Source organism: Vicinamibacterales bacterium (genome assembly GCA_036504215.1).
GTDB lineage: Bacteria > Acidobacteriota > Vicinamibacteria > Vicinamibacterales > Fen-181 > FEN-299.
Genome location: DASXVO010000056.1, coordinates 1 through 57,671, shown reverse-complemented (window position 1 = coordinate 57,671; position 57,671 = coordinate 1). Strand labels below are relative to the sequence as shown.

Below are 57,671 nucleotides of genomic sequence, written 5' to 3'. Positions count from 1 at the left end.
GAGGCCGGAAGGAGCCTCGCGCTCGATCAACAGGGCGGTCGCGGCAGCGACATCGCGGGTGTAGCTCGGGGACACCGTGCGATCGACGAAGACCCGCGCCTCGCGTCCGGCGAGGATGGAGTCCACGATCACGTCCACGCTCGAGCGTCGAGGCGCGCCGGGCGCCGTGGGAGCACCGAAGAGGCTCTCGACTCGCAGAACGTAGTGGCGGCCGGCGTCCCGCGCGAACCACTCGCCGATCAGTTTCGAGCACGCGTACGCGCTCCGCGGATTGGGGAGATCGTCTTCGGTGTAGGGCCGAGTCCCGGCGCCGTCGAACACGAAGTCGGTGCTGAAGTGCACGAAGGCTGCGCCCGCGTCACGCGCCGCCAGGGCCAGCGCGCGCACCCCAAACGCGTTGACGTCGAGGGCTTCGACCGGTTCGTCCTCCGCGCGGTCCACGTCGGTGAACGCCGTGCAGTTGATCACCGCGGCCGGGCGCGCCTCCCGTACCGCAGCGGTCACCGCACGGTGGTCGCGAATGTCCAGCTCACGCAGCGTCGTGGCGATCACGTCGTGGCGCCCCGCCAACGACTCCAGCATCGTCGCCCCGAGTTGCCCGGCCGCCCCGGCCACCAGGATCCTCATCGACGTTCTACGCCGCCTTCCTCGCAAACTCGCGCATCTTCGCGTCGTCGAACACGCCCTCCCAGCGGGACACCACGGCCGTCGCGATGCAGTTCCCCATCACGTTCACCGCGGTACGGCCCATGTCCATGATCTGGTCGATGCCGAGCAGGATCGCCGCACCCTGGATCGGAAGGTTGAAAGAGGTCAGCGTGGCTGTGAGCACGACGAGCGCGGCGCGCGGGACGCCCGCCACGCCCTTGCTCGTCAGCATGAGCGTCAACATCATCACAATCTGCTGGCCGAACGACATGTCGAGACCCGCCAGTTGCGCGACGAACACGCTGGCCAGCGAGAGATAGAGCGTGGTTCCATCCAGGTTGAAGCTGTACCCGGTTGGAAGCACCAGCCCGACGATGTTCTTTGGGCAGCCGAAGCGCTCCATGATCTCGAGCGCCTTGGGCAACGCCGCCTCCGAACTGGCCGTCGTGAACGCGATGAGGAAGGGTTCCCGGATCGCTCGAACGAACGTGAAGAACGGCACCCGGATCAGGATCGACACTCCGCCGACCACGATGAGCGCGAACATCAGGAGGCCGCCGTACATCAGGAGGATTAGCTTGCCGAGCGTGACGAGGATGCCCAGACCCATCGTGCCGACGGTGGCGGCGATGGCCGCCATGACGCCAATCGGCGCGAACTTCATGACGTAGCCGGTGAACGTGAACATCACCTGGGCCGTGCTGTCGAGGACCTCGACGACCGGACGGCCTCTGTCGCCGACCGCCGCCAGCGCCACGCCGAAGAAGATCGAGAAGACCACGACCTGCAGGATGTCACCGCGGGCCATGGCGTCGATGACCGACGTCGGGAAGAGGTGCACCAGGATCTCCCACGCGGTCTGGGGCCGCGCCGCCAGGGCGGCCAGATCGGCCCCGGTGCCGATGGTGGGAACCCCGGCCGCCGGCCGCACGATGTTCACGAGCGCCAGCCCCAGGAACAGCGCGATCGTCGTCGCCACCTCGAAGTAGATGAGCGCCTTCAGGCCGATGCGACCCATCGCCTTGAGATCGCCCGTGCCGGCAATCCCGACCACCAGCGTCGAGAACAGCAGCGGCGCGATGATCATCTTGATCATCCGCAGGAACATGTCGGCCAGCGGCTTGATCTGCGCCGCGTATCCCTCCTTGCCGGGCCAGGCGATGCCGATCGCAATGCCAATGACGAGGCCGATGAAGATCTGAGTCGTGGTGCTCGGCACCCATGATGATCGCGGGGACGTGGTCGGCGTGATGTCTGCGGTTCGGACGGCCATGATTATTGGTGTTCCTACTTCAGGATGTCGGTGATCGAGGCGGCCACGTAACGAAGCTGATCGTCGGTCAACTCACCGTAGATCGGCAGTGCCATCGTGTGGTCGGCAGCCTCCTCGGCCTGCGGGAAGGCGCCCCTCTTGTGCCCGAGGAACGCAAAACACTCCTGCAGATGAAATGGCACCGGGTAGTAGACCTCGGTGCCGATGCCGCGCTTGTCGAGCGCGGCGCGCACGAGGTCGCGATCCTGCACGCGGATCACGAACTGGTTGTAGATGTGGAAGAGCCCCACGGGTTCCACGGGAAGGACGAGCCGGCCCTGGCTCGCGAGCGGTTGCAGCAGTTCCCGGTAGCGCGCCGCATTCCGGCGACGTGCGTCCGTCCATGCCGCCAGGTGCGGCAGCTTCACCCGCAGAACCGCAGCCTGGAGCGCATCCAGCCGGAAATTCGCGCCAACGAACTGGTGGTAGTACTTCGGCTCCGCCCCGTGATTCCGCACGAGTCGCACACGGTGCGCGAGGGCGCTGTCGTCGGTTGTCACCAGCCCGCCGTCACCGAACGCGCCGAGGTTCTTGCTCGGAAAGAACGAGAAGCAGCCAAGCGTCCCCAGCCCGCCCACGGCCTTGCCGCGATAGCGCGTGCCAATGGCCTGTGCGGCGTCCTCGATCACGGCCACGCCGGCGCGTGATGCCGCCTCGAGGATCGGGGTCATGTCCGCGCTGCAACCGTAGAGATGCACCGGGATGACCGCCTTCGTCCGAGCCGTCAGGGCCGCGGACATCGCCACGGGATCGATGTTGTACGTGACCGGATCGATGTCCACGAGCACGGGACGTGCACCGAGCCGGACGATGCAGCCCGCCGTCGCGAAGAACGAATAGGTGCTGGTAATGACCTCGTCTCCCGCACCGATGCCGAGCGCCATCATCGCGGCGAGCAACGCGTCGGTCCCCGACGAGACACCAATCGCCTCGCGAACGCCGAGCATCTCCGCCAGTTCGCGCTCGAGCCCTTCCACCTCAGGCCCCATGATGAACCGCTGACTGTCGCAGACTCGCGTGATGGCCGCCAGCACCGCGTCCCGAATCGGGAGGTACTGCGGCTGAAGATCGAGCAGAGGAACCCTGGTTACAACCGATGACATGAGTCCAACTCCGAGTCTCGTTGAGTATGAATTCGTTCGATCAGGAGTCCAGCGGCCACGCCAGGGGGCGATCGAGCGGGCCGAAAACCGTTACATGGTACACGCCACATCCCAGATTGGCCAGACCGCCGCTCCCCTGATCGTCGGATCCGCCGGCCCGACAAGACCGCAATCTTGATTACGAAATCGTAACGGCGTACTCGCGAGCGGTTGCTGGCACCCGGGAGAACAGCTTGGAACAATTGGGAAAACAACCTTGGTTCGCGTGGTGTTCGCCTTCAGCACCACCGGTACCAGCCTTGCCCCTATGGCGGCCAGAGAAGCGAAGCCGCCATGTTCAAAACTACCCGCTCATATATCCTCCTCGCGCTCCTGGTTCTGCTGGCCGGCCGATTGGAAGCCGGGTCGGTGACCATCAGTTGGGATCCGAACGCCGAACCGGACATCGCCGGCTACACGGTGTACTGGGGCACCCAGTCGGGTGTCTACACCTCCAGCGCGGCGGTTGGGAACGTGACGTCCCGGACGGTCAGCGACCTCATGGCCGGACAGACCTACTACTTCGCGGTGCAGGCGACGAGCATCGACGGCCTGTCGAGCCCGATGTCCGCCGAGGTGGCGGTCACCATGCCGCGGCTCAGCCCGTCGGGCGAGACGGAGAGCGCGTGGATGGCGCGTTTCGGCATCACGAACATGGCAGCCGATGACGATGGCGACGGCGTGACCAACCAGGACGAGTTCACCGCGGGAACCGACCCGACCCTTCCGAACACCTGGTTCCTCGCCGAAGGCTGCACCGGCTTCTTCAAGGCGCGCATCGCGATCGCGAACCCCGGCATCGACACCGCCGAAGTCACCGTCAAGTTCCTCCGCCAGGGCGCCGCGCCGATCATCCAGAAGTACTCGATTCCCGGCCTGAGCCGCCGCACCATCCGCGTGAACGAGATCCCCGGCCTCGAGAACACGTCGATGTCGGCTGAAGTCACCACCCAGCGCGGCGGCGTCGTGGTGGAGCGAACGATGACCTGGGGCGGCGCGAAGCAGATGAACGCGGGCCACACCGGCAAGGCGGTGTCCAGGGCTTCGACCTCGTGGTACTTCGCGGACGGCGACGCTCACGGCTTCGACACCTACCTGCTGCTGGCCAACGGCAACGCGACCGATGTCAACGTCGAAGTCCTCTACTACCTGGCCAGCGGCAAGACACTGCGCGACGTCTACGTGGTGCCCGCAAACCGCCGGCAGACCATCTACACGAACAACGTGCCGGGCCTCGGCAGCCAGGCATTCGCGATGACCGTGCACGCCTCGGCGCCGATCGTGGCCGAGCGGTCGATGTATTTCAGCACGAAGAGCCAGTGGTGGAAGGGCGGCACGGATTCCACCGGCGTCGAGGCCCCATCCACGCAGTGGTTCCTCGCCGAAGGGCGCGCCGACTCGGTGTTCACCGAGTACATCCTCCTGTCCAACCCCAACCTGTCGGCGGCCGCGGTGACAATTCGCTACCTCCGCCCGGTGGGCGACGTCATCACCCAGGTCTACCAACTCGCGCCCGAAAGCCGGACGACCATCCGGGTCAACGACGTCCCCGGCCTCGGGAACACCGACGTCAGCGCCTCGATCGCCTCCACGCTGCCCGTCGTGGCCGAGCGGTCGATGTATTGGCCCGGCCGGCAGTGGCACGAGGGACACAACTCGGCAGGCGTCTCCGAACTCGGCACCAAGTGGGCGCTGGCCGAGGGTGAGGACGGCGGCACCTACAACACGCTGAGCTTCATCGTGATGGCCAACCCGAACAGCCAGGGCGCGACGGTGACCATCACGGTGGTGCGCGACAATCAGCCGCCGATCGTGCTCCAGCGGACGGTGGCGGCCAACTCCCGCGTGACGGTGATGTCCCGCGAACTGGGGCTGGCCTCCGGCGAGATGTTCGGTGCCATGCTCGAATCGACCAACGCGGTGCCGATTGCCGTCGAGCGTTCGATGTATTGGGACAGCCCGACGGTGACCTGGATTGGCGGGACGAACGAGTCGGGCATCAAGCTGCGCTAGTCAGCCTGCCTTCTTCACGGAACCGGCCGTGTCCCCGGCCGCAGTTCTTCGGGCCGTCCGACGAGGATGCGGACCGGCCCGTTCGGGACCTCGAGCCGCACGCGGCGATAGCGCCGGCCAGTCCTGTCCCGGTCGAATCCGATCATGACGCGCGTCCACTGCTCGCCCTCGACGTGCACGCGATCCGGAGGGCGATCGTCGATGCGTATCTCGATGTTGGCCCCGGATGACCGGCCGGGATCGATTCGAACGGGCAGCCTCAGCGCAGCGATGCCGGCCGGCACGAAGAACTGCGCGTGCTCCTTCATGTAACGGAACGTCGTGCCGTCCTGGTGCCGCTCCCATCTGGAGAAGCCGATGGCGGCGTCGCGAAGATCGGCGCCTGCCAGTGCCACTTCACCGCGCCAGGGAACCGACGCGACCAGCAGCACGACGCTGCTCGTGGCGACGATCGCGGACCAGCGAACCCGCCCCGCGTCAGATCGGGCCGGTACCGCCGGCTCGGCCGGTTCCTCATCGGACGTGACGATCCCGGCCACCGCGCCGACCGCCGCCCAGAACGCCAGTGCGACGGGTTGAATGAGGAGCGGGTGCCCGGTCAGGCACGTCAGCGCGAACGCCACCAGCCCACCGATCGCACCGATGACCGCACCGCTCGCCCGATGGCGCCTCAGGAACTGTCTCGCGCGAGATCCGATCGCCACGAAGAGCCAGACGAACGGAACGGTTCCGACGAGACCGAGTTCCGCCACCACCTGCAGGAAGTTGTTGTGCGCGTTTTCGGCGTTGACCCGCTCGTGGATCCAGGGTGTGATGTACTCGCTCGAACGCCGATAGAACGCGCCGGCTCCGACCCCGAACGCAGGGTGGTCCTCGACCATCCGGAACGCCGTCCTCGCCATCTCCGCCCGTACGTTGAAGGCCACGCGCAGAGAACGCTGGGTGCTGGCGGGCGGATCGAACCAGGCGGCGAGCGTGGGGCGGAGCCCGTACACAGCCACCGCCATCAGTACGGCCCCTGCGAGCAGGAGGGCGACGCTGGTTCGCGTGCGTCGGCCACCCAGAACCATCAGCAGCAGAACCAGGGTCGCGGACGCAACGGCGGCGCGGGATCCGGCCAGCCACAGGCCGGCCGCGACGAGCGCGGCCACCAGCAGCCACCGGCGTCGAACGCCATCGTCGCGCCACGCCAGACCGGCCACGATCGGCAGGGCGAGGGCCAGGTAGGATCCGGCGGCGTTGACGTCCGGAAATGCAGGGCTGATCCGCACCGTCGCCCACTGGCTCCCCAACGTGCTCCAGAACGATCCGCCCGCCAGCGCCAGTCTGAGAAACTCGATGAGGCTCAGGGCAGCCAGGCCCGCCGCCCCCACGGCCGTGGCCACCAGCAACCGTCGGCCGACGGGCGGACTCCGATGCCCGAGAACCATCGCCGCCGCGAACAACCCAAGACAGTCGAGCGGGAAGATTCCCGCGGCAAGGATGGGGTGGAGCGGCGCCCAGTCGAGAAAGTAGTGGAGGCAGGCGGTGGCCGCCACCAACTGGAGGAACGGCCACCCGTCGTCGGTGGACACCTGCAGGACGATCAGTTGGACGGCGCACGATGCGAGGTAGACGGCGGCCAGCACGGCTGCGGGTCGCATCAGGCTGCGGGGGCCTTCCGCCAGGCGGCCGTGGGGACGTACAGCCAGATGCACGAGGCAGCCCACGAGGCACGCCCGGACGAGCGGCGTGCCGAGGCTCGACGGCGAGCGGAGGATTGTTCCGAGGGGAATCGCCAGCGGCGCGAGGGCGATGGCGACCAGCAGGGCGTCGGCGGGGCGCAACGCGGCGAGGACCAGCACGAGGACGAGCAGAGCCGCCGTCCACGACACGCCGCTGAGCGACAGGTAGGTGCGCATGGGCCACACCGCCAGAATCGCCAGCGCAACCAGCAGCACGCGGCCGACGATCGCGATCGCGCGGGGTCCACGCCCCAGGAACGCGGGAGGTTCCACTACCGCTGCCTCTCTTTGATCGCGGCCCGCGTCTCGCGGTCGGTCTCCCGGCGTTTGATCGTCTCGCGGCGGTCGTATTCTTTCTTGCCCTTTGCCAGGCCGATCGCAATCTTCACGCGCCCGTTCTTGAAATAGAGCCGAAGCGGCACGAGCGTCATCCCCCGCTCGGTCGTCTTGCCAATCAGCTTGCGGATCTCCTGCCGGTGCAGCAGCAGCTTCCGGCGTCGCAACGGCTCGTGGTCCGCGTACCCGCGGTGGCTGTACGGACTCACGTGGATGTTGAGGACGTACACTTCTCCACCCTCGACGCGGCCGAAGCTGTCACGGAGGTTCACCCGGCCCTCGCGGATCGCCTTGACCTCGGTCCCGAGCAGGACGACGCCGGCTTCGAACGTTTCGAGGATGTGGTAGTCGTGGAACGCCTTGCGGTTCTCCGCGACGTTCTTCTCCGCCTTCTCGCGTGCAGTCTTCTCAGGCATGCCTTCCGCTTTCGACGAGTCGCGCGGCCAGCAGCACCGCCTCGATCATACTGCCCGGATCGGCCAGTCCCCGACCCGCGATGTCGAACGCCGTCCCGTGGTCGACCGACGTCCGGATGATCGGCAGGCCAAGCGTCACATTCACCGCGTGGCCGAATGCCACGAGCTTGATGGGCACCAGGCCCTGGTCGTGATAACACGCGATGACCGCATCGAACTCCCCGCGCATGGAGCGGACGAACAGCGTGTCGGCGGGAAACGGCCCATCGACCGCGATCCCCTCCGACCGGCACGCGGCAATCGCCGGTGCCAGCACTGCGTCGTCTTCGGCGCCGATGACGCCGTGCTCGCCCGCATGCGGGTTGAGACCGGCCACCCCGAGCCGCGGCCTCCGAAACCCGAATCTCGGGAGTTCTCGGGCGGACAGGCGGATCAACTCCTCCAGCAGTGTGCGGGTCAGGAGGCGTGGCACGTCGGCGAGCGCGACATGTACCGTCGCCAGGACGACGCGCAGCGGCTGCGAGTAGAACATCATCGCCACACGACGGGCGCCGGTGAGGTGCGCGAGCAGATCGGTGTGGCCGGGCCAGTGGATCCCGGCCAGCGCCCAGGCCTCCTTGTTCACCGGGGCGGTAACGATGGCTGCGACTCGGCCGGCTGTCGCATCGTCGACGGCCCGCACGAGGGCCTCATAGGCCGCGCGCCCTGCCTCCTTGGACAGGACACCGGGCGCAAAGGTCGAAGGGTCGGCGGGACCGTAGATGACGGGCTGGCACACCCGGCGAACCCGGACGTCCGCGGCGGCGGCCGCGACGATCTCGGGCCCGATGCCGGCCGGGTCTCCCATCGTGAACGCGATGCGAGGCAGTTCGGACACGCTAACCCTCCGGCAGTGCCTCGTCGCGCACCTCGGCGCGGCGCGGCAGCTTTCCTTCGGGAAGCTCGTACCGCAGGCAGCACTTGAGGCGGCCACACAGCCCGGACAGCTTCGAGGGATTGAGGCTCAGGTCCTGCTGCTTGGCCATCTTGATGGACACCGGTTCGAACGACTGCAGCCAGGCGGTGCAGCACAGCGGGCGGCCGCACGATCCGTAGCCGCCCAGCATCCGCGCCTCGTCGCGGACGCCGATCTGGCGCATCTCGATCCGACTCCGGAACTCGACGGCGAGTTCCCGCACGAGTTCCCGGAAATCCACCCGGCCTTCCGCCGTGAAGTAGAAGATGAGCCGGGAGCCGTCGTAGAGCTGCTCGACCCGCGTGAGCTTCATCGCGAGGCCGCGCTCGCGGATCTTCAGCAGTCCAATCCGGTACGCCTCGCGTTCGCGCTGCATCTGGCGCCGCCGCACGCCGATGTCGTCATCGGTCGCGACGCGCAGCACGCGGAAGGGCACGTCGGCCCGAGCGGCGGCACCGGCCGTGACCACGGTCATCGCGGGCCCGAACACGCGGCCGATCGACAGACCCACGTCAGTCTCCACGACGAGCGGCACGCCGGGCCGGAGCGGACGGACGGCGACCGCAGAGGGCACGGCGCAGGGACACGGTCGCCCGCCCCCGCACATCTGCACCCGAACGACGGATTCCTCCCGTGGAGATTCCATGGCCGGCTACACGTGAACCGCCAGCCAGCCCGCGACGATCTTCGGGCTGGCGTTTCGCCGCAGCGCCGCGACCGCCCGATCCGCGGCGGCAAACGCACCGAGCGCCCGGTCGCTGCCGAACGTCCGTGCGAGTTGTGTCAGTTCGTCGGACAAATCGCCATTGGCAATCGTGTCTGCCGCTCCTCCGCTCGTGATGAGGGCCACGTCGCGCAAGAGTGACGCGAGCAGCGTCACCCGCATCGACAACTCCTCGCGCTCGCCCGCCGACGACGGCTTGCCAACCGTCAAGGCCGTGGCCGCCTGGAGTCTGGCCTTGGCCGAGGTGGCGGTCGCCGTCGCCCGCAGGAGCGACATCGCCGCGTCCCGGGCGGCCCGGAACGAGCGCGAACTCGACTCCAGCGCCCGGCCTGGACTACCGTCCGCGACCGCGGCCAGCGCGTAGGCGTCCGCCGCCTCGCAGCCGTGCCGCTCGGTCAGCAGGCGGGCTACGTCGCCGGCCGGCAGGCGGCCGAACCGCAGGCGCGAGCAGCGAGAGCGGATCGTCGCCAGCAGCGTTTCCGGCCGCGACGACACGAGAATGAAGACGGACCCGGGCGCCGGCTCCTCGAGGCTCTTCAGCAGCGCGTTCTGCGCATCGTCGGTCAGACGATCGGCCTCGTCCACGATCACGACGCGAAAGCGGCCCTCGAACGGTCGGTACGCGGTCGCCGCGATGGCGGGCCGAATCGTGTCGATCTTGGTCGCCCCCGCCTCCGGCGGCTCGATGACCAGCACGTCGGGATGCGTGCCCTTCGCGATCCGCCGGCACGCGGGGCACCGCCCGCACGCGTCGCCGCCGTCCGGCTGCAGGCAGTTCAGTACCTGCGCGAGGGCCTGCGCCACGAGCCTCTTGCCGACACCCTCGGGGCCGGTAAAGAGGAGACTCGGAGGCAGGGAGCCGCGTGTCATGGACCGCGAGAGCAGGCCCAAGGGGCGCGCGTGACCGACGACCTCTGAAAAGGGCATGGCCGGAGAAACCTGTCCCGCGATCCTATCACGCGACGCAGGCGCCGTGCCGGCGGACGCCAGCCGCCGTCAACCGGCCACTACACGGTGGCCTGTTGCACCTTGGCCAACTGTTCCAGCCCCGCTTCGTAGCCCTTCCTGAAGGCACGGAGGTTCAGGTCGAGCGTCCCGGCCGGCACCGACTCCTTCACCGCCGTCTCGAGAGCGTCGACCGAAATCAGCCGGCTGACCGCACCGAAGAACCCGACGGTGATGATGTTGAGGACGATCTTCCGGCCGATCTCCTCGGCCAGCCGGGTGGCAGGCACGACGAAGTGCTTCGCATCGGGAGCCGGCGGCGTGATCTTCACGAGATCGGCCTCGGTCACCAGCAGGCCGCCCTTTTTCAGCGCGGGCGTGAAGCGCGCGTAGGCGTCCTGGGAGAGGACGACGAGCATGTCCAGCTCTTTGACGTAGGGATAGAGGATGGGCTCGTCGGCCACGATGAGCTCGGCGCTCGACGAGCTGCCGCGGGCCTCGGGCCCGAAGCTCTGGATGAGCGTCGCGTGCAGCCCGCCGTGGATGGCCGCCGCGCGCCCGATGATGATGCCGCTCAGGATGACGCCCTGGCCGCCGAATCCGCCGATACGAATTTGCGTCTGCGCCATTTATCGACTCGCCCGCGCGTACCGGTCGCCCAGCTTGCGCGCATAGAAAGCTTCCATTGCGTCCTGATACGTGGTCCGCTCGCGGTCGACGAACTTCCCGACGACAATCGGACCGGCCATGCCGATGTCCACGTCCTTCGTGTCGGCCCCGTTCTTGATTTGGCTGCGCTCCTTGTAGGTCTTCATCTCGTCGAGCGAGTCGCCGATCCGGTTGCGCCGCCCGTAGAGCGTCGGGCACGGTGACAGGATCTCGACGAACGAGAAGCCCTTCTTCTGGAGCGCCTCTTTCATCGACTTCTTCATCTGCGTGACGTGGTAGGTCGTCCAGCGGGCGACGTAGACGGCGCCGCACGACTCCGCGAGGTACGGCAGGTTGAACGGATGCTCGTAGTTGCCGTACGGCGTGGTCGACGCAATGGCTTCCTCGGGCGTCGTCGGCGTCAACTGGCCGCCGGTCATGCCGTAGGTCAGGTTGTTCACGCAGATGACGGTCATGTCGAGGTTGCGGCGCGCGGCGTGGATGAAGTGGTTGCCGCCGATGGCGAACAGGTCGCCGTCGCCGCTGTAGACCACGACCTTCATGTCGGGCGCGGCGAGCTTGAGGCCCGTGGCGAACGGAATTGCCCGGCCGTGCGTCGTGTGGAACGAGTCCACGTGCATGTAGCCGGCGACGCGGCCCGTGCAGCCGATGCCCGACACGACCGCCAGCCGATCCATCGGGATCCCGCTCTCGTCGATCGCCCGGGTGAAACAGTTGACCGTCGTGCCGATGCCGCAGCCGGGGCACCAGATGTGCGGCATGCGATCGATGCGGAGGTATCGTTCGACCGGGTTTTCGATGCTCATCGCAGTGCCTCCGTGATCGCCTGGACAATGACGGCCGGGTCGTGGACCGTGCCGCCCGCATGCGGCACGCTCACCACGCGCGTTCCCTGCGCGCAGCGCTCCACCTCGCGCACCATCTGGCCGAGATTGAGTTCCGGCACCACCAGCGCCTTCACCGTCTTCGCAAGGTCGCGAATCACGTGCTCGGGGAACGGCCACACCGTGCGCAGGCGCAGCGATCCGATCCGGCGCCCCTTCGCTCGCATGGCCATGACGGCCTTCTGCGCGACGCGCGAGGTGATCCCGTAGGAGATGACGACCGCTTCGGCGCCCTCCACCTGGTCGGCCACGACGTCGGTCAGGGCCAGGGCGTTCTTCTTGATCTTGTCGACGAGCCGCCCGAGCAGCCGAGCCTGGCCGGCCACGGTCATGTCGGGATAGCCCTTCTCGTTGTGCGTCAGTCCGGTCATGTGGAAGCGGTAGCCCTGTCCCGCCCGGGCCATCGCCGGCACCATGTCCTGTTCGGGCGCGAACGGCAGGTATTCGTCGAGGGGCGCGTTGGTCCACCGGCGCGGGTAGATCTCGATCTCCTCCGGCTTCGGAATGACGACGCGCTCCATCATGTGGCCGACGCACTCGTCCATCATGACGAGCGCCGGCGTGCGGTACTGCTCGGCGAGATTGAACGCCTTGATCGTGAGGTCGAAGCACTCCTGCGGCGAGTTGGGCGACACGGCAATGATCTCGTAGTCGCCGTGCGATCCCCAACGCGCCTGCATCATGTCCGCCTGCGCCGGCAGGGTCGGCAGGCCGGTGGACGGGCCGCCACGCTGCACGTTGACGAAGACGCACGGTGTCTCGGTCATGACCGCGAAGCCCAGGTGCTCCATCATCAGCGAGAAGCCCGGGCCCGACGTCACGGTCATGGCGCGCTTGCCGCCCCAGACCGCGCCCGCGATCGCGATGGACGAGGCGAGTTCGTCTTCCATCTGGATGAAGACTCCCCCGACCTCCGGGAACCGCAGCGCAATACGCTCGACGACTTCCGTGGACGGGGTAATCGGGTAGCCGGCGACGAAGCGGCACTCGGCCGCCAGCGCACCCTCGCAGCACGCGTGGTCGCCGTCGATGAAGTGGGCGCCCGTCAGGACGCCAGCCGGATCGGCATGCATGAGAACCTCAAATGATGGCTTGGAGCCGGTATCCGTATATTGCGAAATCCGGGCAGTACATCCCGCACAGGTCGCACCCCGAACACGCCTCCGGCCGGACGATCTCCGGCGGATGGTACCCCTTGGTGGTGAACGAACTCGAGAGCGCCAGCACGTCGGTCGGGCAGAACTCGACGCAGAGCGCGCACCCCTTGCACCGTTCAGCGTGGATGACGACGATACCTCGCACACGACGTTTGGCTTCAGGCATACGGCTGACCCGAGCAAGCCTCGTTCCGAGGACGAAGCCCAGCCATCAAAGCTGTGTTGCTCAAAGAGGTTAACGAACGCAGAACCGCCTGCAGCGACGAATGGTCCGGATGGGGGCGCCGGATTCCCGGCGGCTGGGGGAACCACTCTTTCCGCCAAGAGATTACACCGGGAAGGGGCATGAAGACCAGTACCGTGCGTCGATCTGCATCGACCGCCTGTGGCGTGGTGTCGCAGGCCCGCACGCTCCGGCTTATCGGAACGCCACGATCAGCGGATCCGACCCCGGCGGTAGCGCAACCGACAGCCTGGCGAACGGTGTCTTGTCGGAACGGAGCGTCTGGATGGTAGTGCCGGTGGCCACGTCGATGAGACGCCCCTCCATCTCGCGCGGCAACCGGAAGGTGACGCTCGCGCCGCCCGCTGGACGTTGAACGACGAACAAGTAGCGATCGGGACCGACCCAGGACCAGAATCGCCCGACGTTGATGACCTCCCGCACGATCGCCGGCGGCTTGCGCGCGAGGCTCATCTCTCGCCATCTCCACTCGTTGAACAGCTCACGGACGGCGGCTTCGCCGCTCGCCGGCCAGATATCCCCGCGCCGCAGGTGGTACCCGCCGTTCCTGGGACCCGGCGGGAAGATGAACCGGTACTTCCCGTCAACACGATTGGCGTAGCAGAGCGAATTGGGCGCCTGACAACTCTCGATGACCCGTGCCGGATAGCAGGGAATCGGCCACGCACCGTCCCCCGCCCCGGTTCCGAGCAGGAGGATCTTCTCGCAGCCGGGCGTGGCGACGGGGAGCCACCACGCCGCGGCGAGGTTCGCTTTCTGAAACACCTCGGCCAGCGGATCGTTCCACATGGGATGACGCGTCCAGAGGTACTCGGCGAGCAGTGTCGGCTGGTTCGCGTATTGGGCGCGACCCGGGTGAAACGCAACCGAGCTGACCATCGCGGACACCACGGCCACGGCCCACAGGGCTGGTGTCCAGGCGGCGAGGCCGATGCCGCCGATGCGGCGCAGGAGCGGGACGGCCAGCGGGATCAGCCACAAGGCGTAGCGGCTCATGCCCGGCGTTCCGCCGTGACGGAGATTGGTCGTCTGCGAAAAGGCAGCCAGGAACACCATCGCTGCCAACCACGCGACCTGAACGTCGCCAGCCAGGAGATCGCGCCACCGATAGCGCGCCAGCAGGACGACTGCGGCGAGCGCGACGAGCGCGAACACCGGGCAGCTGGCCACGAGGCCCATGTCGGTGTCGAGCACCGGCGCCACGAATTCGGCGAACGCCGGCATCGTGCCGCGCGTCGCACCTGTCAGCAGCGACAGCCTGCCGTATCGTGTCAGGTAGTACAGCGGAGGCAGCACAGCGAGGCCGACGCCCGCCGCGACGCCGGACCACCAGCGACGGTCGTGCCAGAGTTGGTGGTTCGTGAGGATCTGGGCGACACCGATCAGGCCGATGAGCGCCCCGATCGGCGGGTTCTGCGCGGCCGCCGTTCCCGCCGCCACCAGGGACCACCAGGGTCGGTCGCGAAGCAGCGAGAAGGCGATGATCAACAGGGCGAAGGTGAACGGCTCAGTGTGCGGCTTGTCGATCCACCAGAGAATGGGCCCGAGGAACAACAGGGTACTCCCTGCACCGCCCACGCTTCTCAGGGACGCCGCGAGGGCCAGCCCCAGCAGGGCCAGATTCAGAGCGGCGAACGCATATGAGGGGTGGAGCCCGCACGCCCTGGTGACCCAGAGCCCGGGCGTGGCCAGAAGCGGGTAGAACCAGAAGTGCGCGAAGTCGCCCCTTCCGTCGCGACCCCGCACGAGGGAGGTGTCGAGGCCCCAGGTGGCGGGCACCTGCTCGTGCTCCGCAATCTCGAGTCGGAGCGCCGGAAGGTTGGCGGGATCGATCGAGGGTCCGCGGAACGAGGCGAAGTTCAAGCCGTACGCGACGTACTCGGCGCCATCACCCACGATGTGGGGCGAGGAACCGCCGAGGAATGCCACGGCCAACAGCAGGGCGGCGAGGAGATAGTGGCGAGTGTTCATGCAGCGCGGGCCAACGTACCACGCCACTGGCCCATGCCGCAAACCGGGGACGCGGCCCCGGCGCCCGGACTCGCGCCTGGCGCAATGTTCAGGAAAACTTCAGTAGCGTCGGCGGCACCGCTGCGGTAGAACTCTACGCGTGACGACCCGCATCCTCGTGGTCGAGGACGAAACCAAGGTGGCGCACGCGCTCGCGAGCGGGCTCGAAGCCGATGGACACGTCGTAACGCTCGCCGCGACGGGCGACGAAGCCTCGGCGATGGCGACCACCAGCGTCTTCGACCTCATCGTACTCGACCTGATGCTGCCCGGCCGGGACGGCCTGCAGGTGCTGGCCGATCTGAGGAACCGCGAGATGCTCACGCCGGTGCTCGTCCTCACGGCTCGCGACGCCATCTCCGACCGCGTGGCCGGTCTGGACGCGGGCGCGGACGACTACCTCGTCAAGCCATTCGCCTTCGCGGAACTGCTGGCGCGGATCCGCGCGCTGCTCCGCCGGGGCAGCGTCGATCAGCCCGCCAGGTTCGCACTGGCCGATCTCACGCTCGACCACGGCTCGCGGCGAGCCATCCGAGGCGACCAACCGCTCTCGCTGACCGCGCGTGAGTTCGATCTACTGTCGTATCTGATGCGGCATCAGGGCCAGGTCGTGTCCCGCGACATGATTGCCCGCGAAGTCTGGAACGAGCCGGGCCGCGGCACGCCGCTCGACAACGTCATCGACGTGCACATCATGCGACTGCGCCGGAAGGTGGACCGGGAACACGATGTCCGGCTGATCCACACGGTGCGGGGTGTGGGTTTCGTGCTGCGCGAGGGCGAGCCATGACACGGTCTCCCGAGGCTCAGCCGGCCGCCACTGGCCGTCGCCGCTGGCGGGGCAGCGTCCGCGCACGGCTCGCGCTCGCGCACGGCATCGCCCTGCTCGTCGTCGTCTCCATCTACGGCGCGGCCTCGTGGTTGCAGCTTCGCGACGATCTCCACGAGCAGATCGAACGCGAGCGCGTGGCCGAGACGGCGGCCGGCCGGTCGGAGAGCCTTCGGCTGGCGAGCAGCGAGGAGGCCGCCCGACACGAGTTGCGGGAGTTCAGCACCGCGCTGCTGGTCAGCCTGCCGCTCGCCTTCGGCGTGGCGGTGGCGGCCGGCTACTGGCTGGCCCGGCGCGCGCTGGCGCCGGTCGCCGCCATGACCGCCCGTGCACGGCAGATCACGGCCGACCGGCTGGACGACCGGCTTCCGATCGAGAACCCACAGGACGAGTTCGGCCAGCTTGCACTGGTCTTCAACGACGCGCTCGCGCGGTTGCAGCGATCCTTCGAGACACTGCGGCGCTTCACGGCCGACGCGTCGCACGAGCTGCGCACGCCGTTGACGGCCATCCGCAGCGTCGGAGAGGTCGGCCTCCGCGAACGCCGCGGCGAGGCCGAGTACCGCGAGATGGTGGGAAGCATCCTCGAGGAAGCCGACCGCCTCACGAAGCTCGTCGACAGTCTCCTCACGTTGTCGCGCGCCGATGCGGGCCGCGTGGGCCTCTCGACTGCGCCCCTCGATCTCGCCGAAACCGCCCGGGAGGCGGTCGACGACCTGGGAGTGCTGGCGGAGGAGAAGCGACAGACGATCGAACTCGTGTCGGAGGGCCCGGTACCCGTGCGGGCCGATCGCACGACGATCCGGCAGGCCGTCATCAATCTCCTCGACAACGCCATCAAGTTCAGCCCGGACGATTCCAGGATCCGCGTGGTGGTCCGTCAGGATGCGAGCCGCGCCGTGCTCGAGGTCGCCGACGACGGGCCGGGCATCGCCGCGGAACACCTGCCCCATCTCTTCGAGCGTTTCTACCGCGTGGACGGCGCGCGTTCCGCCGCTGCCGGCGGCGCGGGTCTCGGCCTGTCGATCGCGCAATGGTCGATCGAGGCCAACGGCGGCCAACTCGAGGCTGAGTCGTCGTTGGGCCACGGGAGCGTCTTCCGAATCGTGCTGGCGCTCGACAAATCTCTGCCTCGATGAAGGACTGCACATGAAGACGATCCGAACGTTCGCAACTGGTGCGCTGCTCGTCGTGTCGTTCGCCGCATTCGCTGCCGCGCAGCAGCCGGCCCAGACACCAGCGCGGAAGCCGGCGGTGAAGCAGGAAGCCGGCGCGAAGGCCGCGGTGACGAAGCCGGCGGCCAAGGTGCAACTGCCGACGGCGATTGCCGACGCATTCAAGAAGACTTATCCCGACGCGGTCATCAAGAACGTCGCGAAGGAAGTGGAGAATGGCAAGACGGTGTATGAGGTCGAGAGCACCGACAAGGGCATGGGCCGCGACCTCATCTACAACCCGGACGGCACCGTGAGCGAGATCGAAGAGGAGATCAAGCCGGCCGATCTGCCCGCCCCCGTCAGCGCGGCGCTCCACGAACTCCATCCGAAGGCCACCATCGCCAAGGCGGAGAAGCTCACGCGTGGGACCGTCGTGGAATACGAGTTCGCGCTGAAGGGCGACGCGAAGAAGAGCGTCTCGTTCACCCCGGACGGCAAACCGGTCGCAGCCGCGCCCGAGAAGAAGTAGCCAAAGATGACGGCCTGGAGCTGGTGTCGCTGGCCAGGCCCAGGTAAACGTGCGGCCCGCAGGAGCCGTAACTGGATGTGCCGGTCGGTCCATGTACCGTGATACCGGCAAGGAGAGACACGATGAAGCTGAACAGGATACCAGCGATACTCGTTGGCGCAGCCATCGTCATGGCGGCGCTCTCGTCGCAGGTGCCGCTTCAGGCGGCCGACGGCCCATACAAGCTGCTGAAGGAGATCGCGGTCGCCACCGACGGCGGGTGGGACTACCTCTCGGTGGACAGTGCGGCCAAGCGGCTGTACGTGGCGCACGGCACCAAGGTGGTCGTGATCGACACCGCGAAGAACGAGGTCGTCGGCGAGGTGGCACCCACGCCCGGCGTGCACGGCTTCGCGGTCGCACCGGACCTCGGCAAGGGCTTCTCGAGCCACGGACAGGAGTCGAAGGCCGGTCTCGTCGATCTGAAGACGCTGCAGATCCTCTCGAAGGTGGACACCGGTCAGAATCCGGACGCGATTCTCTACGAGCCCGCGCACAAGGAGGTCTACACCTTCAACGGCCGCGGCAAGTCGGCCACGGTGTTCGATGCCACGTCCGGTGCCGTGAAAGCCACCATCCCGCTCGCGGGCAAGCCAGAGTTCGCGGTGGTGGACATCAAGGCCGGCCGCATCTACAACAACATCGAGGACACCAACTCGGTCGTCGCCATCGACACCACCACGCACGCGGTGGTGAACACCTGGCCGATCGCACCGGGCGAAGAGGCCTCCGGCCTGGCCATCGACCTGGCCAATCATCGCCTCTTCATCGGCTGCTCGAACAACATGATGGTGATGATGGACAGCACGAACGGCAAGGTGCTCGGCAGCCTGCCGATCGGACCCGGCGTCGATGCAAACGCCTTCGACCCCGGCACCGGCTACGCGTTCGCGTCGAGCAGCGATGGCACGCTCACGGTGGCGAAGGTGGACGCGACGGGCAAGCTGGCTCTCGTTCAGAAGCTCGCCACGCCTCCGCGGTCGCGCACGATGACGCTCGACCCGGCGACTCATCGTCTCTACGTGGCGGCCGCCGAGTACAAGCCCGGCGCACCTGGCGCCGACGGCAAGCCCGGCCGGCCGACGATGGTGCCGGGATCCTTCAAGGTTCTGGTGTACGAGATGATGCCGGCGAGGTAACGGACAGCCGGCTCCTGATCGTGGTTCTCGTGGTGCCGGTCGTAGGAAACGGGAGTTGAGAATGGGTACAAAGACCATTCGCGTCATGGCGGCGTTGCTGCTGTGCGCGGGCGCGTCTGCCGGCCGGGCCGACGCCCAGGCGGCGTCGCCGCCGTTGACGTTCAGGGCGGCGCTCGACTTGGCGGCGTCCCGGAATCTGGGGCTTGCAGCCGCGCGGCGGCAGCGGGCCATTCGCGAGGCGCAGGTGCGGATTGCAGGGCAACGGGCGAATCCCGAGTTCGGCTTCGAGGTCACCCAGGACTCGCCGCACGAGAACCTGACCTTCGGGTACCCGATCGAGCTCGGCGGTCAGCGGAGCCGACGGATCGCGCTGGCCAGGGAGGAGTTGACGCTCGCGGATCTCGATGAGCGGACCGAGATGCGTACGCTGCGCCGCAACCTGCGGCTGGCGTTCTACGGCCTGCTGGCCGCCGACCAACGCGTGCGGTTGGCCGGCGAGGTCCTCGACCTGTCCGAGCGCACACGCCAGGTTGCGCAGGCCCGCTTCGAAGCGGGTGCGACCCCGAAACTCGATGTGCTCCAGGCCGACCTCGGACTGGCGCGTGCGCAGACGGAGCTCGATCTCGCGCGATCGACACGGGCGTCGGCACAGGCCGACCTCAACGCCGTGCTCAACCAGCCCGCCGGTCAGGCCGTGGCCCTGACGGGCGATCTGGCCGAGGGGCCGGCAACGACGGATCTCGCAGGGGCCATGCGGATCGCGTCAGCGTCCAACATCGATCTGCTGTCGGCTGAACGAGAGGCGGCCGTCGAGGAACGCCGGCTCGGCGTGTTGAAGGCGGAACGCGTGCCGACGCCCACGGTCACGTTCGGTCTCCCGATCGACGCCCCCGATGAGTTCACCGTCGGCAAGAGCCTGGGCATTGCGATGGCCATCCCGCTCTTCAGCCGGAACAAGGGCGAGATCGCGCAGTCGATGGCAACCATCGATTGGATTCACGCCAAACGCGACGCCGCTCGTCGCGTCGCCGAAAGTGCCGTCTTCGGCGCGCTCGCCCGCATGGAAGCCGAGCGGCGCCAGGTGGACGCGTACCGGGGGCGCGTGATTCCAGCGGCCACCGAGTTGGCGACGCTGGCCGAGGAGAGCTACAAGGCCGGCCGCAATTCGGTTCTCGGCCTGATCGACGCCCAACGCAGCCTGCGTGACGTGAGCCGCGAATACCTGCAGGCATTGCTCGATTTCCAGACCGCGATCGCCGATCTCGAAGAGGTCGTAGGTGCGCCGCTCACGGAGGGACGCAGTGAGAAGTAACGAGCGAATCATGGGACAACGCGCCAGCCGTGCGGCGTGCCTGGCCATCCTGGTTGCAATGACCGTCTCCGTCGCCGCCTGCGGGAAGAAGGCGGTGGAGGAGGGTGCCGCCGTGGACGTGCCGACGATCACCGCCGACATCGGCAAGGTGGCGAAGCAGGACCTGGTCGAGCGTCTCGTCGTCCGCGGCACGATTGCCGCGGAGCCGAACCACGACGTCAAGATCAGCGCACTCGTGCCGGGCCGGGTGATGATGCTGCGGGTGGCCGAAGGTGACGCGGTGTCGTCCGGCCAGGTGGTCGCAGAGATCGATCCGCGCCCGCTCGAAGACCAGAAACGGCAGGCCGCGGCGGCGGTCAACCAGGCGAAGGCGGCGCTCGAGAACGCGAAGCTGAACCTCGAGCGGACCGATCGGCTCTTCAAGCGCGGCATCGCGGCCGGCAAGGAGGTCGAGGATGCGCGCGCCCAGCAGGCAACCGCCGAGGCCGGTCTCGAGACGGCCTTGGCCGCGCTCGACAGCGCGGATCGGCAGTTGTCGCGGGCGAAGGTGACATCGCCCATCACCGGCACCGTCGTGAAACGACTGGTCAGTGTCGGTGAGCAGGTCGACGGCACCGCCGCCCAGCCGCTGATCGAGGTCGCCAGCATCGAGGTCGTGGAACTGGCGGCCAGCGTCCCTTCGGAGCATCTCGCCGCCGTTCACGTCGGCCAGAAGGTCGCCATCGCGTCCGACGCCTACCCCGACAAGACGTTCCCCGGGGAGGTCATCGCCATCGCGCCGGCCATCGATCCCCAGACCAACGCCGCGCTGGCCCGCGTTCGCGTGACGAATACCGGCCGGTCGCTGAAGGTGGGCATGTACGCGCAGGCGCGGATCGCGGTCAGCGAACGGAAGGCTGCGCTCACGGTTCCGCCGTCGGCCGTAGCCAGGACCGAGGCCGGTGAGGCGGCCGTCTACGTGGTGACCAGCGGCGTGGCGCAGAGGACGCCGGTGAAGATCGGCCTCGAGACCATCGACGCGGTGGAAATCCTGTCCGGAGTCGCCGATGGACAGTCGGTTCTGACGTCCGCGGTTCACGGCCTCGGCGAGAAGGCCAAGCTCGGGAAGGCATCATGAACGTCGCCCGCTTCGCCTCGCAGAACGCGAGGGCCGTCCTCCTCGGCGTCGTGCTGCTCACGGCAGCCGGCTTCTACTCGATGTTTCGCCTGCCGAGCGCCATCTACCCGGAGGTCGAGTTCCCTCGGATCGTCATCGTCGCGAAATCCGGGGACCTCTCGCCGCGGCTGGTGCAACTCGCCGTCACACGGCCGCTCGAAGAGGCCGCCCGGTCGGTGCTGGGCGTCCGCCGTGTCCGGTCGAAGACGATTCGAGGCGCGACGGAAATCTCGGTGTTGTTCAATCCCGATGCCGACATGCGGTATGCGCTGCAGCTCATGCAGGGCAAGACCGACGAGGTGAAGCCGACGCTCCCGCCGGGCACCGAGATGCAGGTCGAGCGGATGACTCCGTCGCTCTTCCCGATCTTCATGATCAACCTCACCGGTGGCCTTCCGGCCCGGGACCTGCGCGACCTGGCGGCGTTCGACATCCGGCCCCTCCTCAGCCGGGTGACCGGCGTCGCCAACGTCGAGGTGATCGCCAGCGAGGAACGCGAGATCTCCGTGCAGGTCGATCCTGAACGACTCAGCGCCGCCAAGCTGACGATCGACCAGGTGGCCGACGCGCTCAAGGCGACCAACCAGGTGAATTCGGTCGGTCGCCTCGCCAAGGACTATCGCCAGTACCTCGTGCTGGCCACGGCCGAGCTCACGAGCCTCGACGACGTGCGCAACGTCGTCGTTGCCTTCCGGCAGCAGACACCTGTGTACGTTAAAGATCTCGCGGAGGTGCGCGAGGGCGTGCTGGACAAGACCACGCTCGTCAGCGGCGACGGACAGCCGGCGGCCCTGGTGAGCGTGGCGCGCCAGATCCACGGCAACATCATCAATGTCGTGGACGGTGCGCGGGCGGCCATCGAGGGCTATCGTCAGTCCCTTCCCCCCAACGTCCGTTGGAAGGTCGTGTACGACCTGGCGGAGTTCGTCAGGGGCGCCGTGGCCAACGTGCGCGACGCCATCATCATCGGCGGCCTGCTGGCGGTCTTCGTGCTCATTGCGTTCCTGCGCGACTGGCGCGTGACGTTCATCGCCGCGACCTCTCTCCCGCTCACGCTCGTCGGCACGTTCTGGATCCTCCGCCTGGCGGGCGGCACGATCGATCTGATGTCGATGGGCGGCCTCGCTATCGCCATCGGACTCGTCATCGACGATGCGATTGTCATCGTGGAGAACATCCACCGCCACCGCGCGGCCGGTGAGACGGTGACGGTTGCCGCCGAGAAGGGCACCCAGGAACTGATTGCCGCGGTCACGGGCTCGACGCTCACGACGGTCGTGGTGTTCGTCCCGCTCGGCCTGCTTCAGGGCGTCGTGGGCCAGTTCTTCTCGGCGCTGTCGCTCACCCTCGCGGCCGCCGTGCTGCTGTCCCTGGCCTACGCTCTGCTGTTCATTCCGAACCTGGCCGCGCGCTGGCTGCTGCCCGTCCGATCGTCGGCAACCGGTCTGCCGGCAGGCGCGGTTGCCCAGCCGCGCGCCGCGCTGCCCTGGCTCTCCCACCGGTACCAGGCGATGCTCCGTCGCGCGCTGAAGCGTCCCGCGCTGGTCGTGCTCGTCACCATCGCGTTCGCCGGCCTCGGCGTCCTCTTCTTCGAGAAACTGGACACCGGATTCCTGCCGGAGATGGACGAAGGCGGTTTCGTCCTCGACTACTGGACGCCGGCCGGCACGTCGCTGCCGGAGACCGACAAGATGGTGGGCCGGATCGAGCGGATTCTGCACGACACACCGGAGGTGGCCGGCTTTGCGCGGCGCACGGGGGCGGAACTCGGTCTGTTCGCCACGCCACAGAACACCGGAGACATTGTCGTTCGCCTGAAGCCGAGGTCCGATCGCACGAGGAGTTCCGAGCAAATCATCGAAGAGCTGCGGGGCACGTTCGGGAGGGACCTGCCCGGCATGACCGTCGAATTCATCCAGTTGCTGCAGGACATGCTGGGCGATCTCGAGGGTAACCCCGAGCCGATCGAGGTGAAGATATTCGGCGACGACCTCCCGACGCTGGCGCGCCTCGCGGAAGGCGTCGCCGAGCGCATGAAGAAGATCGACGGCGTCGTGGACGTCGTCGCACCCCAGCGCGGCAATCCCGAGCTGAACGTGCAGGTCGATCCCACGCGGGCGGCCAAGGCGGGCTTCACGGTCGACCAGGTGTCGAGCCAGCTGTCCACCGGCATGCTGGGTCGCGTGTCGACGGCGTTTCGACGCGGCGACCGCCTCGTGGACGTGCGCGTGCGGTTCCCCGACAAGTACCGGTTCGATTTCGACTGGGTGCGGGAGTTCCCCCTGACCAACGGCAACGGCACGATCGTGCCCCTCTCGGCAACCGCAGCCGTGTCCTCGGCCGAGGGCCAGGAGGAACTTCATCGCGAAGACCTGAAACAGATGGTCCCGGTAACGGCGCGGCTCGAAGGGCGCGGCATGAAGAGCGCCGTGAGAGACATCGAGGCGGTGATGGCGTCCGCCGCCCTCCCGCTCGGCTACACGTGGCAGATGGGGGGGTTGTACGAGAGCCAGCAGGCGGCGTTCTGGTCGCTCATCGTCGTGCTGGGAATCGCGGTGCTGTTGGTGTTCGCCGTGCTGGTCGCGCAGTTCCGGCGCTTCACCTCGGCGCTCGTCATCCTGTCCGCCGCGCCGCTCTCGCTCGTCGGCGCGTTCGGCCTGCTGCTGCTCACGAAAACACCGCTCAATGTCTCGTCGTTGATGGGACTGGTCCTGCTGGTCGGCCTCATCGTGAAGAATGGCATCATCCTCGTGGACTACGCCGACCTCATCTCGAAGCACGAGCCCGACCGGGTCGAGGCGCTCGTGCAGGCGGGCGCGATCAGACTGCGCCCCATCCTGATGACGACGCTCTGCACGCTCTTCGGCCTGTTGCCGCTGGCACTGGGCCTCGGCGCCGGGGCGGAGATGCAGAAGCCGCTGGCGATCGCCGTCATTGGCGGCCTGACGGTGTCGACGGTGATTACGCTGGTGTTCGTTCCCGCTCTGCTCGCGCTCGTGGATCGCCGGCCGGCTGCCGAGTAGAGCCGGCCGACGGCCTGTCGTTCAACATGGAGGTCGTGGAGGTCGCGGAGGTCGTCAACCTTCCTCTCTCCGCGACCTCTGTGGCCTCTGCATAGGATCACGATCTCCGCCTTCCCGGCGGCTTGCCACCCTCCTGGCCGCGCTCTTCGTCGGCGTCAGGCCCTGGCTGGACTACGTGCCGTCGCTTATCGCCTTCACCCTCATGGGGGCCGGGAACGTCCTTCCTCGCGTTCGGCCGCAGCAAACTGGATGGGCGCATCGGGCCCAGGCCGCCGCCATCGAACCTTCGGCCAACGACATTCGTCTCTGTTGTTGAGATCCGCTCACGGCCGTGGTGTCGGCGCGTCAGCCGAGCTGGGGGAAGCATGTTTGCAGAGTCCGTCGCCCGGGACGTTCGCATCGGCGTCCGGGTGCTCGTCAAGGAGAAGGCGTTCTGCGCCCTGGCGATCTTCGTGCTCGCCCTTGGCGTTTGCGCCGTCACCACCCAGTTCAGCGTGGTGAACGGCATCATGCTGCGCGGGTTCTCGTTTCCCAACGGCGACCGGCTGACGAACGTCTCGTTTTCAGACCCGTCCACGGCGACGGCTTTCGGTACGAACAACCGCGTGCTCTCGATGGACTACCAGGAGATGGTGCCCGAGCAGAAGTCCTTCGAGCTGATGACGGCATTCCTGAACGGATCGACGGTCAACATCACGATCGACGGCCAGCCCCGGCGCTACACCGGCGCGTACACTTCCGAGACCTTCATGCGCGTCCTGGGCGTCGGCCCGATGCTCGGGCGTGACTTCACCGCGGCGGACAACACGCCGGGCGCCGAGAAGGTCGCGCTCATCGGCTACGGGCTGTGGCAGAGGGACTTCGGCGGCGCGGCCAGCGTGGTGGGCAAGTCGGTCCGCATCAACGGCAAGCCGGCCACGATCATCGGCGTGATGCCCAAGGGGTTCGTGTTTCCGACGGTTGAGGAACTCTGGATCCCGCTCAACAGCGAGTTCCCGGTCCGGCCCAGGAACGATCCGCAGGCGAACGCTCCGGGCGTCATCGGGCTCATCAAACGGGGCGTCACGCTGGACACGGCCCGTGCGGAGATGACGGCGTTCGCCAAGCGGTTCGCGACGGCCTATCCCGACACCAGCAAGACGTTCACCGACGGCCTCGTCCAGCCACTCCTCGACACCGTCACCGGGCCTCAACTGCGCGGGACGCTGATGACGATGCTGGCGTTCTGCGTCGGCGTGCTCCTCATCGCCTGCTTCAACGTGATGAACATGCAGTTCGCGCGGGCCACGCTGCGCGCGAAGGAACTCGCCGTCCGCTCATCGCTCGGTGCCACCCGAACGCGACTCATCGGTCAGATGCTGACCGAGAGCCTGTTGCTGGCCTGCGTGGGCGCCGCGGTCGGCGTGGGCCTCGCGTACCTGTCGGTGGACTGGTTCGCGACCACGCTCCGCAACATGGACAACCCCCCGCCAGCGTGGATGACGTTCGACATCGACGCCAAGGTGCTCACGTTCACCGTCCTCGCCACGATCGTCGCGGCCGTGGTCTCCGGACTGCTGCCGGCGTGGATGGCATCGAGGGCGAACGTGGCCGGGGTCCTTCGGGAGGGCGGGCGGGGCAACACCAACCGCGCCATCAACCTCGTCACACGCGGTCTCGTGGTGACCCAGATCGTGGTGACCTGCCTGCTGTTGATCGGGTCGCTCCTGCAACTCCGCTCGATCCTGGCACAGCAGAACATCGACTACGGGTACGACACGTCCGGCATCATGTCGGCCCGGATGGGCCTGATGGATGGCGACTACCCGACACAGGCGGCCCGGAAACAGTTCTACGACCGGCTCATCCGGGAACTCCGAGGCGCGTCACAGTTCGAGGCCGTCGCCTACAGCAGCCGGCTTCGAATGGTGTTCAGCGGCTCGGGCCCTGTCGAGATCGAAGGGAAGGTCTACAAGAATCGCCGCGACCGGCTCAACGCGAACTTCGAGCAGGTGAACGGCAGCTTCTTCGACGTCATGGGGCAGCGGGTCATCGAGGGGCGGACGTTCACCGACGACGATCTGGACTCGAAGCTCCCGGTGGCCATCGTGAACGCGGCATTTGCCAGGAAGCACTTCGGCACCGAGAGCCCGATGGGCCGGCGCTTTCGCACCGGAGACGGCTCCACGCCGCAGTACGGCCCGTGGCGCACGATCGTCGGCGTCGTGACGACCGTACGCATGCAGGGACCCTTCAACATCCCGAACGTCGACGACTCCGGGTACTACGTGCCGTTCTACTCGATTCCGTTCGGTCCGGCGCAGGACGAGCCGGCCGCCAGCCAGTTCGCCACAGTGCTCGTGAAGCCGCACGCGGGCCAGCGCCCGGAGACACTACTCCGTGAACTGAGGCGACAGGTGAACAAGGTGGACCCCAACCTTCCGCTCTATTTCACGGGCACGCCGGCCTACAATCTCGACTCTGCCGTCGCCGGCCCGCGGATCATCGCGGTGATGTTCACGATCTTCGGCATCGTGGCGGTCATCCTGGCGGCGGTCGGGATCTACGGAGTGATGTCGTTCTCGGTCAACCAGCGGACACAGGAGTACGGTGTGCGGATGGCCCTTGGCGCGGACTACCGGCGCATCCTGACGATGGTGCTGAAACAGGGATCGCGACAGCTGGGCCTCGGTCTCGCCATCGGGATCGGACTGTCCGTGACGATCGCCGCGCTCGGACGGGACGCAATTGCCACGGTGCTGTTTGGCGTCAGCGCGCTCGACCCGCTGACCTTCGGCTTCGTGGCGGGCCTGATCGCGCTCGTCGGCCTCGTGGCCACGCTGGTGCCCGCCCGGAGGGCGACCCGCGTCGATCCGATGATCGCGCTCCGCGCGGAGTGAGGACGATTCTCACCGCGCACTCCGCCTGTAACGCTCCGCCACCAGGAGCGAGGCGTGGAGTTGAGCACGACAGTCGGCCGTCAGCGGATCGCCGTGGCCGAAGTAAATCGTCTTGACGGGCTTTTCGACGATTCGACGGAGGGCGTTGACGTAGCCTGACTCGTAGTCGCCGTCAGGCGAGAGATGAACGAGCGGCGTGTCGCCGGCGAACAACGCGCCGCTGCGTTGACCATACAGGCAGATCGAATCCTCGGTGTGGCCCGGCGTCTGGATGACTTCGAAGTCCTCGTCGCCGAGGCGGATCACGTCGCCATCCGCCAGCGCGCGGTCCACGTCATCTCCCGGACCGAACGCGGCGATCGTCGGCGCGTACGCCTTTCTCAGCATCGGCACCATCGTCGCGTGATCGAAGTGACGGTGCGTGAGCACGACGATATCCAGCTTCCGCTTGCCGACACCGGTCGCGGCATCGGCCAGAAACGTCATGACCGCGGGATCGGCACCCGCATCCACGAGCCCGTTGACGTCTTCCAGGCGGTTCCAGTCGCCGGTGACCAGGAAGACGTTCGAGCTGTAGAGTCGCGTGTTCCGTGCCAGCGCCTGGACTTTCATGGGCTCGGTGCCGCCCTATTTCTTCTTGGCGGCGCCTGCCTTCGCAGCGCGGTACCCAGCCTTGATGGCCTCTTCCTCCGTCATGTACTTGCCCGCCTTCGTCTTGCCGAAATAGCGGTCGCCTTCCTTGTGGTACACCTTGGTCAAGGTGTTCACCCACACCATCCCAGGGGCGGGCGGCTGCGCGGCCGCGACGCCAGGGGCGGCGGCCTTGGCGGGCGCAGCAGCAGCCGGAGCGGCGGCTTGGGCAGCGGTCTTCGTCGCTGCAGCGGGAGCGGTGGCTGCAGGGGCGGCCGGCGTCGCAGCGGCAGCGACCGTCACGAGCGGCGTGATCTTCGTGATGGTGTTGGCCGAAACCCCAGCCTTGGCCAGGTCAGCCACCGAGGCGAACGGTCGGCCGGCGATGATCTTCTTCGCTGTCGCCGGACCGATGCCCGGCAGTTTCTCGAGGTCCGCCTGGCTGGCTGAGTTCAGGTCAACCTTGACGGCCGGCGCGGCCTGCGCCGCCGGCGCTGCGGCCTTTGCGGCCTGTGCCATCAATCCGGGCGCTCCGGCGACGAGGAACGCGAGAGCGAGCACGACGACGAGGCGTCTTTGCGTCAACATGTGATCTCATCCTCCATGTGCTTCCCGAACCAGTCAACCTGCAAGCCGCGAGCCGCGAGGCTTGCGTCACGCTGTCACCACCGGGGCGCGCCATGAGGCATCGCTCTCCCCTCTCCGCGCCGCCGCCGCCGCCGCCCCCGGCGAGATCGATGAAATGGCTGCGACCCGTAGGCAGTGTAGCGCCGTGGAGAGAACATTGCCAGTTCCGACCCTGGGTTCCGATCCTGGGTTCATCCCCGGCGTGGCCGCGCGCGCCGAGTGCGGATTGTGGCCGTAGATGCGAGTCGAAGCACTCAGGAGGGCGGCGCAGGGGGGGCGTCGTGGCCGGCCAGAATTCTGTCGGCAAAGTCGATCATCTGCCGAACGTAGGTGCGCTTCTCGAGGTAGGTGCCCGGGAAGAAGCTCCGCTTGAAGCCGTAGATCAGAATGTCCCTCACCTCGCGGTCCGTCAGCGCGAAGGCGTCCGCCGCCCGTTCGATCTCGTTCGAGACGGTTGTGTTCGACACGAGCCGGTTATCGGTACAGATGGTCGTCGACAGCCGGCGCTGGCGCATCTCGGCGAACGGATGGCACCGCAGGTCGGAGGCAAACTCCGGCACGGTCTGTTGATTCGACGTCAAGCACACCTCGATGGTGATGCGCTTGTCGGCGATGAACTGCGCGAGCCGTTCGACATACGCCTTTCCGTCGGTCACGCGGCGATTGTGAATCTTGGTGTCGTCGAACAGCCAGGTGCCGTGGCCGATTCGGTCGGCGTGCAGGTTCCCGATGGCCTGGAAGATCGATTCTGGGCCGTAGTCCTCGCCGGCGTGCACCGTCTTGCCGAGGAACGCCGCATGCGCCACCTGATACGCGGCGCGATGGTCTTCGGCCGGGTATCCCTTCTCCTGCCCCGCCAGATCGATCCCCACGACCAACAGACCTTCCTCGTGCTTCAGCCGCGCCGCCGCGCGCGCGACCTGGACGCTCGCCGCCGCGTGCAGTTCCTGCGGTGATGCTTCGGGCAGCGCCTCCAGGATCCGGCGGTAGCCCTCCGAGAGGTCCGCCGTGAAGTAGCGGAGCGCGCAGAGGATGATCCCCGCGACGAAGCGAGGTTCGTGACCGGCGACCACTTCGGGGCGCCTGTTGAAGGCCGCCGACGCACGTCGGATGCCGGCGTCCACGGCCCGAACCACGTCCGGGACGCCGAAGCCGGGACGCACGTGCAGCTGCGGCGCGAACCTGACCTCGACGTAGCGGACGCCCTCCGCCTGGCAGTCCTCGCACAGCTCGAACGCCGAACGCTCGAGCGCCTCACGATCCTGGAGCACCGGGACCGTGTAGCGAAACCCTTCGAGGTACTCCGCCAGGTTTGCGTAGTGCGGGCGAAAGACCAGCTGCTGCAGGCCCTCCTCGGACGAGGAGGGCAATCCGACCTTCCGCTCGCGCGCCATGTCAATCAGGCTCGAAAGCCTGAGCGACCCGTCCAGGTGCACGTGGAGGTCGGTCTTCGGCAGGCGGCGGATGACGTCGCGTGTCATGGCACTACTGTGCCACAGCCCGGGTCGGGGAGCGAGCGTCAATCCTGTCGTGTCGCGATGGCTCCGCACGTCACTGCCCAGAGCTCCACCGTGTCGGAGCGGTCCGCACTCACCTCCTGTCGGTATCTGCCGATTTCCGTTATGGACCCGTGCGGTGTCGGAACGAACGCAGGGAGACAACCGTGGTCGGACGCGTCCTGTTCGTGGACCGTGATCGTAAACTGCTCGGTAAGCTGGAACAGGCCCTCAGGACGGCCCGAGGCGACTGGTCGATCGTCTGTGCCATGTCGGCAGCCGATGCGTGCGACCAGATCTCGCAGCGCCCGTTCGACGTCGTCCTTGCCGACATCGACGTCCGTGCGGCCGACGGCACGTCGTTCCTCGACGAGGTCGCCCGTCGCCAGCCCAACGCCGTCCGGTTCCTGCTGTCGAAGAGCGCGGGCCGCGGCATGCTGGTGCGGGCAGACGATGCCGCACACCAGTTCCTCGCGAAACCGCTCGAACCCGACGCCGTCTTCGCACGCCTGGCGGAAACGCTCCTGCTCGGCGAGCTCCTCTCGGATCCGGATCTCAAGGCGCTGGTCACGCGCCTCAAGTCGGTGCCGAGCCTGCCGCCCGCCTACCTCGCGATGATGGCCGAACTCCGCAAGGACCAGGCGTCGCCCCGGAAGGTCGGCGACCTCGTGGCGCGCGACGCGGGAATGTCGGCGAAGATCCTGCAACTCGTCAACTCGCCGCTGTTCGGCTTCCGGATGCGGATTGGCGACCCGGTCCAGGCCGTACAGCTGCTCGGCATCGAAGCAGTCCGCGGCTTGGCGCTGTCCTCAAACATCTTCTCCCAGCTCGACCTGAAGACAGTCGCTCGCTTCGGCCTCGGGAGGGTCTGGCGACACTCGATGGCCACCGCCGGCTTCGCGCGTGTGATCGCACGCCGGCAGCAGGAAGCCGCGGACATCGTGGGCGAAGCGTTCACGGCCGCGCTCCTGCACGACATCGGCAAGCTCGTCCTCGCCAGCTCGATGCCCGAGGACTATTCGGTCGTCGTCGAACAGGCCGCGAGCGATCACGTGCCGACATGGCTCGTGGAACGTGACGTCCTGGGCACGACGCACGCCGAGGTCGGCGCATATCTGCTGGGCCTGTGGGGCCTGCCCGAGCCGATCGTCGCGGGCGTGGCGTGGCACCATCGGCCGTCGGAGAGCGCGGCGCCCTCCTACTGCCCGCTCGGCGCCGTGCACGCGGGCAACGTCATCGAGCACCAGGCGCATCCTGCGGACACGGTCGGAGTGGCCTCGACCGCCGATGACGCGTACCTCGATCACTTCCACATGAGGGCGGAGTTCCCCGCGTGGACGGCTGCCTGCCTCGACGCCGCGGTCGCTTGATTGACGGGCCTTGATTCGGACCGCTATCATTTTCGGCTATGTCTTTCACCTCGCTTGGCTTCTGGGCGTTCTGCCTGGCGGTCGTCGGCGTGTACTACATCACGCCGCACCGCTACCGGTGGGCGTGCCTGCTGGCCGCGAGCTACGTCTTCTACGGCACCTTCGGCCTGGACGTCCCCGCCGTCCTGATCGGCCTGACGGCCGTCGTCTACACGGCTGCCAGGTTCATGGAGCGCACGGAGTCCAAACGCCGGCGCCGGATCCTCCTGGCTGTTTGCGTCGGAGTGCCGATCGGCGCGTTGATCGTCTTCAAGTACCTGAACCTGTTCTGGGAGACGATTCAGTCGGTTGGCAACGCGCTGCTCCAGGCCAGGCCAATCGCACCACTGAGCATCCTGGCACCGATCGGCATCTCCTTCTATGTCTTCAAGCTGGTCAGCTACAGCCTCGACGTCTACCACCGGAAGGTGCCCGTCGAGCGGCATGCCGGCTACTTCGCGCTCTACGTGGCTTTCTTCCCGCAGATCCTCGCGGGACCGATCGAGCGCCCCGGACAGTTCCTGCCGCAGGTGCGGCAGCCGGTCGCGTTCGATCTCGATCGGCTCCTGGCGGGCGGGCGGCTGGTGGCGTGGGGCCTGTTCAAGAAGATGGTGATTGCCGACCGGCTGGCCTACTACGTCGGCGAGGTCTTCCTGGCGCCGAAGTACAAGGGCCTCCATCTCCTGCTGGGCGCCTACTGCTACTATTTCCAGATCTACTGTGATTTCTCGGGCTACTCGGACATCTCGACGGGCGTGTCCCGAATGCTCGGCCTGTCGGCGCCAAAGAACTTCGATTACCCGTATCTGAGCCGTGACGTCAGCCAGTTCTGGACGCGGTGGCACATCACCCTGTCGAGTTGGCTGCGCGATTACCTGTTCCTGCCGATCGCGTATGCCGTGATGCGCCGGTTCGAGGCCGACCGATGGCTGCGGATTCCGGTCGAGGGTTGGAGCTACGCGATCGGCATGTCGGTGACGATGCTGCTCGGCGGCCTGTGGCACGGAGCGGCGTGGACGTTCGTGGCCTGGGGCGCACTCCACGGCGTGTTCCTCGTCACGTCGTTCGGCACGAAAGGCCTCAGGCGCCGCGTGGTCCGGGCGATTCGGCTCAACCGCCTGCCGCGTCTGCACCGGGCCATCAGTATCTTCCTGACGTTCCAGCTGGTGACGCTCGCCTGGATTCTCTTCCGCGCGACCTCGTTCGAGAACGCCTGGACCTATCTCCGGTACATGCAGTTCAGGCTCCCGCACGCCGGCCGGGTGAACCTGTTCCTGAGCCTTGGGCTGGTGTGCATCCTGCTCGGTCTCGAGTACGTACAGCGCCACGTGGACGAACTCACTGTTCTCGAACGCGTGCCCGTCGAGGTGAAGGCAGTGGGCTGCGCTCTGTTCGTCGTCATCCTGATCGCGTTCTCCGTTGACACGAGCAACGCGTTCATCTACTTCAAGTTCTAGGACGAATCAGACATGGCTTCGAGGGTCGGGCCTTTGCGGCGGGTCGGCGTGGTCGTCATCTTCCTGGTGAGCCTCGTCGTCTTCGATCGGGTGCTGACGACGCTCCTGGCGCGCACGCCGCTGTCAGCGGAGCGCCAGTCGGAACTCAGCAGGAAACTCGAAGACGTTCACGGAAAGTCCGACTACCAGATTCTGATTCTCGGCACGTCACGGACCTTCGAGGGAATACACCCGCTCCACATCGTGGACGGGGTGGGGGTACGGGCGTACAAGGAGGCCTTCCAGGGCAAGGGACCGCAGTACAACTACGAATTCTATAAACGCTACAAGCAGATCGTCGGGAAGCCGCGCGTCGTGATTTACGGGGTGGACTACTTCATCTTCAACATCACGTCGGAGAAGTGGGCGCTCGAGCGATTCGGTGTCCGTCCGGACGGTCCGGCGTCTTCGTCGAACGTGCGATGGCCGTTGCTGCTGCTGCAGAACAAATCGGTGAACGACCGGGCGATCGTCACCGCGCTCCAGCGCCTGCAGGAGCGCTCGAACCCCCGCCATGCGGAGTACAACCCCGAGCGTTACGTCCGCGACATGGAGACCTACACGGGCAACACGATGCCGCGGAACGGCGACCGGGGCGACCCGCCGCCCGCGCGGTACGAACGGATTCCCTTTCCGCGGTACCCGGGAACCGAAGGGGTGTACCTCGTCAAACTGCTGCAGGAACTCGAGCACGACGGCGTGGCGGTGATGCTCGCCGCACTGCCGGACTTCGTTGCGACCTACCGGACCGATTTCGAGCAGCAACGCTTCGACGCGGAGTTCAGGGAGATGGCCAGGCGCTACCGAAACTGCGTCTTCGTCAACTACAACGACCCGACACGTTTTCACCTGTCCGATCCCGCGTACTTCATCGACGGCAAGTACGGAAACCCCAACTCGCACCTGTCGAAGGACGGCGCCCTCGCGCTCGCGCCGCTGCTCATCGCGGACCTGAGGAAGGCGTTGGCAGCCGGGGCCCCGCGCTGACGGGCTTCACTGCTGGAATCGCAGCTGGACGGCGGCGTGAATGAGGCCCGGCTGCGCCACGAGGGGCCGCGTCAGGGAGAGGCCGCCGGAGGTCGTCACCGAGGCGCTGAGCGCAATCGGCGGCAACTTGATGCTTCGGTCGATTGTCTGGCCGCTGCGCGTCCAGACGCGGGAGACGGCGACGCCCTGTCGGCCGTCGATGAGGCCCGCGAGGGTCAGTTCCAGCAGCTCGCGCCGCGCGGCAGGATTCGCCTCGACCTCCGGGTCACCGACCACCTCCTCCAGGTTCTCGATCGGATCGTAACTGGCAAGCAGGTACAGCGAGTCGATACCCGCTGCGGCGTCCACACTGAGCCAGCCTCCGCCAGTGGGAGCATCGCACATCTGCCCCGCGCGCACCGGACTGGCGCCACGGACCGCGTACTTCGGAAACAAGACGGTGATGTCGCCGTGCCGGTCCTTCGACAGCACGTAGGCGTAGCCGTTCGCACTCGAAGCGAACACAAGACGCAACTGGTCGCCGCCCGCCACCCGCGCGCCGTCGGCGAGCGGCAACTCGATCCATTGGCCGTGGTCGAGACGCTGCCAGAACCCCGCCCAGTAGAGCGTCAGCGGGGGAAGCGGCGGCTTGGGCCTGGGACGTTTCCACGCCTGGACGAGCGACGGAAGCGCCTGCAGCGTGACGCCGACGACGACGCCGAGGATGGCCGCGATGAAGAGCCGCTTGACGCGTCGGACCAGTCGGCGGTCGTCCACCTCCTCATCGCTCGACAGCCGATGCGCGAGCAGCGCGAGCGATTGCGGACGTTCCTGCGGATCGTACGCCACGGTCTGACGCGTGGGGATGAGCGGGAACCCAGGGGGCAGGGCCGTGCGCCGCGGGTCCGGTCCAGCGGCCGCCGCAATCGGCACGACGTTGCGCCCGGTACTGAGCGCATGCGCCGTTTCGAGACGCACGGGATCACGAACGCCGTCGTTCTCCTGCCACGCATCCGGGGTCAGCAACAGCACGAAGTCCGGCGTGTCCTCGATGAGCCGAAGCCGGGACGCTTCGGCCTGCGCGCCCGGGACGCGCGTCTCGCCGCACACGCGGAAGCCGCGGCCCGTCAAGCCGTCAGCGACCTCGCGCGCCCACTCCCCACCCGCCGACCCGGATGCGCAGACGAAGACGTCGTACTCGACTGGGTCCATTGAGAGCGCCGCGTCCTACTTCCGCGCCATCGCCGCCTTGATGCGAATGGGCGTCATCGGCATCCGATCGAGACGCGCCCCGACGGCATCGAAGATCGCGTTCGCCACGGCAGCCCCCATCGGCACGATGGCTGGCTCGCCACCGCCCTGGGCGGCAATCTCCGGTGCATCCACCAGTACCGCCTCGATCTTCGGGAGCGACGAGAACCGCGGCAGCTCGTAGGTGTCGAAGTTGCGACTGAGCACCTCGCCGCCCTTGAAGTGGACCTCTTCGGACAGCGTGTAGCCGAGCCCCATCGTGATGCAGCCTTCGATCTGCTGCATGGCGCCGGCCGGGTTCACGACGACACCCATCTCCTGCGCGCAGACGACGCGCTTCACCTGCGCCGCGCCGGTGCTCTTGTCCACCGCGACCTCGGCGATCAGCGCGACGTACGTGCCCGCGTCGATTCCAAGCGCGACACCCACGCCCCGCCCGCCCGGCGCGGCCCCGGGTGTCCAGCCGAACTTCTTCGCGGCGACGTTCAGCACACGGATCATCCGAGGGTCGGTCAGGTTCTTCAGCCTGAACTCGACCGGATCGACGCCAGCCAGCGCCGCCATCGCGTCGATCTGCGATTCGCGTGCAAACGCGTTGGTGCTGGCGCCGGGAGCCCGCCACGGCCCGATCGCGAAGGGATGGAGGGCGCCCGCGTCGCCACCCCACCCGCCGGCCACCACCGTGCGATGGTTCGGAATGCTGTAGAAGTGCGCGGCGCCGCGCTCGCCCGCACAGTAGACCTTGTAATCCCAGAGCGCGATCTGCTTCGCGGCATCGACGCCCGATCGGATGCGGATGACGGCTGCCGGCCGGAAGGTGTCGTAGAAGAACTCCTCCGCGCGGCTGAACACCACGCGCACCGGCTTGCCTGTGAGCATCGCGAGGCGGGCGGCTTCGACAGCCTGCCGCGACGCAGACTTGCCGCCGAACCCGCCGCCAACATACGGCGTGATGACACGCACCTTGTCTGCCGGCAGCTTCAGCGCCTGCATCAGCTGGTTCTTCACCGGAAACGGCGTCTGCGTGCCCGCCCACACCGTCACCTTGCCGTCCTCCACCGCGGCCACGGCCGAATGCGTCTCCATCGGCGCGTGGGCGTAGTAGCTGTCGTAGTAGGTGCGGTCGAGCACGGCGACGGCGAGCTTTTCGCCCTCTTCGATGGTGCCGCCGTGCGCGGGCGAGGTCCCGGCGGGGGCGGTCTTCAGGAAGTGGTCGAAGATATTCGACTCGTCCACGGGCGGATCGTGGCGCGTCCACTCGGCCTTCACGAGCGCGAGCGCCTTGTCGGCCTCGTCGCGGTGCGCGTGGAGCACCGCGAGCATGTCCCCGTCCCGCACGACCTTCACGCCAGGTACCCTTTCCGCCGCGGAGGCGTCCACCTGCCCCAGTGTCGCACCGTGGGCGGGGGGCCTGAGGATCCGCGCGTGCAGGGCGCCGCCCGGAGGGACGACGTCACCCGCGAACTTCGCCTTGCCCGTCACCTTCTCGATGGCATCCCGGCGGGGCGCCGAGGTTCCGACGACGGTGAAGGACTTCACCGGCTTGAGCGTCGGTTTCGCCTCGATCTTCCGCTCGATCCGCTGCCCGCCGACCAGTTGCGCAAACGTGACGTTTCTCTTCGCATCAGCCGTGTCGCTGATGGAGCCGGCTTTCACCGCGAGGCGCTCGACTGGAACCTGCAGGCGTTCGGCCGCCATCCGAACCAGTTCGGCGCGCGCTTCGGCTGCCGCCTGCCGGAGGACGGGTCCGAACTGGCGCACGCTGAGAGATCCGAACGTGCCCATGTCCCACGGACAGCGATCGGTATCGCCCATCACGATGTCCACCGTGGGGAGCGCGACGTCGAGCTCCTCGGCGATCAACTGAGGCAGCGACGTCATCGCCCCTTGTCCCTGCTCGATCTTGCCGACAAAGCACGTCACGCGCCCATCGGCCCCGATGTGGAGATAGGCATTGAGGTCGGCTGGATAACCCTGCCGTCCGGTTGGGAGGCGTGCAGTCTCCTGCGTCGCGCTCACCGGATCGACGGCGAAGAAGACGAGCAGGCCGGTGGCGGTCAGCTTGACGAAGTCGCGCCGGTCCACGGGGAAGGTCGTCGGACCGTCGACGATCAGTTCATTGTCCAGATCGTCCGGGGTCATCGCGCACCTCCCTTGACCGCGGGCGCCGCAGCCTCGACGGCGTCCAGGATCCGGACGTGCGCACCGCACCGGCAGAGATGCGAGTCGAGCTGCTTGACGATGTCGGCCCGCGTGGCCTTCGGGTTCTGCAGCAACAGGGCGTACGCGCCCATGATCATGCCGGGCGTGCAGTAGCCGCACTGGAACGCCAGATGATCGACGAACGCCTGCTGGATCGGGTGGAGGCGGTCGCCGGCGGCCAGGCCTTCGATCGTGAGGACCTTCTTGCCGTCGACATCGCCAATGCGGGTGACGCACGACCGCGTCGCCTCGTTGTTCACGATGACCGTGCAGGCGCCGCAGACAGCCTCGCCACACCCGAACTTGGTTCCGGTCAGGCCCAGGTCGTCGCGCAGCACCCACAGGAGTGGGCGGTCCTCGTCCACCGTCACTCGCGTCGGCTTCCCGTTGAGCGTGAATGACACGACTCGCATGCTGGTTCTCCGGCTGGAGGTTTATGAATCCAGATGGTACGGGGTGAAGTGTCGAGCCAACGCGGGGCGGTTGTCAAATGGGAGCATACTTTGAGACGCTTTCGCTCGGACCACAGCGCGGCTGAGCCATTGCGAAGGGGATCCAACAGACTTCACGGGAGGTCCTCGTCTCCGCAGCCATCAACATGGTCGGACGGACGGCATGGCTTCGACAATGGGCCAAGGTCGGGAGTCAGGAGTCAGGACATGCGTTGGTGGCACGCCGTTTCGCTGCGCCTTCGGTCGGTGTTCCGGCAATCCCGGGCCGACGCTGAGCTGGGCGCCGGGCTCCAGTTCCATCTGGACCAGCAGACCCAGGAGTATCTTGGCACCGGAATGACACCCGATGCGGCACATGCGGCGGCGCCTCGCGCGTTGGGAGAACGCGACCAGATTGTGGAAGTCCGTCGCGTCGCGCGGGCGGTCACGGCCGTGCAGGACCTGGTGCGCGACATGGGTTACGCGATCCGCGTGCTCCGGAAGGCCCCCGTCTTCACCACGGTGGCCGTGCTGACGCTTGGTCTCGGCATCGGTGCGACGACGGCCATCTTTGGCGTCGTCAACGGCGTATTGCTGAAGCCGCTCCGCTATCGCGATGCCAGCCGGATCGTTTCTGTCGGGACCCGGTGGACCGATACCGGTCGCCAGACCAGCCGCCTCACTGGCGGGGATCTGCTCGACCTTCGAGCCAGCCGACAGGCATTCGAAGCGTTCAGCACCTACTGGGGCGGGGAAATCGGGGTCCAGGTGGAGGGAAAGGGCGAGTTCCTGGGCGTCCAATTCGTCGAACCGTCCTTCTTCGGGGTCTTCGACGTCGTACCGGTGCAGGGGCGGACCTTCGTCGATGCCGACGGAGAACAGCGTGCGGTGCTCGGCGAGGGCTTCGCCGAGCGGGTCTTTGGGAGCCCTGACCGGGCGCTCGGCCGGGTGGTGAGCGTCGAGGGGCAGCAGTACGAGATCGCCGGCGTCCTGCCGCGGACGTTCACGGCACCGGACCGCACCGATCTCTGGCTGCCCATTCCGATGCCGCTTCCACGGCTTGCGCTCAATCGGACGGCTTTCAACTTCCGTGCGGTCGCCCGCCTCGCGTCCGGCATCTCGCTCCGCCAGGCGCAAGCTCATATCGATGCACTCGGCAACCGTCTCTCGGCGGCGTTTCCCGACAGCAACCGTCGCCGGGCCTTCAGCGTCACGCCGCTCCGGGACCGCCTCGTGTCGCCGATCCGCCCGACACTCTACATCCTGCTCGGTGCGGTGTTCCTCGTGCTCGTCATCGCCTGCGTGAACGTGGCCGGCCTGCTGATCGCGCGTTCGACGACCAGATCGCACGAATTGGCCCTGCGCACCGCACTCGGAGCCGGGCGATGGCGCATCGTGCGGCAGCTCGCCGCGGAGAGCCTGGTGCTCGCGGCGATTGGCGGGGTGCTCGGGGTCGCGCTGGCCTACGTCGGCACGGCTGCGTTGCTCCGCGTGGCACCGGAGACGCTACCGCGGCTCGGCGAGGTCGCGGTGGATTGGCGCGTGCTCACGTTCGCAGGCGCGATGTCGCTCGGCGCCAGCCTCGTCTTCGGCCTCGCGCCAGCGTGGCAGGTGTCGCGCGTGGATCCGCAGGAGGGACTGCGCCAGGTCTCCTCGCGCGGCCTCGTGGGCAGCCACTCGACGCGGCTGCGCGGAACTCTCATCATCGGAGAGATCGCACTCTCGCTGGTGCTTGCGCTGGGTGCCGGGCTGCTGGTGCGAAGCTTCCTCGCCTTGAACGCCGTTGACCTCGGGTACCGGGCGGAGTCCGTCCTGGTGATGTACGCCCATGCGCCGGCCAAGGGTCTCACGGAATACGTCCAGACCGCGCGGTTCTTCGAGACGCTGGCGCCGCAGCTCTCATCGTTGCCTGGTGTCAGGGCGGTCGCGGCCGTGATGGGCCTTCCGACGGGGACCTACGGGTCGAGTGGCTCGTTCTGGATCGAGGGACGCCCGCCGCGGGCCGGGAGTCAGACACAGCCTGAAGCGGGCTTCCGCCTCGCCAGCCCGGGCTATTTCGCGACGCTCGGCGTTCCGATCGTCAGGGGCCGGGATTTCGGCGAACGCGATCGGTACGACGCTCCGTTCGTCGCGATCGTGAGCCGCTCGCTCGCGGAGCGCGATTTCCCCGGCCAGGATCCGGTTGGCCATCGCATCAGGTGCGGCCTGGACTCGGATGCCTGGATGACGATTGTCGGCATCGTGGGCGGCATGCGGCAGGACTCGCCCGGCTCCGCGCCCGGAGCGGAGATCTACATGCCACTCGAGCAGCATCCGTACCACGCGAATGAGGTGCAGGTGGTGGTTCGAACCAGCGTGACACCCGAGTCCCTCGTTCCGGCACTCCGCGAGAAGATGCGGGTTCTGAATCCGGCCATGGCCATCAAGTTCACGACTCTCGAGACGATGGTCAGCAGGTCGATCGACACGCAGCGCTTCCGCGCCTCACTGGCGGCCGCGTTTGCCGGCCTCGCGCTGCTGCTCGCCATGGCGGGGGTGTACGGCGTGATGGCGTATCTGACCGCCCAGCGCACGCAGGAGTTTGGTCTCCGGCTTGCGCTCGGCGCCGGGCGCGGGAAGGTCTTTCGCACGGTCCTCGCGAACGCGGGCACGCTGGCGGTGGCGGGCGTCGCCCTGGGCCTGGTGCTGTCGGTGGCAACTGGCCGGCTGATGACTTCGATGCTGTTCGGCCTGACCGCACTCGACGCGCCGACCTATGCGGGCGCGGTGCTCCTGTTGTCGGTCGTGGTCCTGCTGGGCGCCGCGGTTCCGGCCTGGCAGGCTTCGCGCGTCGATCCGATGACGGCGCTCAGGCGGGAGTAGCCGCCTGTCATGCACCTCCCCGGCGCCGTGCGGCTGCCGATCGGCGGCCCGGAACGCTCCGTAGCTCCCTCGCAGGCCCGCCTATTTGATCGGCACCGCCACGACGTGCGGAGCGGCTTTCATCGCGTCGTTGATCGACGCGATGTCGGCGGCGACGAGCGCATTGAACTTCGCCTCCGCCTTTCCCACCGTGACCGTCAAGTCCTGCATCCGCGTCCGCTCACCCTCGTTCGGCGCACGGAACCCGCGGTTCAGGTAGCCGGCCAGCGACTGGACGTCCTCGCGCAGCCGCGGGTACTGACGATATCCGAGGCCGGCAATCGGCCGCACGAGTTCCTCGTCCTTGAACGACTTCAGGGTGCTCATCGCCTTCGTCACCCGGGCGCGGTATGACGGCGCCGGCGATTGGCGCGCAAGCTCGGCGTCGAGTGCCGACAGTTGGGTCAGAACCTGGTCCACCCTCTCGATGACCACGTTGACGCGCGACTGGAGCGCGGCGGCCGTGACCGCAGCCTGGAATTGCGCATCGAGATCGGCCGCTGACGCCTGCACGCCGGGATCGAGTTTCACGGTCACGTTCCCGGTCAACTCACGATCGCCGACCTTCACGGTCACCTTGTAGTCGCCGGGGATGACGACCGGCCCCTGCGCACCACCGCCGAAGCGCTCGCGCACGGCCGCGGGCATGTCGCCGAACGGGTCTGGCCCGGCTTGCGGACGGTCACCGCCCGGTGTGTCGTAGCGCAGGTTCCAGACGAAGCGGTTCACACCGGCCGCGGGGCGCGCGCGCTGCGTACGCACGGTCCTGCCCGCCTTGTCGGTGATGGTAATCGTCGCCGGCCCGGACGGCGACGTCTTCAGGTAGGCGTTGATCAGCGCGCCCGCCGGCGGATTCGGCGCGATCCAGTCTCGCTCGTTCGAACGGAACATCCCGGCACCGCCAGCCCAGCGGATTGCAGGTCGGATGGGGAACAGGAACGCGTCACCCTTCATGGCGGCGGCGATCTGCTGGATCGGCGCCGCGTCGTCGAGAATGAAGATCCCGCGCCCGTGGGTGGCCACGATGATGTCGTTGTCGCGCGGGTGGATCGCGATGTCGCGCACGGCAACGGGCGGCATGTTGTTGCGGACCGAGAGCCACGTCGCGCCGCCGTCCCACGAGGCGTAGAGGCCGAGTTCGGTGCCCGCGTAGAGCAGATCCTTCACCTTGGGATCCTCGCGGATGACGTGCGACCAGCCCCGCGCCGGCAGGCCGGCCGTGATCTTCGTCCACGTCTTGCCGTAGTCGGCGGTCTTGTAGAAGTAGGGCGCGTAGTCGCCGTCCTGCCAATGGCTCGCCGAGACAAACGCCGTACCCGCACCGAAGTGCGACGCTTCGACCTTGTTGATCCAGGCGTTGGGCGCGAGGCCGGTCATCGCCTTGACGGTGTTCGTCCAGCTCTTGCCGCCGTCGCGCGTCACCTGCACGTTGCCGTCGTCGGTGCCGACCCAGATGACGTTGGCATCGACAGGAGACGGGCCGATCGAGATGATCGTGCAGTGGAACTCGGCGGCCGTGTTGTCCGTGACGATCTTCCCGCCCGACGACTGCTGTTTGGTCTTGTCGTTCGTCGTGAGGTCGTCACCGAGGACCGTCCACGACTGGCCGTGGTTGGCCGTCTTGAACAGGACGTTGCCGCCGAAGTAGACGGTCTTCGGGTCCTGCGGCGACAGCACGATCGGCGCGTTCCAGTTGAATCGGTACTTCTGCGGCGCCATCCACTGGCCACTCGACCCGATGCCGCCCGGGTACGGATTGATGCCCCAGGATGCGCCAGTACGCCGGTCCGTCAGGCTGATCACGCCGCCCTGCAGGTCGCTGTAGACCAGGTGCGGATCCTCGAGATCCGGCACGGCGAAGAACCCGTCGCCGCCTCCCACGTTCTGCCAGGCGCTCTTCGGCGTTCCGGGTGCGCCCGGCGTCTGGCTCGGGCCGCACCAGGTGCCGTTGTCCTGGAGGCCGCCGCACAAGTGATACGGGGTCTGAAGGTCGTAGGCGACGTTGTAGAACTGGGTGAACGGAATGTTGTTGATGATGTCGAACGTCTTCCCGGCGTCGTACGAGATCTGGAACCCGCCATCGTCACCGTCGAGGATCCGGTCCGAATTCGTCGGGTCGATCCACATGGCCTGGTGATCGCCGTGCGTCGTTGCGCCGATGCGCACGAACGTGCGCCCGCCATCCTCCGACTTGTACAGACCGCCGGAGAGCGCGTACACCGTGTTCGGGTGCTGCGGGTCCACGCGGATGTCGGCGTAGTAGAACGGCCGGAAATTGATGTTCGGATCGCGGCTCACCACCCGCCATGTCGCGCCAGCATCGTCGGTGCGCCACAGTTCGCCCTCGTCGGTCGTCTCGCTCACCACGTACACGACGTTCGGATTGCTGCGCGCGACGGCGATGCCGATGCGGTCCATCAACCCTCTGGGCAAACCGCGCGTCGCGCTCGGGCCGGACAGTCTCGTCCACGACGTGCCGCCGTCCGACGATTTGTACACGGCGGTCTCGCCGCCGCCCGATTCGGTGAACCAGGCCCAGCGACGGAACGTCCACATTCCGGCGTAGACGACGTTCGCGTTGGTCGGGTCGATATCGACGTCCGAACAGCCCGTGAGATCGTTGACGTACAGGATCTTCTTCCAGCTCTTCCCGCCGTCGATCGTCTTGAAGAGGCCGCGCTCCTCATTCGGTCCCCATTCGCGGCCGAGGGCGCAGGCATAGACGACGTCGGTGTTGTGGGGGTCGATGACGAGGCGGGCGATCTTCTCCGAATCGGGCAGACCCACGTGGGCCCAATGATCGCCGGCATCGATCGATTTGTAGATGCCGTCGCCAATCGACGCGTCGTTGCGGGGGTTGCCTTCCCCCGTGCCGACGTAGATGACGTTCGGGTCGGAGGGCGCGATGGCGATGGCGCCGACCGAGGCAACGGGCTTGTCGTCGAAGATCGGCCTCCAGGTCACGCCCCCGTTGGTCGTCTTGAAGATGCCGCCGACGGCGCCCGCAACGTACATCCTCTGGGTATCGCCCGGAAGGCCGACGAACACCGGAACACGGCCGGTCTGAGCCGTCGGACCGATGTTGCGCCACTGCAGGGATTTCAGTGCGTCAGCCGGCGATGAGGCGGCCGCCGGTGCCGACTGCGCGGCTGGACGAACGGCGCCGCCGACCAGGAACATCGTCAGGCAAATGACGGGCGTTGCGGCAAGGACGTGCCTCGCTCTCATGGTCACCTCGCGGGAATGGCGGATCGCCAGGGGCGGGAACAGGTCGGGTCGGATTGCGGGAGTATACCGCCGCGGAGAACGCTCCGGGGAGAAATCACTGCGGGAGTAATTGTCCGCGCCGAGCGGAACGGACGGATAATCTCTCTCGGAACGATGGTGGTGACCTCAGGAGGCGTGATGAATCGACTGTGGCTGGCGGGAAGCGTCGTGGGAATCGCGGTTGTGTTCGCGGCGTGCGGCGGGGAGGGTACGGCGCCGGCGAACAAGCCGCCAAGCGCGTCCGCCGGTGCGGCGGACAAGACCCTCGAGACCCGATGGCTGCGCGGCCTCTGGGCGAACGACATCCGCGCCGCGCTGGCAACCGTCGGGATGAACTGTCAGGGGCCGGCCACGGAGAACCGGGCGAGCGTATGGACCTGCGACTCAGGAACGCCGCTCGTCAGCTACAAGGTGCGATTCTACGGCAGCACGCCGGGCAAGATCGAATACATCAACGCCGTCGTGACCCAGAGCGGTCCGCCCAAGGACAACCTCCCGCTCCGGCTGTTCGGCGCGATCGCCGGCCTGCACTTCGACGGCGCAGATCCGCCAAAGGCGCGGGAGTGGGTGCAGTCTTCGATCGCCGCCGGCGGCACGACCACGCTGGGGCCGGCGAAGTACAAGCTGGCGGGGGATGCGACGCGGCGGATCCTCGATGTCAAGGCCAGCGGTTCGGAATGGTAGACCGAACGGGCCTCGCCCGGTTCCGATGTCTGTTCATCGTGGAACGGCGTCAGTCGCGACCTGGAACCGGCGGACGTTCGAGTAGCGGGCGATGCATTCCGGCCGCTCACCATTCCGCCCGACACCAGGAGCACGGTCTTGCCGCCGGGAAGCGCGCGCAGACCGTCGACCACCTGGCGCAACGCGCCCAGCGAGCGATATGTCCGGCGCTCCGCGTCGCGAACGATCTCGCGAGCCTCGGCCTCGATCCTCGTCGGGCAGCCCGCGTCCTGCGCGTCGCGGCACTCGCGCGCGACCACTCGCCGCAGGACCTGGTCGTTGCTACGGTCGATCTCGAACGCTTCGGCCAGGCCGACGTTCTCCATGGTCCGCAGGTTCGGCATCGCACCGCCGACGCGACCGATGGTCTTACGTGTCTGTTCCCGGTTGCTGGTGAAGGCGATCTTCGCAGGCAGCGACCGAATCGTCGCGACGGCGATGGTGTCGGCAGGCGGGAGCCCCGTCCTGCGCTCCATCCGGTGACCGCGAGCCTGCCAGATCGAGTGACCTCGGGCCTCCCGCCTTCGCCAGACGGCTTCGGCGGGGCAAGCCGTACGCGCGAAGGCCGGGCTCCCAGGTAGAGGAGAAGCCCGGCCCTCAGTCTCTCTGTCAGAAATCGAACGCTTACTGCAGCGTCAGCAGGACGAGCACGGCACCTCGGCCGGATGCCAGCGGCTCGAGGGCCTTGCCCACAATCGTGCCGGGCCGATGCATCGCCACGCCGTGGACCACCGTCGGTTTCGACCGCATCGCGTGGCCCGGCGTCGGGCTCGTCACCAGCAGGTCGCCCGCCTTGATCGCGCCATACCGGGCGTCCACCTTCACCCTCACGCGCCCGCTCTGCGCCACCAGCGACTTGCTCGCGCCCCGCTCGCCAAGGGTCAGACCCGGCTGGGCCGACACCGCGCCGGCCACCGCGACGTCATACGCCGTCGTCGAGGGCCGCACGCCGTTGGCCGCCGTCGGGTCCACCACCACGACCGTCCCCGCTTCCAACGGCTCGACACTCTCCACCCACTCCGCCACGTCCTGATACTTTGCCGCGATGTTCCCGTCCACCACCGTGTCGCCCGTGATGTGCGCCGCCCCGACCACGTGCAATTTCGAGTCCGGGACATCGACCCCGATGCCCACGTTGCCGTCCGGCGTGATCCGCATCCGCTCGACCCACTGCGTCCCGCCGGTCGGCGTCGTCGTCAACTGCAGGAACGAACCGTTCGCCGTCGCCGTCCAGTTCTCGGCCGCCCTGAACATCACCTGGCCCACGCCCGCCGACCAGCTCGTTCCGTTCCATGCGCGCGCCGCCAAGCCACCCAAGATGTCGTTCGTCTGCACCGGCAGCATCGCCCCCGGCGTCCCGCGGGCAACGCGGTAGATCGCCGGCAGTGCCCCGAGGTTGTTGTTCACCACTTCGAAAAAGATCGCCGGCGACTCCGGCGCGGCTATGTGCACCGTCGCCGCCGGGGCCGCCGTGCCCACGCCAATCCTCGTCGACGACTGGTACAGCGCCGAGTTGGTCAAACTGACACCGTCCGCCGCAAACCGCGCCAGGTAGTCCTGCGTTCCGGCCGTCGCCGCCTGTGTCCCGGGCGCCGCCGCGGCCAGTCCGCTCTTCAGCACCCGCGTGTCCACATACGTGAGCCCGTCCGTCCCCACTCCCGTCTTGTCCCCCGCCAGCACGAACGCCGACAGTGGCTTGCCGCCCACCGTCTCCGCATCCGCCGCCTTCAACGCGTAGGGCACGCTCACCAGCAGCACCCTCGGCGCGTTTGCCACCCCCTCGGCGTGCACGCCCAACCAACGCGCCTCGCCACTCGCGAAGATATCGAGCGGCAGCCCTTCCGGCCGCGTCGCGCCCAGCACCACCGCATAGCGTCCGTCCGCATCGAGCGTCAGCGCCTGCGCTTCGCTCCACAGCGGCGTCCCGCCCTCGGCCTCCGCGTAGATCGCAAACGTCAGCGTCGCCGCCCCGCTGTGCGTGACCCCTTGCGCGTCGCGCACCACGCCGCTGAACCGCACCAGCCGCGGCGGAGTCTGTGCCGCAGCACTCAGCGCGAACACCAGAACCACCAGGAGACTCCATACCGCAAGCTTGATCTTCATGATCGCTCCTTGGGCGCCATTCTCTCCGCCCCGAACCGCAATGCCACCGCTGGTCCCAGGATTAAGTCGAGATGGACTGCCGACGATCCGCCACAGCATACACCCACGCGAAGGCCTTGGGAGCCCCCCAGTTCTTTTCGTTCTTTTGTTTCGCCGAGGTCAACGCGGCCAACAGGCCCATCAGTATGCCGTACCGCCACACAGGTGGCACCGTATCACTTTCGCACTACCGCACTGGCCCGACCGGGGGTATCCAACGCGCCAAGATGGCCCGTGTCCTCGATCACCAGCACCGCCGGCACGCTCAAATGCGCTATTCCTCCTGCCGCGTCAGCACGACGAGCACGGCTCCCTGGTCGGATGCGGGCGGCTCGAGAACCCTGTCGACAACCGTGCCGGGTCGACCCGCGGCCGCGCCGTGGACCACCGTCGGTGTCGACCGTATCGCGTCGCCCGGCGTCGGGCTCGTCGCCAGCAAGTCGCCCACCGACTGTCTCGGCATTCCCAACGTAGGCCGACTGTGCGTAGGCCGTCAGAATCCGAGGAGTAGTACTACGGTTGATTAACAGTGAATCGCCGATCCGGCGCCTTCAGACGCAGAACCTCCGCCACCTGGCCGTCTGATGTAACATTTCTCGATTTCCCCCTTGGAGGGTCAGGACAGATGCCGGGATTCACGCCAGGTCACCGTTTTCAGCCCGCGTACTTCGGATTCACCCGGGCGCCGTTCGCCGAACGGTGCTTCACGTTCTTCGAGCGTGAGGTGAAGGGCCTCCTGTTCGGGTGTCGGATGTGCGGCAACTGTCTGCTCCAGGAGACGGCGTTCATCTGCCCGATGGAATGCCCGAAGGGGCTTCGTAACGGCCCGTGCGGCGGCTCGACGCCCGAGTGCTGCTACGTGGATTCGACCCGGCCCTGCATCTGGCACCGCATCTACGAACGCGCCGAGAGGATGGGCCGCGAGGACAGGCTCCTCGAGGTCCTGCCGCCGCTCGACTGGTCGCGCGTGGGCCGCGAGACGTGGCTCGAGGTCCTCGGCAAGGTCCGCGACCGGGGTTACGTCGAGGCCGCCAAGAACCTCGTCGCGGGCGGCGATGCGCGCAAGGAGTTCTGGGACGGCCTGTTCCGCGAGATCCGCCAGCCGTACTGGTGGCAGGGCGACGGCGAGCCGCACCCGGCGCTGCCCCACCAGCCCGTCTCCTCCCTCGAAGAGAAGCTCGCAGCCGGGCAGTTCGTCGTGACCTCAGAGGTCGCGCCGCCGCTGTCGGTCGCGCCCGACGAACTCGCGCGCACGCTCGCCATCCTGCGCGACTACATCGACGCGGCCAACTTCACCGACAACCCGTCGGCCACCCCCCGCATGTCGTCGCTCGCCTGCTCGGCGCTGTCGATCCAGCAGGGCGTCGAGCCGGTGATGCAGATGGCGGCGCGCGATCGCTCTCGGATGGCGATCCAGGCCGAGGTCCTCGGCGCGGCCGCGCTCGGCATTCGCAACATCCTCTGCCTGACCGGCGATCACCCGAAGCAGGGCCCGGCGCCGCACGGCCGCATGGACATCTGGGATCTGGACTCGATCCAGATGCTCTGGATGCTGCGCCGCATGCGCGACACGAAGCAGTACCTCGACGGCCGCGCCATCGCGAATCCGCCGCGCCTGTTCCTCGGCGCCGCCGCCTCGCCCTCCGCTTCGACGCCGCGCGCCCAGGCGCAGCGCGAGCTGAAGAAGGCGCACGCGGGTGCGCAGTTCTTCCAGAGCAATCTGGTCTACGACATCGAGGCCTTCGAGCGCTACCTCGAGGGCCTCGACAGGGCCGGCGTCCTCGACAGGACGCCATTCCTCGTCGGCATCACGCCGGTGCGTAGCGCGCGCGCCGCGAAGATGATGATGCAGGTGCCCGGCATCAAGATTCCGGCGGCGATGGTCACGCGCCTCGAACGATCGTCCGACCCACAGGAAGAAGGCGTGCAGATCGCCCTCGAGATCATCGAGCGCGTCAGGACGTTGAAGGGTGTCCGCGGCGTCCACATCATGGCGGTCGGCTGGGAATTGATCGTCCCACGCCTGGTGCGCGAGGCGGGCATCAAGCAGTTGCCCGCGGCCGCAGCGGAGGTCGGCCAGCAGGCCCTCACCATCCGCACGCGCAGCGGCAGCAGGGCCGACGCCGCCATGCGCCCGCCGGCCGATTACACGGACCGGGGCTATCTCGACGCGCTCGCGGAGCGAGTCGCCGTGTTCGACGGCGCCATGGGCACGGAGCTTCAGCGGCAGAACCTGTCGGCCGCCGACTTCGGCGGCGAGCGCTATGTCGGCTGCAACGACTACCTCGTGCTGAGGAAGCCAGAGGCAATCGAATCGGTCCATGCGTCGTATCTCGAGGCCGGCTGCGACGTGATCGAGACCTGCACGTTCCGCTCGAACCGTCTGACGATGGCCGAGTACGGCCTCGAGGATCAGGCACCGGAGATCAATCGCGCCGCCGCGGCGCTCGCGCGGCGTGTGGCCGACCGCTACTCCGTGGAGGGACACCGACGCTTCGTCTGCGGGGTCCTCGGGCCGACGGGCAAGCTCCCGTCCTCGTCCGACCCGGAGCTCTCGCGCATCTCGTTCCAGGAGCTCGCCGAGGTCTTCGCGCAGCAGGCCGGGTCGCTGATGGACGGCGACTGCGACCTCCTGCTCATCGAGACGTCGCAAGACATCCTCGAGGTGAAGGCCGCCGTCATGGGCGTGCAGGACGCCTTCGCCCGCACGGGCCGCAAGATCCCGCTGCAGGTGCAGGTGACGCTCGACACGAACGGCCGCATGCTGCTCGGCACCGACATCGCGGCGGTGCTGGCCACGCTCGAGCGGATGCCGATCGACGTCATCGGCATCAACTGCTCCACCGGTCCGGAGCACATGCGCGCGCCGCTCGCCTACCTCGGTGACCACTCGTCGCGTCCGCTCTCGTGCCTGCCGAACGCAGGCCTGCCGCTGAACGTGGACGGCCGGGCCGTCTATCCGCTGCAGCCAGAGGAGTTCGCGCACGACCTCACCGATTTCGTCGAGCGCTTCGGCCTCAACGTCGTCGGAGGCTGCTGCGGAACCACGCCCGAGCACATCCGCGCGCTGGTGGGCCGTCTGAGCCGCCGGAAGGCGAGGCCCCGAACGACCCTGCCGCTGCCGCTCGTGTCGTCGGGCATCACCGCCGCCAGCCTGATCCAGAATCCGCGACCGATGCTCATCGGCGAGCGCCTGAACGCGCAGGGCAGCAAGAAGATGAAGGAACTGCTGCTCGCCGAGGACTACGACGGCATCGCCATGCTCGGGCGCGAGCAGATCGACGGTGGCGCCCACACGCTGGACATCTGCGTTGCGATGACCGAACGACGCGACGAGACGTACCTGATGTCGCAGGTCGTCAAGAAGCTGAGCCAGACCGTCGAGGCGCCCCTCGTCATCGACACCACCGAGGCGGAAGTGCTCGAGGTCGCGCTCGAAGCGGCGCCCGGCCGCATCATCGTCAACGCCGTGAACATGGAGAATGGCCGGCAGCGCCTCGACGCGATGCTCCCGCTCGTCCGCGACTACGGCGCCGCCACGATCGCCCTGACGATCGACGAGCGGGGCATGGCGCGGACGGCGGACCGAAAGGTCGAGGTCGCGCGAAGGCTGTACGACATCGCGACCCGCGAATACGGTCTCCTGCCCGACGCGCTCATCTTCGACGCGCTCACGTTCACGCTCGCGACCGGCGATCCGGAGAGCGCAAATACCGCCGTGGAAACGCTCGAAGGCCTTCGGCGCATCAAGGCCGAGCTGCCGGGCGTGTTCACGTCGCTCGGCGTATCGAACGTGTCCTACGGGTTCAAGCCGGCGGCGCGCTGGGTCCTCAACAGCGTGTTCCTCTATCATGCCGTCGAAGCCGGCCTCGACATGGCCATCGTCAACCCGAAGCAGGTGACACCGTATCCGGAGATTCCAACGGCGCAGCGCGAATTGGCCGAGGATCTCCTGTTCAACCGGCGTTCCGATGCCACGGCGCGGTTCATCAGCTTCTACGAGGGCGCGAAGTCGCGGCAGACGGCGGCGGACCCGTTGGCCGGCAAGTCGCCGAGCGAACGCCTGCACTGGCGCATCCTGCATCGGCAACCCGAGGGCTGCGAGGTGGACATCGACGCGATCCTCGCGACCGGCGTCCGCGAAGCGACGGGCATTGCAAACCTCTTTGCGCAACCGGGCTACACCTATCCCAATCCGGACACCTCCGCCGTGGCCGTGCGCACGCTGAACCAGGTGCTTCTGCCCGCGATGAGAGAGGTGGGCGACAAGTTCGGGTCGGGCGAACTGATCCTGCCGTTCGTGCTGCAGTCGGCCGAGACGATGAAGAAGGCCGTATCCCACCTCGAGAAGTACCTCGAGAAGGCCGAAGGCGTCACGAAGGGCCGCATCGTGCTGGCGACGGTCTACGGCGACGTCCACGACATCGGCAAGAACCTGATCAAGACGATCCTCGCCAACAACGGCTACAGCGTGCACGACCTGGGCAAGCAGGTGCCGGTGAGCACGATCGTCGATCGCGCAGCCGAACTGCAGGCGGATGTCATCGGCCTGTCCGCGCTGCTGGTCTCGACGTCGCGCCAGATGCCGCTCGTCGTGCGCGAGCTCGACCGACGAGGCCTGTCGGTGCCGGTGATGGTCGGCGGCGCGGCAATCAACCGCGACTTCGGCCGCGACATCACGGCGGTGGATGGCGATCGGACGTACGGCGGCGGCGTCTTCTACTGCCGCGATGCGTTCGAAGGGCTCGAGACGGTCGATCGGCTGATGGACCCGACCACGCGCGACGCGGTGCTCGCCCGCGAGCGGACGGCCGCCGACGAGCGCCGGAAGCCCGCCGCGAAGGCGGCGGTCATCGCGGGTCGATCTTCGATCGTCGCTCGACCGGAGGATGTCCCGCAGACGCCGTTCTGGGGCTCGCGGACGATGCAGACCATGCCGATCGAGGAGGTGTTCGAGCGGCTGAACGAGAGCCGGCTGTTCCGCGTGTCGTGGGGCGGATCGACCCAGCGCGGCGCAGGATGGAAGCAGTTGCAGAAGGATTTCTCAGCCAGGCTCGAGCGCATGAAGCGCGAGGCGATCGAGCAGCGCTGGCTCGTGCCGCAGGCGGTCTACGGCTACTTCCCCGCGCAGTCCGACGGCAACGAACTCGTCGTCTTCCATCCGGACGACCACTCGCAGGTGATGACCCGCCTGTCGTTCCCCCGGCAGAGGGAAGAGGAGCACCTGTGCCTCGCCGACTTCTTCCTGCCGCTCGGCTCCGAGAAGATGGATGTGGCGGCGCTGCAGGTGGTGACCGTCGGCGCGGCCGCGACCGAGCGCTTCGACTCGATGGACGCCCAGGACGCATACAGCGAGGCGTACTTCTCGCACGGCCTCGCCGTGCGGACGGCCGAAGCCGCCACCGAGTTGCTGTGCGACCGGATTCGCCAGGAACTGGGACTGGCTGGCCACCGCGGCGTGCGCTTCGCGTGGGGCTTCGGCGCCCTGCCGGACGTCGAGGAGCACCGGAAGGTGTTCCTCCTCCTTCCCGCCGAACGGGAACTGGGCATGATACTGACCTCGGCCGGGCAACTCATCCCGGAACAGTCCACCGCCACGCTGGTCGTGCACCATCCGGAGGCGAGGTACTTCAATACATAGGGGTCAGAAGACAGAATTCAGAAGTGAGAAGCGAGAATACCGAATGGCACGGCCGGGGACGCTCGCGGCCACTGTGAGCGTTCCCGCCCATCCGCCTTGCCGCCTTGCCGCCTTCCCGCCCCGCCTGGCCACTGCATCGTCAGCCGGCCAGCAAACGCAACAGGCCGGCTCCTCGTCAAACACCCTGAGACCTGACGGATGTCGCCAGAGCGGCCGGGAACTGGCGGCCAACCATGCCCTGAGCGCACTTGCGCTTCGCCAACCAGCAACCTGCGGACGCGTAAGGGACCCGGCAGGCAGGCGCGGCACAGCTGAGTCGAAGGGCAGCTTTGGAGGCAACACATGAACGCAACAGTCACATTCAAACGGTGGTCGTTGGCGGCAGCCGGCTTGATGGTCGTTCTGCCGACGATGGCGCTGGCACAGGACAAGGGCGACGACCCCTGCCGTCGGCACCACTCGGACCGTCCGTCGCACTGCGAAGTCCGCGACACGACCGTGCCGAACCCCGGCACCGATTTGTCGGTCGACGCCACGCCAAACGGCGGAATCACCGTTCGTGGATGGAATCGCCAGGACATGCAGGTGCGGGCGATCGTCGTCACGCAGGCGGACTCGGAGGGCGACGCCGTGGCCTTGGGCCGTCAGGTCCAGGTGTTCACCGACGGCGGCCGGGTGCGAACTGATGGGCCGAGCCACGAGCGCGGGCGCAGCTGGAGCGTCAGCTTCGAGGTGATGGTGCCGTCGCATTCGAATCTCGATCTGCGCTCGACCAATGGCGGACTGTCGTTGAGCGACGTGGCCGGCAATCTCGAGCTTCGGACGACGAACGGCGGTATCCGGCTGGCGCGCGTCGGCGGACGGGTGCGCGGAAACACGACCAACGGCGGCATCAAGGCCGAACTCGACGGCACGACCTGGAACGGCGAGGGAATGGACATCGAAACGCACAACGGCGGCGTGGACCTGCGGCTGCCCGACAACTACTCGGCGCACCTCGAAGCGGACACATCGAACGGTGGCGTGTCGATCGACTTCCCGATCACGATGCAGGGCGAACTCACGCGCAAGATCTCGACCGATATCGGGAGCGGCGGCCCGACCATTCGGGTGAGGACCACCAACGGCGGCGTGAGAATCGGCCGGCGGTAGCGGGCCGTCGCGTGCAGGCGGCTGGGCGATCACGACTGGACACAGAGCACGCAGAGGACGCAGAGACCGTGAGAGTGGTGAGCTCTGTGGTCTCTGCGATCCCAGTGTTGAATGCCAGGCGGCCGGGCGGGAGCGTGGACCGGCGGCAGTCCGACAGGCGGATAGCTGGCCGGAAAGGAGGAAGATGGGATGGCTCCCTGGAACCGGCCTCTTCGCAGATTCGTCTAATCGACCGAGTACCTCTCGCTCGTCAGCCCGATCCCCAGCAAGACCTGCCATGAACCACGCGTCATCGCTCGGCCGGATGCTTCGCCGACTCCTCCGAACGCCGCTCTTCACGGTCGTCGCCCTCCTGACGCTCGGCGTCGGCATCGGCGCCAACGCTGCCCTGTTCAGCGTGGTCTACGGCGTGCTCCTCAAACCCCTGCCATTCAATGAGCCCGACCGACTGGTCGGCGTCTGGCACACGGCGCCGGGCATGAGCGCCGACCTGATGCAGCAGGGCCCGGCGTTCTACCTCACGTATCGGGACGAGAATCGGACCTTCGAGCAGATCGGTTTGTGGGCCGATCGCGCCGCGTCGGTCACCGGTGCGGGCGACCCGGAGCGCGTGCAGACGCTGATGGTGACGGACGGCACGCTGCAGGCGGTGCGGGTGAAGCCGGCGATGGGCCGTATCTTCGATCGCGCAGACGACACGCCTGGCAGCCCCGAACGCATCATCCTCACCTTTGCATACTGGCAGCGGAAGTTCGGCGGCGACAGGAGCATCGTCGGCCGGCCGCTGACGATCGACGGCCGTCCGCGCGAGGTGATTGGCGTCCTGCCGCCGTCCTTCAAGTTCCTTCGTTCGAATCCCGCCATCCTCATCCCGCTGCAATTCAACCGCGCCGAGGTCTTCATCGGCAACTTCGCGTACCAGGGCGTGGCCCGGCTGAAGCCCGGCGTGACCCTTGAACAGGCGAACGCCGACATTGCCCGGATGATCCCGCTCGTGGTCGAGCGTTTTCCGCTGCCGAACGGCTTCACACGCAAGATGCTCGACGAGGTGAGGCTGGGCCCGAACGTTCGACCATTGTCGATCGACGTCGTCGGCGACGTGGGACGGGTGTTGTGGGTGCTGTTCGGGATGGTGGGCATCGTCCTGCTGATCGCATGCGCCAACGTGGCGAACCTGTTCCTGGTGCGCGCGGAGGGGCGGCAACAGGAACTGGCTATCCGGTCGGCGCTCGGTGCGGACAGGTGGCGAATCGCGCGCGAGTTGCTCAGCGAGAGCGTCACGCTTGGTCTTGCCGGCGGCGTGATCGGTGCCGGGCTGGCCTGGGCCGCGGTGAGGTTGCTCGTGAAGGTGGCGCCGGATGGCCTGCCGCGCCTCGAAGAGATCGCGATCGACCCGGTCGTGCTGGCATTCACGCTCGCGATCTCGCTGGTTGCCGGCCTGCTCTTCGGCCTCATCCCGGTGGTGAAATTCTCCGCGCCGCGGATCGCGGCGCTCAAGGACGGCGGCCGGTCCGCCAGCGACAGTCGCGAGCGCCACCGCCTCCGGAGCACGCTCGTGGTCGCCGAGGTCGCGCTGGCGATGGTCCTGCTGATCAGTTCGGGCCTGATGGTTCGGACGTTCGTCGCGCTGCGCAGCGTCGACCCCGGCTACTCCAGGGCCGACGAGGTTCTGACGCTGCGGATCACGATCCCGAAGGCGATGGTGTCGTCGCCAGAATTGACCGTGCGCATGCACGAGCAAGTGGCTCGCAACATCAGCCAGGTGGCGGGCATCATCTCGGTCGGCCTCTCCTCATCGGTGACGATGGACGGCAACACCGACAACGATCCGATCTTCTTCGAGGACTTCCCCCTGCGTCCCGGCCAGATGCCGAAGATGCACCGCTACAAGTGGATCGGCCCGGCCTACGCCGAGACGATGGGGAACAAGGTGGTCGCCGGACGGACGCTGACGTGGGCCGACATCTACAACCGGACGCCCGCGGCGCTCATCTCCGAGAATCTGGCGCGGCAGCAGTGGAAGACGGCTGGCGCGGCGATCGGACGCCGAATCAGGTCAACCCCGGCCGATCCCTGGCGGGAAATCGTGGGGGTCGTCGGCGACGAACGCGACGACGGGGTCTCGCAGCCGGCGCCAACCACCGTGTACTGGCCGATGCTGGTGGACAGCATGTTCGGCCAGAAGGACTACGTGCAGCGTTCCCAGGCGTATGCGATCCGGTCGAAGCGGCTGAATTCGCTCGGCTTCATGAAGGAACTCCAGCAGGCGGTATGGGCGGTGAACCCGGGGTTGCCGCTGGCGAACGTGCGGACGCTGAATGAACTTCGAGCGGAGTCGATGGCGCAGACCTCGTTCATGCTGGCGATGCTCGCCATCGCGGCGTCGGTGGCCTTGCTGCTCGGCATCGTGGGCATCTACGGCGTGATCGCGTACATCGCGGCGCAGCGAACGCGCGAGGTCGGCATCCGCATGGCGCTTGGCGCGCAGCGGAGCGACGTCAGCCGGTTGTTCCTTCGACACGGTCTCGCGCTCACCGGCGTTGGCCTCCTGGTTGGGATTGGCGTCGCCCTTGCGCTGACCCGCCTGATGGCCACGATGCTGTTCGGGATCGGCCCGACCGATCCGCTGACGTATGTCGCGGTATCAGGCGGACTGGGCGCCGTGGCGCTGATGGCAACGTATCTGCCGGCTCGGCGCGCCTCGCGCGTGGACCCGGTCGTCGCGCTGCGGTCGAACGCATAGATGAAGGCGGAGAGGCGGAAGAGCGCGGCAACGATCACTTTGCGAGTGATTTCCTCAGATAGAAACCGGCGGCGCGGTCGAAGACGCGCCTGAATGCCTTGTCCACCTCCCCGCGCGTGGATGCGGCCGCGGGGAACGGGTCCTCGTGCCGGCACGGATAGCCGAACTCGAGCACGTCCACGCGCGCGGGGAGGTTCCGTGCCGCCCCCTGCAGCGTGTTCATCACCTCGTCGGGCGGAATGACGGTGTCCGATTCGAGCGTCAGCGCGAGCAGGCGCGATCCGAGCCGGCCGAAGTGGGCCTCGCGCTCCTTCCGTCGAACGATCGCGTTGAGCATGCAGCGAAAGGCCAGACCCTCAGGGTGGGCGTCGCCCAGGAAGTGCCGCAGCCGTTCGTTGTCCCTCAGGTGACTTTCGAGATGTTCGACCGCGTACGAGTAGAGTGCGACGTTGCACTCGCTGTCCAGGATGAAGCGGGAGACGGGCGACATCCGGTTCAGCACGGCGCCGCCGCAGAACAGACACGAGCGCGAGTTGTTGAACGCGCCCCGAGGGTCGGTCATCAGCAGGATCTGCGCGAGCATGCAGCCGATCGAATAGGCGAACAGGTCGAAGGTGGCCGCCTGGTCGACGAGCGGATGCCGGCCCGTCCGGATCTCGTCGACGAGCTGCACGATGTCGTTGTAGGTCTGCAGTCCGGACCAGAAGAAGCGTTGGGGCCTCGTCTGCAGCCGCGTGCTGATGGCCGCGTTCGAGAGCGTCGACGCGATGATGGACGGGAATCCGCGTTTGCGCTCCTCGCACAGCCGGTGCATCGCGCGGCGGTCGCTCCACGCCTGCGGCGCCCGGTTCATGTGGAACGCGATGGGAAAGAGCAGCACCGTCTTTCCCGTTCGCTCGACGAGGGCGTGCGCCCACGGCAGGTACTTGTGCCAGTGCTTCTCGTTGAAGCCGTGGAACAGCAGGATCACCTCGTGCGCGCGCCCGGTGCCGGCAGGCGCGAACACGTGGTACCGGAACTCCCGGTTCTCGCGCATGTGCGCGTCGTCATGACCGGGGATGTCCGATTCGATCGTCTCCTCATCTGCCTGCGGCTCGGTCAGCATCGCACCGTGCGTCGGGCAGGCGCAGTTGCCCCGCCCCGGGAGGATCCAATCGCTCTCCGAACGGAAGTCCACGTTGACCACGCGCGTGCCGTCGCCGAGGTGGATCTCGGTGGGGGTGTAGGTCACCGACGATTTCAGGGAGTGGTAGATGTCGCAGTAGTCCATCGCCCGCCAGCGTTCCGGCCGAGTCTACACCGCTTCTCACTTCTCGCTTCTCGCTTCTCACTTGTGAATTCTGACTCCTGGC

Annotated in this window: 40 protein-coding genes (1 of these 40 running past the window's edge); 17 read left to right on the top strand and 23 right to left on the bottom strand. The window is 67.4% G+C overall.

Features of this window, described 5'->3' with window-relative positions; genetic code table 11:
• The 3 genes in view from rfbD to VGK32_16515 are tightly spaced (at most 14 nt apart) and all read right to left on the bottom strand, a layout consistent with a single transcriptional unit that may run on beyond the window.
• Positions 1–627: the 5' portion of a dTDP-4-dehydrorhamnose reductase gene (gene rfbD, locus VGK32_16525; GenBank protein HEY3383379.1), read on the bottom strand. The gene continues 237 nt to the left of window position 1, outside the view; the window shows 627 of its 864 coding nt (coding positions 1–627); its start codon is at positions 625–627; its stop codon lies beyond the left edge, outside the window.
• A gap of 7 nt (positions 628–634) precedes the next feature.
• Positions 635–1,921, bottom strand: coding sequence for a cation:dicarboxylase symporter family transporter (locus VGK32_16520; protein HEY3383378.1), 1,287 nt, complete (start codon positions 1,919–1,921; stop codon positions 635–637).
• A 14-nt stretch (positions 1,922–1,935) separates the two neighbouring features.
• Positions 1,936–3,063, bottom strand: coding sequence for a DegT/DnrJ/EryC1/StrS family aminotransferase (locus VGK32_16515; GenBank protein ID HEY3383377.1), 1,128 nt, complete (start codon positions 3,061–3,063; stop codon positions 1,936–1,938).
• Between the two features lie 333 nt (positions 3,064–3,396).
• Here VGK32_16515 and VGK32_16510 point away from each other — a divergent pair, with 333 nt between their 5' ends.
• Positions 3,397–5,115: a fibronectin type III domain-containing protein gene (locus VGK32_16510; protein HEY3383376.1), complete on the top strand. Its 1,719-nt coding sequence runs from the start codon at positions 3,397–3,399 to the stop codon at positions 5,113–5,115.
• A 14-nt stretch (positions 5,116–5,129) separates the two neighbouring features.
• On the opposite strand, the gene VGK32_16505 is transcribed toward VGK32_16510, so the two are convergent.
• The 10 genes from VGK32_16505 to VGK32_16460 all read right to left on the bottom strand — a co-directional run bounded on the left by VGK32_16505 (position 5,130) and on the right by VGK32_16460 (position 15,140).
• A complete protein-coding gene (locus VGK32_16505) occupies positions 5,130–7,112 on the bottom strand; it encodes an O-antigen ligase family protein (GenBank protein ID HEY3383375.1) in 1,983 nt (660 codons plus the stop codon).
• Complete coding sequence (gene smpB, locus VGK32_16500) at positions 7,112–7,591, bottom strand: SsrA-binding protein SmpB (protein HEY3383374.1); 480 nt, start codon at positions 7,589–7,591, stop codon at positions 7,112–7,114. Before smpB ends, VGK32_16505 begins: the two co-directional genes overlap by 1 nt.
• On the bottom strand, positions 7,584–8,468 hold the full coding sequence (gene pdxA / locus VGK32_16495) for a 4-hydroxythreonine-4-phosphate dehydrogenase PdxA (GenBank protein ID HEY3383373.1): 885 nt from the start codon (positions 8,466–8,468) through the stop codon (positions 7,584–7,586). The genes smpB and pdxA overlap by 8 nt, the downstream gene beginning before the upstream one ends.
• A 1-nt stretch (position 8,469) precedes the next feature.
• Positions 8,470–9,192: a regulatory iron-sulfur-containing complex subunit RicT gene (ricT, locus tag VGK32_16490; GenBank protein ID HEY3383372.1), complete on the bottom strand. Its 723-nt coding sequence runs from the start codon at positions 9,190–9,192 to the stop codon at positions 8,470–8,472.
• A gap of 6 nt (positions 9,193–9,198) precedes the next feature.
• Complete coding sequence (gene holB, locus VGK32_16485; protein ID HEY3383371.1) at positions 9,199–10,197, bottom strand: DNA polymerase III subunit delta'; 999 nt, start codon at positions 10,195–10,197, stop codon at positions 9,199–9,201.
• A gap of 80 nt (positions 10,198–10,277) precedes the next feature.
• Positions 10,278–10,844 (bottom strand): 2-oxoacid:acceptor oxidoreductase family protein, encoded by a 567-nt coding sequence (locus VGK32_16480; GenBank protein ID HEY3383370.1) that lies wholly within the window; start codon positions 10,842–10,844, stop codon positions 10,278–10,280.
• Positions 10,845–11,690 (bottom strand): 2-oxoacid:ferredoxin oxidoreductase subunit beta, encoded by an 846-nt coding sequence (locus VGK32_16475; protein ID HEY3383369.1) that lies wholly within the window; start codon positions 11,688–11,690, stop codon positions 10,845–10,847.
• Positions 11,687–12,841, bottom strand: a complete 1,155-nt coding sequence (locus VGK32_16470; GenBank protein HEY3383368.1) for a 2-oxoacid:acceptor oxidoreductase subunit alpha — start codon at positions 12,839–12,841, stop codon at positions 11,687–11,689. Before VGK32_16470 ends, VGK32_16475 begins: the two co-directional genes overlap by 4 nt.
• A gap of 7 nt (positions 12,842–12,848) precedes the next feature.
• Complete coding sequence (locus VGK32_16465) at positions 12,849–13,091, bottom strand: 4Fe-4S dicluster domain-containing protein (GenBank protein HEY3383367.1); 243 nt, start codon at positions 13,089–13,091, stop codon at positions 12,849–12,851.
• Positions 13,092–13,343: 252 nt separating this feature from the next.
• Complete coding sequence (locus VGK32_16460; GenBank protein ID HEY3383366.1) at positions 13,344–15,140, bottom strand: hypothetical protein; 1,797 nt, start codon at positions 15,138–15,140, stop codon at positions 13,344–13,346.
• A gap of 139 nt (positions 15,141–15,279) precedes the next feature.
• Between VGK32_16460 and VGK32_16455 the strand changes: the two genes are divergently transcribed.
• From VGK32_16455 to VGK32_16420, 8 genes are all read left to right on the top strand, one after another.
• Positions 15,280–15,969 carry a response regulator transcription factor gene (locus tag VGK32_16455; GenBank protein ID HEY3383365.1) on the top strand — a complete coding sequence of 230 codons (690 nt, stop codon included), beginning with the start codon at positions 15,280–15,282 and terminating at the stop codon, positions 15,967–15,969.
• Complete coding sequence (locus VGK32_16450; protein ID HEY3383364.1) at positions 15,966–17,147, top strand: ATP-binding protein; 1,182 nt, start codon at positions 15,966–15,968, stop codon at positions 17,145–17,147. Before VGK32_16455 ends, VGK32_16450 begins: the two co-directional genes overlap by 4 nt.
• A gap of 10 nt (positions 17,148–17,157) precedes the next feature.
• A complete protein-coding gene (locus tag VGK32_16445) occupies positions 17,158–17,694 on the top strand; it encodes a PepSY-like domain-containing protein (GenBank protein ID HEY3383363.1) in 537 nt (178 codons plus the stop codon).
• A 122-nt stretch (positions 17,695–17,816) separates the two neighbouring features.
• Positions 17,817–18,872, top strand: a complete 1,056-nt coding sequence (locus VGK32_16440) for a YncE family protein (protein HEY3383362.1) — start codon at positions 17,817–17,819, stop codon at positions 18,870–18,872.
• A 61-nt stretch (positions 18,873–18,933) separates the two neighbouring features.
• The gene (locus VGK32_16435) at positions 18,934–20,184 is read left to right on the top strand and encodes a TolC family protein (protein HEY3383361.1); all 1,251 of its coding nucleotides are present in this window, start codon (positions 18,934–18,936) and stop codon (positions 20,182–20,184) included.
• A complete protein-coding gene (locus VGK32_16430; GenBank protein ID HEY3383360.1) occupies positions 20,174–21,301 on the top strand; it encodes an efflux RND transporter periplasmic adaptor subunit in 1,128 nt (375 codons plus the stop codon). The genes VGK32_16435 and VGK32_16430 overlap by 11 nt, the downstream gene beginning before the upstream one ends.
• Entirely contained in the window at positions 21,298–24,363 is a 3,066-nt protein-coding gene (locus VGK32_16425; protein HEY3383359.1) for an efflux RND transporter permease subunit, read from the top strand. The genes VGK32_16430 and VGK32_16425 overlap by 4 nt, the downstream gene beginning before the upstream one ends.
• A 365-nt stretch (positions 24,364–24,728) precedes the next feature.
• Positions 24,729–27,242: an ABC transporter permease gene (locus VGK32_16420; protein HEY3383358.1), complete on the top strand. Its 2,514-nt coding sequence runs from the start codon at positions 24,729–24,731 to the stop codon at positions 27,240–27,242.
• A 9-nt stretch (positions 27,243–27,251) separates the two neighbouring features.
• On the opposite strand, the gene VGK32_16415 is transcribed toward VGK32_16420, so the two are convergent.
• The 3 genes from VGK32_16415 to VGK32_16405 all read right to left on the bottom strand — a co-directional run bounded on the left by VGK32_16415 (position 27,252) and on the right by VGK32_16405 (position 29,980).
• Positions 27,252–27,854: an MBL fold metallo-hydrolase gene (locus tag VGK32_16415; GenBank protein ID HEY3383357.1), complete on the bottom strand. Its 603-nt coding sequence runs from the start codon at positions 27,852–27,854 to the stop codon at positions 27,252–27,254.
• A 15-nt stretch (positions 27,855–27,869) separates the two neighbouring features.
• A complete protein-coding gene (locus VGK32_16410; GenBank protein HEY3383356.1) occupies positions 27,870–28,460 on the bottom strand; it encodes a helix-hairpin-helix domain-containing protein in 591 nt (196 codons plus the stop codon).
• A gap of 293 nt (positions 28,461–28,753) precedes the next feature.
• Positions 28,754–29,980 (bottom strand): adenosine deaminase family protein, encoded by a 1,227-nt coding sequence (locus tag VGK32_16405; GenBank protein HEY3383355.1) that lies wholly within the window; start codon positions 29,978–29,980, stop codon positions 28,754–28,756.
• Positions 29,981–30,162: 182 nt separating this feature from the next.
• Between VGK32_16405 and VGK32_16400 the strand changes: the two genes are divergently transcribed.
• The 3 genes from VGK32_16400 to VGK32_16390 are packed head-to-tail and all read left to right on the top strand — an operon-like array spanning position 30,163 to position 33,887.
• Positions 30,163–31,365 carry a response regulator gene (locus VGK32_16400; GenBank protein HEY3383354.1) on the top strand — a complete coding sequence of 401 codons (1,203 nt, stop codon included), beginning with the start codon at positions 30,163–30,165 and terminating at the stop codon, positions 31,363–31,365.
• A gap of 38 nt (positions 31,366–31,403) precedes the next feature.
• Complete coding sequence (locus VGK32_16395) at positions 31,404–32,861, top strand: MBOAT family O-acyltransferase (GenBank protein ID HEY3383353.1); 1,458 nt, start codon at positions 31,404–31,406, stop codon at positions 32,859–32,861.
• Between the two features lie 12 nt (positions 32,862–32,873).
• Positions 32,874–33,887, top strand: a complete 1,014-nt coding sequence (locus tag VGK32_16390; GenBank protein HEY3383352.1) for a hypothetical protein — start codon at positions 32,874–32,876, stop codon at positions 33,885–33,887.
• Between the two features lie 6 nt (positions 33,888–33,893).
• Here the strand turns inward: VGK32_16390 and VGK32_16385 are convergent, their stop codons facing one another.
• From VGK32_16385 to VGK32_16375, 3 genes are read right to left on the bottom strand one after another with little or no spacing between them, the layout of a single operon-like run.
• The gene (locus VGK32_16385; protein ID HEY3383351.1) at positions 33,894–35,078 is read right to left on the bottom strand and encodes a DUF4384 domain-containing protein; all 1,185 of its coding nucleotides are present in this window, start codon (positions 35,076–35,078) and stop codon (positions 33,894–33,896) included.
• 15 nt (positions 35,079–35,093) lie between these two features.
• Positions 35,094–37,259, bottom strand: coding sequence for a molybdopterin cofactor-binding domain-containing protein (locus VGK32_16380; GenBank protein ID HEY3383350.1), 2,166 nt, complete (start codon positions 37,257–37,259; stop codon positions 35,094–35,096).
• The gene (locus VGK32_16375) at positions 37,256–37,732 is read right to left on the bottom strand and encodes a (2Fe-2S)-binding protein (protein HEY3383349.1); all 477 of its coding nucleotides are present in this window, start codon (positions 37,730–37,732) and stop codon (positions 37,256–37,258) included. The genes VGK32_16380 and VGK32_16375 overlap by 4 nt, the downstream gene beginning before the upstream one ends.
• Before the next feature lie 246 nt (positions 37,733–37,978).
• On the opposite strand from VGK32_16375, the gene VGK32_16370 reads away from it, so the two are divergent.
• Positions 37,979–40,612: an ABC transporter permease gene (locus VGK32_16370; GenBank protein HEY3383348.1), complete on the top strand. Its 2,634-nt coding sequence runs from the start codon at positions 37,979–37,981 to the stop codon at positions 40,610–40,612.
• Positions 40,613–40,693: 81 nt separating this feature from the next.
• Here VGK32_16370 and VGK32_16365 read toward each other — a convergent pair whose 3' ends face one another.
• Positions 40,694–43,879, bottom strand: coding sequence for a hypothetical protein (locus VGK32_16365; GenBank protein HEY3383347.1), 3,186 nt, complete (start codon positions 43,877–43,879; stop codon positions 40,694–40,696).
• A gap of 177 nt (positions 43,880–44,056) precedes the next feature.
• Here VGK32_16365 and VGK32_16360 point away from each other — a divergent pair, with 177 nt between their 5' ends.
• Positions 44,057–44,602 (top strand): hypothetical protein, encoded by a 546-nt coding sequence (locus tag VGK32_16360; protein ID HEY3383346.1) that lies wholly within the window; start codon positions 44,057–44,059, stop codon positions 44,600–44,602.
• A 663-nt stretch (positions 44,603–45,265) separates the two neighbouring features.
• On the opposite strand, the gene VGK32_16355 is transcribed toward VGK32_16360, so the two are convergent.
• Complete coding sequence (locus VGK32_16355; GenBank protein ID HEY3383345.1) at positions 45,266–46,744, bottom strand: hypothetical protein; 1,479 nt, start codon at positions 46,742–46,744, stop codon at positions 45,266–45,268.
• A 313-nt stretch (positions 46,745–47,057) separates the two neighbouring features.
• The gene (locus tag VGK32_16350) at positions 47,058–47,231 is read right to left on the bottom strand and encodes a hypothetical protein (GenBank protein HEY3383344.1); all 174 of its coding nucleotides are present in this window, start codon (positions 47,229–47,231) and stop codon (positions 47,058–47,060) included.
• 177 nt (positions 47,232–47,408) lie between these two features.
• Between VGK32_16350 and metH the strand changes: the two genes are divergently transcribed.
• The 3 genes from metH (at position 47,409) to VGK32_16335 (ending at position 56,319) form a co-directional block, all read left to right on the top strand.
• Positions 47,409–52,424, top strand: coding sequence for a methionine synthase (gene metH / locus VGK32_16345; GenBank protein HEY3383343.1), 5,016 nt, complete (start codon positions 47,409–47,411; stop codon positions 52,422–52,424).
• Positions 52,425–52,766: 342 nt separating this feature from the next.
• On the top strand, positions 52,767–53,576 hold the full coding sequence (locus tag VGK32_16340; GenBank protein ID HEY3383342.1) for a DUF4097 family beta strand repeat-containing protein: 810 nt from the start codon (positions 52,767–52,769) through the stop codon (positions 53,574–53,576).
• 277 nt (positions 53,577–53,853) lie between these two features.
• Positions 53,854–56,319 (top strand): ABC transporter permease, encoded by a 2,466-nt coding sequence (locus tag VGK32_16335; protein HEY3383341.1) that lies wholly within the window; start codon positions 53,854–53,856, stop codon positions 56,317–56,319.
• 34 nt (positions 56,320–56,353) lie between these two features.
• On the opposite strand, the gene VGK32_16330 is transcribed toward VGK32_16335, so the two are convergent.
• On the bottom strand, positions 56,354–57,589 hold the full coding sequence (locus VGK32_16330; protein HEY3383340.1) for a DUF6051 family protein: 1,236 nt from the start codon (positions 57,587–57,589) through the stop codon (positions 56,354–56,356).
• Positions 57,590–57,671: the final 82 nt, after the last annotated feature.

Coding starts and splice junctions, on each gene's coding strand:
- VGK32_16340 (HEY3383342.1), top strand. CDS start 52,767: ATGAACGCAACAGTCACATTCAAACGGTGGTCGTTGGCGGCAGCCGGC.
- VGK32_16415 (HEY3383357.1), bottom strand. CDS start 27,854: ATGAAAGTCCAGGCGCTGGCACGGAACACGCGACTCTACAGCTCGAAC.
- VGK32_16425 (HEY3383359.1), top strand. CDS start 21,298: ATGAACGTCGCCCGCTTCGCCTCGCAGAACGCGAGGGCCGTCCTCCTC.
- VGK32_16435 (HEY3383361.1), top strand. CDS start 18,934: ATGGGTACAAAGACCATTCGCGTCATGGCGGCGTTGCTGCTGTGCGCG.
- VGK32_16475 (HEY3383369.1), bottom strand. CDS start 11,690: ATGAGCATCGAAAACCCGGTCGAACGATACCTCCGCATCGATCGCATG.
- VGK32_16355 (HEY3383345.1), bottom strand. CDS start 46,744: ATGAAGATCAAGCTTGCGGTATGGAGTCTCCTGGTGGTTCTGGTGTTC.
- VGK32_16405 (HEY3383355.1), bottom strand. CDS start 29,980: ATGACACGCGACGTCATCCGCCGCCTGCCGAAGACCGACCTCCACGTG.
- VGK32_16480 (HEY3383370.1), bottom strand. CDS start 10,844: ATGGCGCAGACGCAAATTCGTATCGGCGGATTCGGCGGCCAGGGCGTC.
- VGK32_16410 (HEY3383356.1), bottom strand. CDS start 28,460: ATGTTGACGCAAAGACGCCTCGTCGTCGTGCTCGCTCTCGCGTTCCTC.
- VGK32_16335 (HEY3383341.1), top strand. CDS start 53,854: ATGAACCACGCGTCATCGCTCGGCCGGATGCTTCGCCGACTCCTCCGA.
- VGK32_16470 (HEY3383368.1), bottom strand. CDS start 12,841: ATGCATGCCGATCCGGCTGGCGTCCTGACGGGCGCCCACTTCATCGAC.
- VGK32_16380 (HEY3383350.1), bottom strand. CDS start 37,259: ATGACCCCGGACGATCTGGACAATGAACTGATCGTCGACGGTCCGACG.
- VGK32_16360 (HEY3383346.1), top strand. CDS start 44,057: ATGAATCGACTGTGGCTGGCGGGAAGCGTCGTGGGAATCGCGGTTGTG.
- VGK32_16465 (HEY3383367.1), bottom strand. CDS start 13,091: ATGCCTGAAGCCAAACGTCGTGTGCGAGGTATCGTCGTCATCCACGCT.
- VGK32_16440 (HEY3383362.1), top strand. CDS start 17,817: ATGAAGCTGAACAGGATACCAGCGATACTCGTTGGCGCAGCCATCGTC.
- metH (HEY3383343.1), top strand. CDS start 47,409: ATGCCGGGATTCACGCCAGGTCACCGTTTTCAGCCCGCGTACTTCGGA.
- VGK32_16445 (HEY3383363.1), top strand. CDS start 17,158: ATGAAGACGATCCGAACGTTCGCAACTGGTGCGCTGCTCGTCGTGTCG.
- VGK32_16510 (HEY3383376.1), top strand. CDS start 3,397: ATGTTCAAAACTACCCGCTCATATATCCTCCTCGCGCTCCTGGTTCTG.
- VGK32_16395 (HEY3383353.1), top strand. CDS start 31,404: ATGTCTTTCACCTCGCTTGGCTTCTGGGCGTTCTGCCTGGCGGTCGTC.
- smpB (HEY3383374.1), bottom strand. CDS start 7,591: ATGCCTGAGAAGACTGCACGCGAGAAGGCGGAGAAGAACGTCGCGGAG.
- VGK32_16330 (HEY3383340.1), bottom strand. CDS start 57,589: ATGGACTACTGCGACATCTACCACTCCCTGAAATCGTCGGTGACCTAC.
- ricT (HEY3383372.1), bottom strand. CDS start 9,192: ATGGAATCTCCACGGGAGGAATCCGTCGTTCGGGTGCAGATGTGCGGG.
- VGK32_16390 (HEY3383352.1), top strand. CDS start 32,874: ATGGCTTCGAGGGTCGGGCCTTTGCGGCGGGTCGGCGTGGTCGTCATC.
- VGK32_16460 (HEY3383366.1), bottom strand. CDS start 15,140: ATGAACACTCGCCACTATCTCCTCGCCGCCCTGCTGTTGGCCGTGGCA.
- VGK32_16375 (HEY3383349.1), bottom strand. CDS start 37,732: ATGCGAGTCGTGTCATTCACGCTCAACGGGAAGCCGACGCGAGTGACG.
- VGK32_16370 (HEY3383348.1), top strand. CDS start 37,979: ATGCGTTGGTGGCACGCCGTTTCGCTGCGCCTTCGGTCGGTGTTCCGG.
- VGK32_16420 (HEY3383358.1), top strand. CDS start 24,729: ATGTTTGCAGAGTCCGTCGCCCGGGACGTTCGCATCGGCGTCCGGGTG.
- VGK32_16365 (HEY3383347.1), bottom strand. CDS start 43,879: ATGAGAGCGAGGCACGTCCTTGCCGCAACGCCCGTCATTTGCCTGACG.
- VGK32_16515 (HEY3383377.1), bottom strand. CDS start 3,063: ATGTCATCGGTTGTAACCAGGGTTCCTCTGCTCGATCTTCAGCCGCAG.
- VGK32_16450 (HEY3383364.1), top strand. CDS start 15,966: ATGACACGGTCTCCCGAGGCTCAGCCGGCCGCCACTGGCCGTCGCCGC.
- holB (HEY3383371.1), bottom strand. CDS start 10,197: ATGCCCTTTTCAGAGGTCGTCGGTCACGCGCGCCCCTTGGGCCTGCTC.
- VGK32_16385 (HEY3383351.1), bottom strand. CDS start 35,078: ATGGACCCAGTCGAGTACGACGTCTTCGTCTGCGCATCCGGGTCGGCG.
- VGK32_16520 (HEY3383378.1), bottom strand. CDS start 1,921: ATGGCCGTCCGAACCGCAGACATCACGCCGACCACGTCCCCGCGATCA.